Source organism: Streptomyces sp. NPDC060000 (genome assembly GCF_042737375.1).
Classification (GTDB): domain Bacteria; phylum Actinomycetota; class Actinomycetes; order Streptomycetales; family Streptomycetaceae; genus Streptomyces.
Genome location: NZ_JBHWUU010000059.1, coordinates 1 through 54,148, shown reverse-complemented (window position 1 = coordinate 54,148; position 54,148 = coordinate 1). Strand labels below are relative to the sequence as shown.

Below are 54,148 nucleotides of genomic sequence, written 5' to 3'. Positions count from 1 at the left end.
GGGTTTTTGATGGCTCGCTGCTGGTTGTTCGACGGGTTTGTCATGACAAGAATGGCAGCGCTGAGCCGCCATTGTCATCGAAGGGACGACGATGTCCTTCACCTCCGTGCGGGGCCACGCCTGGCTGACCGAGCAGGACTGCGACCTCGACACCTTCCGCCCGCTCGTCGAGCGCACCACCGACCTCGCCGACTTCCCGCACGCCGCCGCGGTGCAGGGGAACGTCCTCGTCTACGACAGTGAGCGCCTGCGCTCCGCCGGAGCGGGCCGCACGGTACGCGCCGAGCTGGTGCGGGCGCTGAGCGACGGGCCCGGCGTCGTCGTCTTCCGGGGCGCCTTCCCCGATCCGGGGGTCGTCGACCGGGTCACGGCCGTCTTCGACGCGCTCATCGCCGAGCAGCGCGCCTCGGGTGCGACCGCCGGTGACCACTTCGCGAAGCCCGGGGCCAACGACCGCGTCTGGAACGCCCTGGAGAAGGCCGCCCTGCGCGATCCCGAGGCGTTCGCCGACTACTACGCCAACGACATCCTCGCGCTGGTCCCGCGGGCCTGGCTCGGTCCGGGCTACCAGATGACGTCCCAGGTCAACGTGGTCAACCCGGGCGGTGCGGCACAGAGCCCGCACCGCGACTACCACCTCGGCCTCCTCTCCGACGAGACGGCCGCCGCCTACCCGGCGCACGTCCACCGCCTCTCCCCCGTGCTCACGCTCCAGGGCGCGGTCGCCCACTGCGACATGCCCGTGGAGTCCGGGCCCACGCTGTACCTGCCGTACTCGCAGACGTACGAGCCCGGCTATCTGGCGTGGCGACTGCCCGAGTTCCAGGAGTACTTCGACGAGCATCGCGTCCAACTGCCCCTGGCGAAGGGCGATGCCGCCTTCTTCAACCCGGCCGTTCTGCACGCCGCGGGCACCAACCGCACCACCGGCGTCCGCCGGATGGCCAATCTGCTCCAGGCGTCCTCGGCCTTCGGGCGCGCGATGGAGACCGTGGACCGGGAGGCGGTGGCGAACGCGGTCTTCCCCGTGCTCCTGCGGCGGCGGGCGGAGGGCGCGGGCGAGGAGTGGCTCGAGCATGTCGTCGCCGCGAGCGCCGAGGGCTACCCCTTCCCCACCAACCTCGACAACGACCCGCCCGTGGACGGTCTCGCCCCGCCCGCCCAGGCGGACCTCGTACGGCGGGCGCTGCACGAGGAGTGGACCCCGCAGGCACTCCGCGACGAGCTGCGGGCGTTCGCCGCGCGGCGAACAAGCTGAAGGGACCTCGTACACATGGGACTTCTCGACGACAAGGTCGTCCTCGTCAACGGCGGCAGCCAGGGTGTCGGTGCGGCTGTCGCCCGGGCCGCGGTCCGCGAGGGCGCGCAGGTCGCCGTCACCGGGCGGCGGCCAGAGCCGGGCGAGGCGCTGGTGGCGGAGCTGACCGCCGCGGGCGGCAAGGCGGTGTTCCTGCGGGCCGACCTCTCCGACGCCGGGCAGGCGAAGGCGTCGGTGGCCGGGACGGTGGCCGCGTACGGGCGGGTCGACTGCCTGGTCAACTCGGCGGGGCTGACCTCCAGGGGCACGCTGCTCGACACCACGCCCGAGCTGTTCGACCAGCACATCGCGATCAACCTCCGGGCGCCGTTCTTCGCCATGCAGGCGGCGGTCGCGGACATGCTGGCCCGCGAGGCGCCCGGCACGGTCGTCAACATCATCACCTCTTCGGCCCACGGCGGTCAGCCGTTTCTCGCGCCCTACGTCGCCGCGAAGGCCGGTCTGACCGGCCTCACCCGCAACGCTGCGCACGCACACCGCTTCGACCGGGTCCGGATCAACGGCCTCAACATCGGCTGGACGGCCACCGAGGGCGAGGACACGACGCAGAAGGCCTTCCACGGCGCCGGGGACGACTGGCGCGAGCAGGCCGCCGCACGACTGCCGATGGGCAAGCTGGGCCAGCCGGACGAGATCGCCGACTTCGTGGTGTTCCTCCTGTCCGACCGGTCGGGCGTGGTCACCGGATCAGTGATCGACTGGGACCAGAACGTCCTGGGCGGCCTGGACTGAACACACCGACCCCACCCGAACACTCTGAACCCGCCCGGGCATTTCGAGCCGGCCCGGGTACTTCGAGCCCGTCCGGCGATTGAGGACGAGCCCGCAGGGCGAACGGGGTCTGGGGCAGAGCCCCAGCAACAGACACCAACCAAAACACCAGGAAAGCAGCGGAGCGCATGCGCATCGGAATCCTCGGCCTCGGCCGCATCGGCGCCTTCCACGCCGAGACCCTCTCCGGACTCGACGCCGTCGCGTCGCTCGTCGTGGCCGACCCGTTCGCGGCGGCCGCCAAGACCGCCGCCGAGCGGTTCGGCGCCGAGGTCGCCGACTCCCCCGAGGCCGTGCTGGCCGCCGGCGTGGACGGTGTCGTGATCGCGGCGGCGACGGACGCCCACCCGGGCCTGATCCTGGCGGCCGTCGAGGCGGGCATCCCCGTCTTCTGCGAGAAGCCCGTCGCCAGGACCATGGGCGAGGGCATCGAGGTGCTCAAGGCCGTCCAGGGCAGTGCCGTGCCCATCCAGATCGGCTACAACCGCCGCTTCGACGCGGGTTTCGTCGCCGCGCGGGCGGCCGTGCAGACGGGTGAGCTGGGCAAACTGCACACGGTCCGCTCGACGACGCTCGACCCGGCCCCGCCGCCGGCCGCGTACGTCGCCGCCTCCGGGGGCATCTTCCGGGACTGTTCCGTCCACGACTTCGACATCATCCGCTGGGTCACCGGCCGCGAGGTGACGGAGGTGTACGCGGTCGGCGGCAACCGGGGCGCCGACTACATCAAGGAGGCGGGCGACGCCGACACCACCGGCGCCGTCCTCACCCTCGACGACGGCACGATCGCCGTGGTCTCCAACTCCCGTCACAACGCCCGGGGCTACGACGTCCGGATGGAGATCCACGGCTTCGCCGACTCGATCGCCGTCGGCCTGGAGGACAAACTGCCGCTGCGGTCGGTGGAGCCCGGGGTGACCTTCCCGTCCGGTACCCCGCACGACTTCTTCATGGACCGGTTCACCGCCGCCTACCGCGCCGAACTCACCGCGTTCACCGAGGTCGTGGCCGGCACCCGGCCCTCGCCCTGCACGATCGAGGACGCCCTGGAGGCGGGCTGGATCGCGGAGGCGTGCACACTGTCCCTGCACGAGCACCGGCCGGTGACGATCGCGGAGGTCCGCGCCTCCTGAGCCGACGGGCCCCGCACGAGGGCGGCCGGGGAAAGTGCTCCCCGGCCGCCCTCACCGGCTCACAGGCCGTAGCGGACCGCGAACTCGTCCGGGTCGTACGCGTCCCGCGCCGGGTCCCGCGGTGTGGCCGGCCGCTCCTCCACCATGTCCTGCGGGCGCACCCGCTCGGGCAACGCGCCGAACCGGGCCCGGCGCCGCGCCTCGACGGTGCCGACCTGCTCTTCCTCCTGCATCTCACCCTCCCCGTCCACGACTTCACTCGCCCTGTACCTGTTTGAACGTCCTCACCTCGCCGCGGGTTCCGCCGGCAGGTTGAAGATGTGCTCCGGGGAGATGATCCTGGTGATCGCGTCGCCGAACAGGGTGCTCGGTTCCTGGTTCTTGTAGTTGATGTCGGTGTTCAGCACCACCACGAGGGTGGCCCGTGCCGACGGCAGGTAGATGGTCAGGGACTCGTAGCCGGGCAGCGAGCCGTTGTGGCCGATCCAGCCCTGCACGTCGAAGATGCCGAGACCGTAGCCGGCGCCCGGGATGGGGGTCGGCGGTGTGATCAGGCGCTGCTTCTGGGTGGCGGGGCCGACCATCCGCCCGCCGTCGGGCAGCACGCCCGTGGCCACGGTGCGCGCCCACACCCGCAGGTCCTCCAACTGGGAGATCATCGCGCCGGCCGCCCAGCCCCAGGACGGGTTCCAGTCGGCGGAGTCCTCCACCTTCCCGGTCGCGGTCTGGTTCGTGTAGCCCTGGGAATGCGGGGTCGGGAACTCGTTGCCGGTCGGGAACAGGGTGTGATCCAGCCCGGCGGGATCCAGGATGTGGTCCTGGATGTAGTCGTTGAGGTGCTGGCCGCTCATCTGCTCGACGACCAGGCCGAGCAGGATCAGGTTGGTGTTGCAGTAGTAGAACTTCTCACCCGGCGGGAACAGCACGGGGTGCTTGAAGGAGTAGGCGAGCAGCTGCTGCGGGGTGAACGGCCGCTGCGGGTCGGAGGTCAGCGCCTTGAAGAAGCCCTCGTCCGCCGAGTAGTTGAACAGCCCGCTGCGCATACCGGCCAGTTGACGCAGGGTGATCTTGTCGCCGTTCGGCACGCCGTCGATGTACTTGCCGATGGTGTCGTCGAGGCCGATCTTCCCCTGGTCGACCAGCTGGAGGAGCGCGGTGACGGTGAACGTCTTGGTCTCGCTGCCGATGCGCATGTAGAGGCCGGGGTTCATCTCCCGCCCGGTGCTCTTGTCGGCGACGCCGAAGGACTTCACGTACTCGCCCTTGCCGGGCGTCCAGATGCCCACGCTCACGCCGGGGATGCTCGCCTGCTTCATGACCCGCTGTACGGCGTCGTCGACCTGCTGCCGTACGGCCGGGGTGAGTTCGACGACGCCGTCCCCGGACGAGGACGGCGAGGGTGGCTCGGTGGCGGTGGCGGCCGAGGGGGCCGAGGACGGGAGCGCCGTCACCGCCCCGCCCGCGGTCGGTACCGCCACCAGGGCCCCCACGGTGGTGGCGACGACGATCCCCCTGCGCAGTCGAAGGTACGGGTGTGTCATGGGCTCGCTCCCGGATGAGGAGGTTTCCGCCGCAGGCCACAGCCGCACCATGGGGCACGGGCCGCATGCGGCCCATCACGACCACCATACGAGCGCGGGCGCGCCGCCGCCCGTCGGCGACGGCGCGACGCGCCCGGTGGTCCGGCCCCTCGGTCCCGCCCCGCGGGAGCGCAGGAACGTCCGGGTGCGCACCGCGATGGGCAGCGGCCGCTCCGGCTCGCACGGGTACATGTCCTGCTCCACGAACGCGAACAGCTCGACACCCAGCCGCTGCGCAGCGATCAGGACCGGCTCCAGCTCCGGTACGCCGGACGGGGGTTCGCGCATCTCGGCTTCGCTCGAGCCGGGGCGCACCCCCATCATGCCCTTGGTGAGGCGGGCCCACTGTTCACCGGTCGGCTCCGGCGGCTCCCGGATCTCGGGCGTCTTGCCGTCCCGCCAGAAGGACGGGATGACGACGAGGTGCTTCGCGCCCATCTCCCGTGTGAGCGCGGCCACTTGGCTCACCTGCGCCCAGACGGACTCCCAGACGGACGGACCGCGGTGCAGGCCGGGAGCCGTTCCCGGGGCACGTGGCGGGGGTCGTCGGGGAACCACACGCCCCCGGAGTCGGGGGCCGAGCCGACCCGGATGCGGTCGAGGGCGGCCGCCACGTCACGGCGTCCTCTCGCCGGGGTTCGCCACGGGCGCGGTGAGGTCCTTCTCCTCCGGGAGCTTTTCGACGTCCACGCCCCGCACCTGGGACAACTCGTGCTTGAGGGCCGCGAGTTCGGTGCCGCCGGCCATGTGGTTGGTGAGTTCTTCGAGGCTGACCCGGTCGCGGGAGGCGGTGAGTTCCATGGTGCCCAGCCGCAGGACGCTGAAGTGGTCGCCGACCATGTAGGCGTGGTGGGGGTTGTGGGTGATGAAGATGACGCCGAGGCCGCGGTCGCGGGCGGCGGCGATGTACTTCAGCACGACGCCGGACTGCTTGACGCCGAGGGCGGCGGTGGGCTCGTCCAGGATGAGGACACGGGCGCCGAAGTAGACGGCGCGGGCGATGGCGACGCACTGACGCTGGCCGCCGGAGAGGGTGCCGATGGGCTGTTCGAGGTCGTCGAGGACGATGCCCATGTTGCGCAGTTCCTGGTCGGCGGTCTTCTTCATCTTCTCGATGTCGAGGCGGCGCACGGGCCAGGGGCCCTTGGTCATCTCGGAGCCGAGGAAGAAGTTGCGCCAGACCGGCATCAGGGGCACGGTCGCGAGGTCCTGGTAGACGGTGGCGATCCCCTTGTCGAGGGCCTCGCGCGGGGTGGAGAAGCGCACCGGGTGTCCGTCGACGAGGAACTCGCCCTCGGTGTGCTGGTGCAGCCCGGAGATGATTTTGATGAGGGTGGACTTGCCGGCGCCGTTGTCGCCCAGGACGCAGGTCACCTGGCCCGGGTGGACGGTGAGGTCCACGCCGTGCAGGGCACGGATGTTGCCGTAGGACTTGCCCGCGTTGCGCAGTTCGACGAGCGGACCGTCCCCGTCCTCGGGGACGGTGTCCGTGAGGATGGCGCCGTGCGTGCCGGTTCCGTTGGTGGTCATGGGGGTCACCTCCGGGTGGCCGTGCGCTGGACCCACAGATTGATGAGGACGGCGCCGAGAAGCATGACGCCGAGGAAGGCCTTGAACCAGTCGGGGTTCCAGCCGGCGTAGACGATGCCCTGCTGCACCATGCCGAACATGAACGCGCCGAAGACCGGGCCGATCGCCGAGCCGGCGCCGCCGGTCAGCAGACAGCCGCCGATGACGGCCGCGGAGATGTAGATCAGCTCCTGGCCGACGCCCTCGCCGGACTGCACGGTGTTGAAGGTGAACAGCTGGTGCATGCCGACGAACCAGGCCCCGAAACCGACCAGCATGAACAGCGAGATCTTGGTGAACGTCACGGGCACGCCGACGGCCCGCGCGCTGTCCTTGTTGCCGCCGACCGCGAAGATCCAGTTGCCGTATCTGGTCCGCAGCAGGATCCAGGTGGCGATGGCCGCGAAGACCAGCCAGTACACGATGGTGATCTTCACCTGGACGCCGCCGACGTCGAAGGACGAGGCGAAGATCTTCTTGGCCTGGCCGAAGCCGTCCATGTCGCTGATGTCGTCGGTGGCCACATTGGTGGTGACCAGCTTCGTCACCGCCAGGTTCACGCCCTGCAGGATCAGGAAGGTGCCCAGGGTGATCAGGAAGCTCGGCAGCCCGGTCTTGACCACCATCCAGCCGTTGAGGAAGCCGATCCCCAGCGACACCAGGAGGGCGACGATCACACCGACCCACACGTTCATGGTGAGTTGGTAGCTGAGCATGGACGCGGTGAGCGCCGAGGTGATGACGGCGACACCGGCGGAGAGGTCGAACTCGCCGCCGATCATCAGCAGCGCGACCGGCAGCGCCATGATCCCGATCGTCGACGACTGGTAGAGGATGTTGGCCATCGAGCTGCCGTCACGCACCGGCGGGGCCGCGATCAGGAAGAACACGTACACGGCGACCGCGCCGAGGAAGACGCCCACCTCGGGGCGGGCCAACAGCCGCAGGGCCAGCGGGCGTTGCTTGGTCCGGCCGTCGCTCTCCTTACGGCCGGGGGCCGGCGGTGTGCCCACCGCCGGCTCGGCATGCTGGGTCATGCTGATCACCGGGTGCCCTTCGCGGCGAACGAGGCGACCGCGTCGACGTTGGTCTTGTCCACGAAGGCCGGGCCGGTCAGCACCGGCTGCTCGCCGCCGCCCATGTAGTTGCCGTTGTTCTTGTAGAGCCACAGCGAGTCGACAGCCAGGTAGCCCTGGAGGTAGGGCTGCTGGTCGACGGCGAACTCGATCGTGCCCTTGTCGATGGCGCTCGTCAGGTCCTTGTTCAGGTCGAAGGTCGCGATCTTGGCCTTGCTGCCCGCGTCGGACTTCGACTGCACCGCCGTCAGCGCGAACGGGGCGCCGAGGGTGACGACGTAGTCGATGGCCTTGTCCTGGCTCAGCTTGGCGGTGATCGTCGACTTCACCGACGGCATGTCGGTGCCGTTGACGTACAGGGTCTCCGTCGTGCCCGAGAAGGTCTTCTTCACACCGGCACAGCGCTGGGTGAGGCCGATGTTGCCCTGTTCCTGGACGACACAGACGGCCTTCTTGGCACCCTCGGAGTTGAGCCGGTTGCCGAGTGCCTCGCCGGCCACGGTCTCGTCCTGCCCGAAGAACTCCATCAGACCGAGGTTCTTCCACTCGCTGACACCGGAGTTGAGGCCGACCACGGGTATCTTCGCGGTCTTCGCCTTGGCTATGACGTCCTTCAGGGCGTCCGGCTTGGCGAGGGTGACCGCGATGCCGTCGACCTTCTGGTCGATGGCGTTCTGGATCAGGTTGGCCTGGTTGCCGGCGTTCGGGTCGGCGGAGTAGACCAGCTTGACGTTGTCCTTGGCGGCGGCCGCCTCCGCGCCCTTGCGGACGATGTCCCAGAAGGTGTCGCCGGGCGACTGGTGGGTCACCAGCGCGACCGTCATCTGCGGGGTACTCGCCTTGCCCGCGGAAGCGCCGTCCGCGCTCTCCTCGGACTTCTTGCCGCCGGAGCCGCTGGAACAGCCCGCGAGGGTCAGGGTCACCACCGCGGCCATGGCCACGACCGGGGCGATTCTGCGCGAGCGGAAGGGAGAAGAGCTGTCCATCTTTCCTGCACCTCACTGTGCGACGGAGAACTACGACGGGAATCGGGGAAAGGGGAGGTGATCGGAGGGATCCGGGGCCCGTTTCTACTCAGATTGGGGCCATGGGGCCGGGTCCGCGACTGTTCAGGTGTCTCGGACCCGGCCGTGCGCTGCTGGGACCGGATCCAATCCCTTGCCGGGCTCACTGTCAATACTTTGTTAAGACATCATTTCACGAGCAGGTCCGAATGTAAGTACAAACTCTTGACAGTGCGGGTCCCCGGGACCTACACCTGGGGGACGCCTGACCCCCGACCACCGTGAGGAGCGTCGCACATGGCCGAGCCCGCCCTCCCACCGACCTGATCACGACGGGTCCACCGGGGTCGATCTCTACCCTTTGCGCCAGGACGTACCCCTCGCGCGCGGGCGGCGACACGCGGACGGGGACCTCCGGACTCCCTCACCCGACCACGACCCGAGGAGGTGCCCCGATGGCGAAGACCGGCGACCGATCCCGTGCCGTGCCCGGCTCCGCGCTCGACCTGCTGCATTTCTCCCTCGACCGCAACAGCCCGGTGCCGCTCTACTACCAGTTCGCCCAGCAGCTGGAAGCGGCGATCGAGCAGGGAGCACTCGTTCCGGGCAACCTCCTGGGCAACGAGATCGACCTGTCGACCCGTCTCGGCCTGTCCCGCCCGACGGTCCGCCAGGCCATCCAGTCCCTGGTCGACAAGGGCCTCCTGGTACGACGGCGCGGAGTCGGCACCCAGGTCGTGCACAGCCAGGTGAAACGGCCGCTGGAACTGAGCAGCCTCTACGACGACCTGGAGGCCGCCGGACAGGGGCCCACCACACACGTCGTACGCAACGAACGGGTGCCGGCGACCGCCGACGTGGCCGCCGCGCTCGGTGTGGCGGAGGGCAGCGAGGTCACCCTCCTCGAGCGGCTGCGCGCCACGCACGGCCAGCCGGTGGCGTTCCTGTGCAACTACCTGCCCCCGGCCCTGCTGGACCCCGACACGGAACGTCTGGAGTCGACCGGCCTGTACCGGCTGCTGCGCTCGGCGGGCATCACCCTGCACAGCGCCCGCCAGACCATCGGCGCCCGCTCCGCCACCGCAGAGGAGGCCGCCCTCCTCGCCGAGAAGGAGGGGGCGGCCCTGCTGACCATGCAGCGCACGGCGTACGACGACACCGGCCGGCCGGTCGAGTACGGGACGCACATCTACCGCGCGTCCCGGTACGCGTTCGACTTCCAGCTGCTGGTCAGGACCTAGGCGCCCGGGCTCACCTCGGGGCCATCCGCAGCGCGCCGTCCATGCGGATGGTCTCCCCGTTGAGGTAGTCGTGGTCGACGATCGCCAAGGCCAGCTTCGCGTACTCCTCGGGCCGGGCCAGGCGGCGCGGGAAGGGCACTCCCTCGGCGAGCGAGGCGCGGAACTCCTCCGACACCGTGGCCAGCATCGGCGTCTCCACGATGCCCGGCGCGATGGTGCACACCCGGATCCCGTACTGCGCGAGGTCACGGGCGGCGGGCAGGGTCAGACCGACGACCCCGCCCTTGGAGGACGCGTAGGCGGCCTGGCCGATCTGCCCGTCGTACGCGGCGATGGACGCGGTGTTGACGATGACGCCCCGCTGGCCGCTCTCGTCGGCCTCGGTCCCGGCGATGGCCTCCGAGGCGAGCGCGAGCACGTTGAAGGTGCCGATCAGGTTGATCTGGATCACCTTGGCGTACAGGCCGAGGTCATGGACGCCCTTCTTGCCGAGGATCCGCGCCGACGGGCCGATACCGGCGCAGTTGACGACCGTGCGCAGCGGGACACCCGAGCCGGCCGCGGTGGCGACGGCGGCGCCGACCTGCTCGGGGTCCGTGACGTCGGCGGGCACGTAGGTCACGCCGGGCACCTCGGGCGCCTTGTCGATGCCGTCCTTGAGGTCGAGGGCGAAGACCCGGGCGCCGCGCTCGGCGAGGCCCTTCGCGGTGGCCGCGCCGAGGCCGGACGCACCGCCGGTGACAAGGGCGGCGGTGTTCTCGAGCTGCATCATCACTCCTTGCCGAGGACGGTGAGCACACCGCCCTCGTCACGGTCCAGCGCACGCGAGATGATCATGCGCTGGATCTGGTTGGTTCCTTCGAAGATCTGCATGACCTTGGCCTCGCGCATATAGCGCTCCACGGGGAAGTCACGGGTGTACCCGTACCCCCCGAGGACCTGCACGGCGTCCGTGGTCACCTTCATGGCGTTGTCCGTGGCCACGAGTTTGGCGATCGACGCCTCCCGTGTGAAGGGCAGGCCGAGATCCTTCAACCGGGCGGCGGACAGCGCGGTGGCCCGCGCCGACTCGATCGCGGCGCCCATGTCGGCGAGGACGAAGGCCAGGCCCTGGTGCTCGATGATCGGCTTGCCGAAGGTCTCCCGCTCACGCGCGTAGCGCACCGCGTGGTCCAGGGCGCCCTGGGCGAGGCCGGTGGCGACGGCCGAGATGCCCAGGCGGCCGCAGTCCAGGGAGGCCAGCGCGATCTTCAGCCCCTGCCCCTCCTCCCCGATCCGGCGCTCGACGGGCACCCGGACGTCCTCGAGCCGCATGGTCGCGGTCGCCGAGCCGGTCAGGCCCATCTTCCGCTCCGGAGGGTCGGCGCTGAGCCCCGGGGCGTCGGCGGGAACCAGGAAGCAGGAGATGCCGTGCGCGCGGTCGTCGGAGGTGCGGGCCATGACGGTGTAGAAGTCGGCGTAACCGCCGTGCGTGGTCCAGGCCTTGGTGCCGTTCAGCACGTAGTCGCCACCCTCGCGGACCGCGCGGGTGAGCATGGCCGCCGGGTCGGACCCGGCGTGCGGCTCGGACAGGCAGTACGCGCCGAGCAGCTCACCGCCCAGCATGTCCGGCAGCCACCTGCGCCGCTGCTCCTCCGTGCCGAAGCGGGCCAGCGGGAAGCAGGACAGGGCGTGTACGGAGATGCCCACGGCGACGCTCGACCAGACCGCGGCGACCTCCTCCAGCACCTGGAGGTAGACCCCGTACGGCTGGTTCGCCCCGCCGTCCTCCTCGGCGAAGGGCAGCCCGAGCAGACCGCTGCGCCCGAGGGTGCGGAAGACGTCCCGGGGGAACGTCCCGTCCGCCTCCGCGTCGGCGACCCGGGGTGCGAGTTCCTTGGCGGCGAGGGCGCGGGTGAGCTGGATGAGCTCGACGGCTTCCTCGGTCGGCAGGGCACGAGTGGCAGGCATGGTGACCTCCACGTAGGAGTACCGGTAAGTACTGGGAGTGATACTGGAGTGCGTACGAACGTATCATTCACAGTACGGCACGGAGGGGTCGCCTGGCATCCGACCGCGGTCGGAAAGTGTTCGCTTCGGGAGGAGAGGGCGAGCCTTCAGGAGGAGACGGCGTGCACGATCAGCGACGCGAGCTGTTCGTACGCCTCCGCGTCGGTGAGCCCGGTGCGGGTCTTGAGCTCGCCCTGCTGGATCTGGCGCATCGTCGCGGCGGCGACCTCGCCGACGAAGGCGGTGTGTACCTCGCGGAAGGCACCGTCCGAGACGCCCTCGGCGATCAGCCGGCGCACCCGCTCCGCGGCCATCCGGGTGTTGGCCTCGTAGACCTCGCGGGCGGGCGGGAAGTCCGCCACGTCGTCGAGGAAACGGCGCGAGAGCGGGCGCAGTTGTTCGGCCACGGCGGTCAGGTACGCGCGCACGCGGTCGGAGGGGTCGGCGGTCTGTGCCACCCGCTTCTCGACGGCCTCGGTAGCACCCCGGAAGTAGTGCTTGACCGCCTCGACGACCAGCCCCTGCTTACTGCGGGCGAGTTGGTACAGGGTCGTCTTCGAGCAGCGCAGCCGCTCGGCGAGGTCGTCCAGGGTGAGGTCCGAGAACCCCTCCGCCGTCAGCAGCGCGACGAGGCGTTCCAGCAGGTCGGCCTGTCGGGCGGTACGGCGGGGGGACGGCATGATCCCAGCGTAGCCTCCCCGGTTACTCCCGGGTCACCCGCCGGTCGCCGGTGACCGGCGTCCGCCGCGACCGGGGGAGACCCGGGTCGGCCCGCGGACGGCCGGGCGTTCTGCCCGTTCGGCCGTGCCCTCCGGCTCGAGCGGAAGCACTTCGGCTCAGCCGGGAGTCCTCCGCTTGAAGTGCGCTTCACGCAAGGGCTTTTCCGGACGTGGGGGCCGGCGGCGCCGCCGTGAAGGAAGCCGGGCCCCGGACGCACCGAAGCCGCCTTCCCGATGACGAGAAAGCGGCTTCCGACCCGCCGTGAAGCTGGTCGGGACGACAGGATTTGAACCTGCGACCCCTTGACCCCCAGTCAAGTGCGCTACCAAGCTGCGCCACGTCCCGGTGCGCCCCGCACGGTGTTCGCCGTGTGATCGCGCGAACAGCACTTTACCTCACACCGGGCGGTGCGCCGAAGGGGGCCCGGGCGCGGGACAATCGCCGTATGGACCGTTTGGACAGCACAGGAGGTACGGACGGCGGCCGGACGACCGGTCCCCGGGACCGGGACGGCGAGGGGCGGGCGCGCAACGCCCGGCCGCGGGACGGGCTCGGCCGGCCCCTGCCGTACGGCGCGGACGGGGTGGAGCGGCAGCCCGAGGGCGTCGTCCGCACGCCGGAGGAGACCGTCGTCGAGGCACAGGCCCTGCTGGACGCCGGGAAGCCGTTCCACGCGCACGAGGTCTTCGAGGACGCCTGGAAGTCGGGCCCCGCATCGGAGCGCACCCTGTGGCGCGGGCTCGCACAGCTCGCGGTGGGTCTGACGCACGCGGCCCGGGGGAACCTCACGGGTGGGGTGAGGCTGCTGCGGCGCGGTGCCGGGGCGGTGCTCGAGTGGGCGGCCGACGCGGGAGAGGACCGGCCCTACGCGATAGATCTCGCCGCCCTGGCCCGCTGGGCGCGGGAGCTGGCGGACACCGTGGAGTCGACCGGCGCCGCCGTGGACGCGCGAGCTCTGGCGCCCCGGCTGCGCTGACCCGGCACGGTCACTGTCAGTGGCGTACGGCAGACTCGTGGCGTGCGAAAGATTCATGTCATCGGTATCGGCGCGGGCGACCCCGACCAGCTGACGCTCCAGGCGGTCCGGGCGCTGCGGAGCACGGACGTCTTCTTCGTCCTGGACAAGGGCGAGGTGAAGAGCGATCTGACGCGGTTGCGTCTCGACATGCTGGACACGCACATACCGCACGGTGCGTACCGGGTGGTCGAGGCCCGGGACCCGGAGCGGGACCGAGGGGCCGGCGGCGCGGCCTACTCCCCCGCCGTCGGCGACTGGCGCAGCGCCCGCGCCGGGATCTACGAGCGGCTGATCAGCGAGGAACTCGGCGCGGACGAGACCGGCGCGTTCCTGGTCTGGGGCGACCCGGCGCTGTACGACAGCACGCTGGGCATCCTCCAGGAGGTGCTGGCCCGGGGCACGGTGACCTTCGAGTACGACGTCGTCCCAGGGATCAGCAGCGTCTCGGCGCTCGTCGCCCGGCACCGCACGGGGCTGAACCGGGTGGCGCGTCCGGTGCAGATCACGACAGGCCGGCGGCTCGCGGAGGGCTTCCCGGAGGGGGTGGACGACGTGGTCGTGATGCTGGACGCCCACCAGGCCTTCAGGCGGTACGCCGAGGAGGACGTCGACATCTACTGGGGCGCCTATATAGGGACCCCGGACGAGATCCTCGTCTCCGGTCCGATCGCCGAGGCCGGCCCCCGCATCGAGCGGCTGCGCGCCGAGGCACGCGAGCGCAAGGGCTGGATCATGGACACCTACCTGCTGCGCCGCAACCCGGGGCGGGAGTAGCCGCCCCCGGGCGGCCCGGCCCCGGGTGCGCAGGGGGTGCCGGTGTGATCGTGGCCTCGTGACATCCACCGAGGAGATCGCTCCGGCCGCTGCCCAGCCGCCCGTCCTGGACCCGCGCAGGCGGAAGGGAACCCCTGCCTGGGCGGTACCGCTAGCGCAGCAGCTGGAGGCCGCCCACCACGGTCGCCGCGATCACCAGTCGCTCGAAGAGCCGCTGGTTGATGCGGGGGACCGCCCACTTGCCGAGCAGCGCGCCGGGGACGACGAACGCGACGAGCGCGGCGTCCAGGAGCAGCGAGTCGCCGTCGATGAGTCCGAGGCCCGCGCTGAACGGCACCTTCACGATGTTGACGATCAGGAAGAAGAACGCGGAGGTGCCGAGGAAGCCGAGTTTGCGGAAGCCGGCGGAGAGCAGGTACATCGACATCACCGGGCCGCCGGCGTTGGCGACCATGGTGGTGAAACCGCCGAGGACGCCGTAGCAGCGGGCCTTGATCCGGCCGGCCCGGGTGACCACCGCGTCGGGTTCGTCGCCCGCGTCGGCCGTCCGGCGACGCCACATCGTGACGCCTGCCATCAGCAGCAGGATCGCGCCGATCGAGGTGCGGACGATGCCGTCGTCGGCCCACACCAGGAACACCGTCCCGAAGACCACGCCGGCCGCGACCGCCGGGAACAGCCGCCACAGCGTGGGCCAGTGAGCGTGCCGCCGATAGGTGAGGACGGCCAGGACGTCGCCGGCGATCAGGATCGGCAGCAGGACGCCCGTGGAGGCGCGGGCGGGCAGGATCGCCGCGAAGATCGCGAGGCTGACCGTGTTGGCCCCGCTGACGGCCGTCTTGGAGAAGCCGACGAGCAGGGCCGCGAGGGCGAGCACCGCGAACTCCCAGCCAGTGATGTGCCACAGGTTCATCGTGTTCATGCGGAGACCGATGCTACGCACAGCCATCGGACGGCCAGAAGGGCGTCTCGCCTGGTGGCCGTTCCCGCCGGTTGGCCCGCACCGACGGCGTCAGTGGCGTTCCACCGGTACCGCGCTGCCCTGGCCGACGCCCACGCACATCGTGGCCAGTGCGCGTTCCGCTCCCGTGCGGTGCAGGAGGGTGGTGAGGGTGCGGGCGCCCGAGCAGCCGGGCGGGTGGCCGAGGGCGATGGCACCGCCGCTGGGGTTCACCAGGCCCGGGTCGATGCCGAGCGCGTCGACGCGGGCGAGCGCCTGGGCGGCGAACGCCTCGTTGATGGATTCCGGTCCTCTGAGGGGAACCGGGCCCCTGAAAGGATCCGGGCCCCTGGGAAGATTCCCGGAAGGCTTCACCGACGCAGCTGGAGGGTCGATGACCGAACACGTCCTCACCGGGACCCGGGGCACGGTCGCCGTGCGTGAGTGGTCCTGCCCGAGGCCCCGCTGCCTCGTCCTCCTGGTGCACGGCTACGGCGAGCACGCCGGTCGCTACGCGGAACTCGCCGGTGTCCTGACCGGGCACGGCGCGGCCGTCTTCGCCCCCGACCACATGGGGCACGGGAGGTCGGCGGGCGAACGCGTGGTGATCGAGGACTTCGAGGACGTGGTCACCGATGTGCACGCCGTGGCGCGGCTCGCCCGGGCCACCCACCCGGACCCCGGCCTCCCGCTGATCGTGATCGGGCACTCCATGGGCGGCCTGGTCGCGGCCCGGTACGCCCAGCGGTACGGCGGCACGCTCGCCGCGCTCGTCCTGTCCGGCCCGGTGATCGGCGACTGGGAGCTGCCGGGGCGGCTGCTGGCGCTCGAGGAGATCCCCGACGTCCCCGTCGCTCCCGCCGCCCTCTCCCGTGACCCGGCGGTGGGCGCGGCGTACGCGGCGGACGGACTGGTCTGGCACGGGCCGATGAAGCGGCCGACGCTGGAGGCGTTCGTCCGGACCCTGAAGGCCGTGGCCGACGGCGGCGACCTCGGGCCGCTGCCCCTGCTGTGGCTGCACGGTGCCGACGACCGGCTGGTCCCGTTGCCCGGCAGCCGGACCGGCGTCGAACGGCTGAGCGGGGGCACCCCGACCGAGCGGATCTACCCGGGAGCCCGCCACGAGGTCTTCAACGAGACGAACCGCGCGGAGGTGTTCGCGGAGGTGACGGGCTTCCTGGACGGTGTGCTCGCTTCCTGAGACGGAACCGGGACCGGGCTGTTTGCGGCGGTTCGGCCTGGGCACCCGCGCCCTCATGGAGTGGTTGCGCAGTGCCGCCTGCCTGGGTGAGGACCCTGAGCTGTTCTTCCCCGTGGGCACGACCGGACCCGCCCTGCGGGACATCACGGCGGCCAAACGCGTCTGCGCCCGCTGCACGGTGAGACCCGAGTGTCTGTCCTATGCGCTGGCCATCGGCCGGACCTCGGGCGTGTGGGGCGGGACCGGCGAGGACGAGCGCGCGGAACTGCTCCGTACCGCCGGAAACGACGCGATGAGCACGACGTGACGAACACCGCGCGGCATACACCCCGCGACACACACCGCGCGACGAACACGACGCGCGATGAACACGACGCGATGAGAAGGAGCACCGTATGACTGTCGTGAAGAGCCCCCTGTCCGAACCGGCCCGCCAGGTCACCTTCGAAGCGTTGCAGAGCACCCTCGTGGATCTCCTCGGCCTCTCCCTGATCGGGAAGCAGGCGCACTGGAACATCGTGGGACCCCGGTTCCGCTCGATCCACCTCCAGCTCGACGAGGTGGTGTCGACGACCCGCACCTACGCCGACACCGTCGCGGAGCGCGCGGCGGCGCTGGGCCTGCCGCCCGACGGCCGCCCGGAGACGATCGCCTCGGCGTTCACCCTGCCCTCCCCGAAGGACGGCTGGCTGCGCGACGAGGACGTCGTCCAGCTGATCGCGGAGACCCTGGGGGCGGCCATCGGACGGCTGCGGGAGCGGATCACGGCGACCGAGGAAGCCGATCCGGTCACCCAGGACCTGCTGATCGGCATCACCGCCGAGCTGGAGAAGCAGCGGTGGATGTTCGAGGCGGAGAACTGGCCGCGCGAGAGCTGACCCGCGCAGCAAGCGACCCGCAACGGGAGAAAGGGGCCCGTCATGCCCGACGCCCTCGAACTCGACGCGCTGTGGGAGGACTTCCACCGCGTGGTGAACATGACCTCGCAGGAGCTGGCCGCCTGGCTGCGGGTGCGTGACGCCGACGAGAACGCCGAGCCCCTGCCCGAGGAGGCGGGGACACCCACCGGGCAGCATGTGCTGGCGATACTCCAGAAGCGGCGCACCGACCTGACCGACGACGACGTCCGCGTGATGTACCGGGTCGTGGACACGGTCACCGCGCAGGCGGACCTGGAGAACGAACCGAAGGCCGAGAACACCCGCGGACGCCACCGTCTGATGACGATCGGCCACGATCCGCTCAAGCCGTAGGCCCCGGGATTCCGCCCCGCCTCAGCCGGTGAGCCGGGAGAGCGCCGCCGACACCAGCGTGCGCACTCCCGGCACCAGCACGGACAGGTCCGGCGCGAACAGCGCGCTGTGGTTTCCCGGCACAGCGGCGAACTTCTCCCGCAACTCCTCCCCCGGCGCCGCCTCCCACGCGGGCGCCGGGGTCGAGGTCACGTACCAGTAGTCGTACGGCACGCCCGCCGGGGCGAGCAGGGAGAAGTCCTCACTGCCCATCGCCTGGCCGAAGTCGAACACCGTGTGCTCGCCGAAGAGTTCACGGTGCACCGCGGCGATCTCCCCGTCCAGGGAGGCGTCGTTGACCGTGTTCGGGCAGCCGGGGTGGACCGTGACCTCGGGCGGGACCGGGCAGCCCGCCGCGGCGCACTCCCCCTCGACGACCCGCCGGATCGCGGCGAGGACGCGCTCGCGCACCCGGGCCTCCTGGGTGCGCACGTTCAGCGCGAGCCGGGCCTCGGCGGGGATGATGTTGGATTTCGTACCGGCGTGGAAACTGCCCACCGTCAGCACCGCCGACTCGTTGGCCGCGACCTCGCGCGCGACGACGGTCTGCAGCCTGGTCACGATGTACGCGGCCGTCACGACCGGGTCGACCGTCGACTCGGGTCGCGAACCGTGCCCGCCCACACCGTGCACGACGACGTCGACGTCGTCCGAGGCCGACAGCGTCAGGCCGGGCGTGTGCGGGTAGAACCCGGCGAGCCCGGGTGCCGCATGCTGGCCGAACAGCACGTCGGGGCGCGGGAACCGGGTGTGGATCCCGTCCGCGACCATCGCCGCGGCGCCGCCCCCGGCCTCCTCGGCGGGCTGCCCGACCACGACCAGCGTCCCCGACCAGGTCCCACGGGCGGCGGCGAGCGCCTCGGCGGCGGCCGCCAGCCAGGTGACGTGCAGATCGTGACCGCAGGCGTGCATCACCCCGTCGACGGTCGAGGCGTACGGCAGCCCGGTCGCCTCCCGCACGGGCAGCGCGTCCATGTCCCCGCGCAGCCACACCACCGGCCCGTCGCCGTTCGCGAGCACACCCACGACACCGGTGCGGGCCACCCCCTCGGTCACCGCGTACCCGGCCGCGCGCAGCCGCAGGGCCAGCTTCGCGGCGGTGCGGTGCTCCTGGAAGGACAGCTCGGGGTGGCGGTGCAGGTCCTGGTAGAAGCCCTCCAGATCGCCGGAGTCGAGTCCCGAGGTGATCTCCCGGGCCAGACGGGCGACGACGGCCGGTTCGGTCATACCGGGCAGCCTACGAGAGTGGCCCCGGCGACCGCAGCCGGCGGGCCCGATCGGCCGAACGGCCGAGGAACGGGCGCGTGAACCCTGGCCGTTCGGCCGAGGTGCGCACGGATGCCCGCGGGCGAGGGTGGAGCCACTTCCCCACCCGGCACACCACCAGGAGTTCGCGACGCGGTCCAGGAAGTTCCTGCGTCAGAGGTCCAGCAGGCGGGCGACGGTGCGCAGCACCCCGTTGTCGTTGTTGGACGGCGCGAGGTGGCGGGCCCGGCGGACGACCTCCGGGTGGGCGTTGGCCATGGCGAACGACCAGTCGGCGGCGTCCAGCATCTCCAGGTCGTTGAGGTAGTCGCCGAACACCATGGTCTGCGCGGGCGTGATGCCCAGCTCCCGCTGGAGCGCGCGCAGCGCGGCGCCCTTGTTGGCGGTGCGGTTCATGACGTCGACCCAGTGCTCGCCGGAGACGACGACCTGGTGGGTCCGCGCGAAGGGCGCGAGAGCCGGGGCGGTGGTCTCCGCGGCGGAGCCGAAGTCGAAGAGGGCGACCTTGAGGATGTCGTCGTCGACGGCGGTGACGTCCTCGACGACCCGGTGGCGGACGTAGTACCTGCCCACCTCGGCCAGGAAGGCCTCGTCGGCCCGCTCGACGTAGGCGCACCGCTTCCCGCACACGACGGCGCCCACGTCGGCGCCCCCGGAGGTGAGCCGCCGTACGGTCTCCGTCACCCGGGCGACCGTTTCCGGCTCCAGCGGATCGGAGCTCAGCTCCTCGCCGTCGCGCACCACGTACGTGCCGTTCTCCGCTATGAACACCATCCCGTCGGCGACCTCGGCGAACTCCGCGGCCAGCGTGGCGTACTGGCGTCCGCTCGCCGGGGTGAACAGCACCCCGCGCTCACGCAGCCGCGCCAGCGCCTCCCAGAGGTCCGCCGGGACCTTCTTGTCGTCGTCGAGGAGCGTGCCGTCCATGTCGGTGACGATCAGCCGGATGTCGAGGGGTCCCGTCGCGTGGTCGGACGTGGTCGGACGGGGGGCGTGCGAGTAGGGCATGTCCTGCTTCCTGCTGCGGGGTCACCGGAATTTCACCCTACCGGGGACAACGTTGATCATCCGGCGGCACAATGGCGGACCAGGGCAGGTCCTCAGGGCCCGGAGACGGGCGGATGTGAGAAGGGACGGTCACGTGAGCGGGTCGGCACGGCTGAACACCAGCGTGGCGCACAACGCGCGGGTCTGGAACTACTGGATCGGCGGCAAGGACAACTACGAGGTCGACCAGCGGGTCGGCGAGCACGTCGCCGGGATGTTCCCGCTCATCCGGGACATCGCGCGCGCGGACCGCTGGTTCCTGGGGCAGGCCGTGCGGTTCCTCACCGAGGAGCGCGGGGTGCGGCAGTTCCTCGACATCGGCACCGGACTGCCGACGGCCGACAACACCCATGAGATCGCGCAGCGGGTGGCGCCCGAGTCGCGGATCGTGTACGTCGACAACGACCCCATCGTGCTGGCGCACGCCCGCACGCTGCTGACCGGCACCGCCGAAGGCGTCACCGACTACATCGACGCCGACGTGCACGACCCGGCCCAGATCCTCGAACGCGCGGCGGGCACCCTGGACTTCACCCGCCCGGTCGCGGTGATGATGCTGGGCATCCTGAACTTCGTCCTGGACTTCGAGGCGGCCCGGAACATCGTCCGCGAGGTCATGGCCGACGTCCCCTCCGGCAGCTTCCTGGTCCTGACGCACCCCACCCACGACAGCGAGGTGGGCGGCGAGGGCCAGATCCCGGCGATGAAGTTCTGGAACGAGAACGCCACCCCGCCGATCACCGCACGCGCCGGCGCGGAGATCGCCGCGTTCTTCGAGGGCCTCGAACTGCTGGAGCCGGGCCTGGTGTCCTGCTCGCGCTGGCGCGGCGAGGCCGGCTCCCTCGCGGTGGTGCCGCAGTACGGCGCGGTGGCCGTGAAACCCTGACGGACGCACGGCACGCAACGGACGTACCGACCGTGGAGGACGTATGACCAACCTTGCCGACCCCGTCCCCGGTGGGCGTCCCGGAGACGTCGAGCGGGCCACCGCGCTCGGCGGCGAACTGTCGGCGAGAGGCGTGCACGGGATCGTCCTGGCCTACGTGGACACGGCGGGCGTCGGCCGGGTGAAGACGATCCCCACGGCCGGGCTGGCGTCGGCGGTGGCCTGGGGCGTCGGGATGTCTCCGGTGTTCGACACGTTCCTGGCGAACGACCACATCGTCGCGACCGAGGTGCTGGGCTCCCCGGACGGCGACCTGCGCCTGTACCCGGACCTCGACCGGCTCGTCGCCCTGGCGGGGCAGCCCGGCTGGGCCTGGGCGCCGGTCGACCGGGTCACCCAGGACGGCGAACGGCACCCGGGCTGCTCCCGCACCTTTCTGCGCCGTGTCGTCGCGGACGCGGCCCGCGAGCACGGGCTCACCTTCAAGGCGGGCATCGAGATCGAGTGGTCGGTCGGCCTGGACTCGGCTCCCGCCGGGGAGTTCGTCCCGGCGGCCACGGGACCGGCGTACGGCGCGACCCGGCAGGTCGAACTGAGCGACTACACCGCCGACCTGCTGGCCGCCTGCGCCGCGCAGGGCGTCGACGTCGAGCAGATCCATCCCGAGTACGCGCCCGGCCAGTTCGAGATCTCCGTGGGCGCGCTCGACCCGGTGGCGGCGGCCGACCGCAGCGTCCTCGTCCGCCAGACGATCCGCGCCCTGGCCCGGCGCCACGGCCTGCGGGTGTCCTTCTCCCCCGCCGTCGGGGCGGAAGGGGTCGGCAACGGCGGGCACGTCCATCTCTCCGCCTGGCGGGACGGCATCAACCTGCACGCGGGCGGCGAACGACGGCACGGCATGACGGCCGACGCGGAGGCCTTCGCGGCCGGTGTGCTGGCCCGCCTCCCCGCCCTGACGGCGGTGACCGCGCCGAGCCCGGCGAGCTACCTGCGCCTCAAGCCGTCCCAGTGGGCCGGGGTGTTCACCGCCTGGGGCCTGGAGACCCGCGAGTGCGCGCTGCGTCTGGTACGCGGTACGGCCGGCCGGCGCGCGGAACAGGCGAATCTGGAGGTCAAGCCGGTCGACCTGGCCGCCAACCCGTACCTCGCCCTCGGCTGCCTGATCGCCGCCGGGCTGGACGGGCTCGCCTCGGGCGCCGTGCTGCCCGAGGAGACGGACGGGGATCCGGCCCTGCTCGACGCCGGGGCGGCCACCGCCCGGGGCGTACGCAGGCTGCCGACCTCGCTCGCCGGGGCCGTCGCCGGGTTCCGGGCGGACGAGGTGCTGCGGGCCGCGCTCGGCCCGGTCCTCGCCGACGCGGTGAGCGCCGTACGGCAGGGCGAGATCGACGCCATCGACGGGCTCGACGACGAGCGGGTGGCCGCGGCCTACCGCTGGAAGTACTGAGATGACCGGCGGACCGGTCCACGAGGCCCTCGCCGAGCTGGAGTTGGTGGACCACCACTGCCACGGCGTCGTCACCGACCCGCTGGACCGGCCGGGCTTCGAGGCGCTGCTCACCGAGGGCGAGCGGTGGCCCGGCGTCTCGGCCTTCGACACGCCCGCCGGCGTGGCCGTACGCCGCCACTGCGCGCCGCTGCTCGATCTGGAGCGGCACGCCCCGCCCGACGACTACCTGGCCCGGCGCGCCGAACTGGGCCCGCGGGAGGTGAACCGGCGGTTCCTCGGCGCCGCCCGGACCGGCGTGTTCTGCGTCGACACCGGGTTCGCCCCGCACCGCATCACCACCCCCGCCGAACTGGCGGGGGCCGCCGGCGCGGCGGTCGCCCACGAGGTCGTCCGGCTGGAGTCCGTCGCGGAGGCGGTGGCCGGGCGGGGCGTCGAGGCCGACGGGTACGCCGACGCGTTCCGGGCGGCCGCCCTGGACGCGGTACGGCGGCCGGGAGTGGTGGCGGTCAAGTCGGTGGCCGCCTACCGGACCGGCTTCGCCCTAGACCCGGCCCGGCCCGCGGACACCGACGTCACCCGGGCCGCGCGGCGCTGGCAGGAGCGCGGCGGACGGCTGGAGGATCCGGTGCTGGTCCGGCATCTGCTGTGGACGGCCGTCGACCTGGGGCTCCCCCTCCAGCTGCACACCGGCTTCGGCGACAACGACATCCGGCTGCACCGGGTGGATCCCAGCCTTCTCACGGACTGGCTGCACCTGACGGCGGGCACGATCCCGGTACTGCTCCTGCACTGCTGGCCCTATCAGCGACAGGCCGCCTATCTGGCCGCGGTGTTCGAGCAGGTCTACCTGGACGTGGGGCTCACCCTGCATCATGTGGGTCCCCGGCGAGCGCGGGCGGTCCTGGAGGAGGCGCTGGAGATCACACCGTTCCGCAAACTGCTGTACAGCTCGGACGCCTATGGTGTTGCGGAGTTCTACGGGCTCGGCGCGCTGGCGTTCCGCCGGGGCCTGGGGGATCTGCTCCAGGACCGGGTGGACGCCGACGAACTGGGCCTGCCCGACGCGCTTCGGCTGGCACGCTGGGCCGGAGCGGACAACGCCCGCCGGGTCTACCGGCTTCCCGACGGACACTGAAAGTATGATCAAGCAATGTCTGACTTGACCGAAACCACGCCGGGTTGGCTGAGCTCCGACGAGCTCGAGATGGCACGCGCCCGTATGCCGATCCTGTACGTCGAGGCCGTGCCCGTGCGCGTCGACGACAGCGGCGAAGTCACCAGCGTAGGCCTGCTGCTGCGGATGGGACCGGACGGCAACGTCAACCGGACCCTGGTCTCCGGCCGGGTCCTGCACCACGAGCGGGTCCGGGACGCCCTGCTGCGCCACCTGGAGAAGGACCTCGGTCCGGTGGCGCTGCCCCGGGTACCGACCTCGCTCCAGCCGTTCACGGTGGCCGAGTACTTCCCCACGCAGGGCGTCACCCCGTACCACGACCCCCGTCAGCACGCGGTGTCGCTGGCCTACATCGTGCCGGTGACCGGCGACTGCCGTCCCCGGCAGGACGCGCTGAACCTGGTGTGGTTCAGCCCGCAGGAGGCCGCGTCGCTCGCCGTGCAGAGCGAGATGCCGGGCGGGCACGGGTTCCTGCTGCGGCAGGCTCTGGCCCACGTCGGCCTCTCGGCCTCCTGAGCGTGATACCCCCGCCGGCCGGCCGGCGCGCCCTGGTCGGCGCCGCCCGCGGTCGCCCCTGCACCCTCGTGGTGTGCAGGGGCTGCTGCTGCGGCGACGCCCGCAAGCACCCCGGCTACGACCACGACTGGCAGCTGGCGCGGCTGCGGGCGGCCGCCGCCGACTCCGCCGGGGCCTTCGAGGTCCGTACGACGGACTGTCTCGGCCCGTGCGACCAGGCGAACGTGATCGTCGTCCAGCCCTCGGCCGACGGCCGCCGGGCCGGCGGCCGGGCCACCTGGGTCGGCTTCGCCATGGACGACGACTGCACGGAGGAGATCCTGAGCTGGGCGGCGGCGGGCGGCCCGGGCGTCGCGCCGCCGCCGGTCACGCTGGAGCTCCAGTTCATCAGCCCGCCGCGGGCCGGACGGGTGCGCAGCCGCCGGTGACCTCAGGGGCCGACCAGCGCTGTCAGCAAGGCCGCACGGCGGCAGGTCGAGGTACGTGAGGTCCACAGGGCCGGGGCGCTCCGCTCGTCGGTGCCGACGGCACTGGGCGCGATCGTGTCCCGGGCGGCCGGACCGATCCGTCAGGCCCTCCAGGCCGCTCGTCCCGCCGCCCGGGGCAGCGGCCTGCCGACCGATGGCGGCCCGGGCGGCCGACACCGCGTCATCGGCCTCGCCGGGCGGCGACCGCCCTCGCGGCCGACTCCCTCACCCCCGTCCTGGTCCATCTCGGGCTGGTCCGGCTGACGAAGGTCGATGGACTGCGCGGGCTGCGGCGGCCGTAGGTTCGCCCGCCTCGGTGAGCAGGCCGGCCAGGGTGGCGCGGGCCCGGGCCACGCGTGAGCGGACGGTGCCGACCGGGCAGTCGCTCACCTCGGCGGCCTCCGCGTAGGGCAGGCCCAGCAGTTGGGTCAGCACGAACGCCTCCCGCCGGTCCTCCGGCAGGGCGGCCAGCAGATCCAGCAGGACGACACCGTCGTCGAAGCCGGGCAGCCCGCGCGGCTGGGCCAGCTCGACGGCCCGCTGCCAGTCGGCCTCGTCGGACAGACGCGGGCGGACAGCGGCGGACCGGAAGCTGTCCATCACCGCCCGGCGCGCGATGGACAGCAGCCACACCCGGGCCGAGGAACGCCCCTCGAACCGGTGCAGAGCGCTCAGTGCCCGCAGAAAGGTGTCCTGGGCCAGATCGTCCGCCGCCTGCGGATCGGCGCTCAGATGGGCCACGTACCGCACCACATCGGGGTGCAGGGCGCGCACGAACCCCTCGACGGCGGCCGCGTCCCCGCCCCGCGCGGCCAGCGCCAGCGCGGTCGTCGACTCGTCGGCCGGGGCCGCCTTGCCCGCCCGCTTCCGGTGTCCGGCGCCGCCTGGTGTCCGGTGCTTCCCGGCCTTGGCGCTCTCAGGGAGCCTGCGGTGCTTGTCGGCCCTGCCGTGCCCTGCGGTCATGGCGCCTGATCCTGGCAGCGGGGCCGCGCGCCTCACTCGGGGTTGGGCGAATCCACAGGTAGTCCGGGCGACTCACAGCGGAGACCCGTCAGCGGACGTCACTACCCGTCGCTGCGGGGGGAAACGGCGCGGGAAAACGATGAAGGCCGCTTCCACACCTTCGTGGAAACGACCTTCCGACCTGCGATGAAGCTGGTCGGGACGACAGGATTTGAACCTGCGACCCCTTGACCCCCAGTCAAGTGCGCTACCAAGCTGCGCCACGTCCCGTTGCCCGTCTGACCTGGGGTTTCCCCTGGCCGAACACGCAGGGAAACCATACCGCACTCGGGTCGGTGGTCGCGCACCCGTTTCCCGTGCCCGGGCCGGACACCTCAGTCCCCCTGGGGAGCCCCCAGTCCCGGGTAGGCGTCCAGCAGTCGGGGCGGGGCCGCCTGCCGCCACGAGTCGGCGAGGATGTCACGCAGCTCCTGCTCGTCCTCCACGGCGGCGAGCCGGGCCCGCACCCAGGCGAACTGGGCCTCGTGGTCGGCGATCCAGAACTTCCCGGGCTCGGCGAGCACCAGTTCGTCGCGCTCCTCCTTGGGACAGCGCACGGCGAGGGAGGTCTCCTCCTCGGGCAGTGTGGCGAACATCTTCCCCGCGACCCGGAAGGTGGGCATGCTCCAGGAGATCTTCTCCGTGGTGTCGGGCAGGGACAGGGCGATACGGCGTACGTCTTCGGCGTCCGGCATGCTCCGCACCGTAGCCGCTGCCACTGACAGTCACCCGACGCCGACGTGCTTGTAGTAGAGGGTGGTCGGCCGGAGCATCCCGGCCGGGTTCGCCGCGTAGTCGGGGATCGTCCCGGCCCTGGTCCACCCGGCGGTGCGGTAGAGGTGCTCGGCGGGACTGCCGGTCTCGGTGTCCAGGTGGAGCAGGGTGACGCCGACCGCGGCGGCGGCCTCCTCGGCCGCGGTCAGGAGGGTACGGCCGAGCCCCTTTCCGCGGGCGTCCCGGTGGACCAGCAGCTTGACGAGCTCGGCACGGTGGCGGCTGTTGGGCTTGTCGGGGAAGGCCAGGCCGACGGTGCCGACGACGCGGGGCCCGTCCTTGGCCGCCCATACCGCGAGCCGCCCGGCGGCCACCGCCTCCGCCCTCTCCCGCCACCAGGCGGCGGCCTCCGCCCGGTCGAGCGGGGCGAGGAAACCGAGCGAGGCGCCGCCGTGCACGGTGTCGATCAGCAGGTCGGTCAACTCCGTCACTCGGTCGCGCAGTCGGCGGGCGTCGAGGCGGGCCACGGTCGCGGTCACGGCAGCACCACCGCCAGCACATACCGCACGTCCTCATTGCCCGCGCACCGGAACCGGGTCGGCCCCCAGACCCGCAGGCGCAGACAGTCCCCGGCGTCCAGGTGATGCCCGGTGTCCTCGGCCGTCACCTCGAGGGCGCCCTCCAGTACCCAGATGTGCTGTTCCAGACCGACCACGGGCGGCCGGTCGTAGGCGATGTCGGCGCCCACCGCGAGCCGCCCCTCGACCAGTTCGCCGCGCAGCGCGGGGTGCGGCGGCGACACGGAGCGCCGGACGAATCCGGAGGCCCGGTCCTCCCAGACGGACTGCTCTTCGGCGCGCACCAGCGGCGAGGGTTCCGTCTCCACCTCGCTGAGCAGCCGGGACATGGTCCGCCCGTAGACCTGGCACAGCCGGTTGAGCAGCGAGGCGGTCGGACTGGTCTGCGCCCGCTCGGCCCGCGACAGGGTGGACCGGCTCACCCCGCTGCGCTCCGCCAACTCGTCCAGCGACCAGCCGCGTTCGGCCCGCAACTCGGCCAGCCGTCCGGCGATCCGCGCGTCGACGGGGTCCGGTGACCCGGCTGTCTCCGCCCGGTCCGTCGCGGGTCCGTCGCTTCCGTCCGCCCGGTGCCCGTCCACCTCGTGTCTCATATCAGGGAACCTATCCCGGATATGAGACGACGGGGTTACGGGCCGCTCACTCCCTGCCGGCTCACACTCCGGCGGCCTCGCCGAGCGCCTCCAGCACCGGCCGGATCAGCGGATGCCCCTCCGCTCCCCGGCGGACGGCCGCGAAGACCCTGCGGGTCGGCGCCACACCGTCGACGGGTCGTACCACCACGCCCGTGAGATCCATGCCGCGCAGCGCCGAGCGCGGGACGAGCGCCACGCCCGCCTCGGCCGAGGCCAGGGCGACAACCGCGCGGAAGTCGTCGGAGGAGTGCTCCAGGCGCGGCTGGAAGCCGGCGGACTCGCAGGCCAGGACGACCACGTCATGACACGGGTTGCCCGGGTAGGGGCCGATCCACGGGTCCTTGGCCAGCTCGGCGAGCGGCACCTCGGGGGCGTCGGCGAGGCGGTGGGTGACCGGGACGACCGCGTCGAAGGGCTCGGCGTAGAGCGGGACGTGCGCGAGCCTCGGATCGTCGGCGGCCGGGGCACCGCGGTACTCGACGGCGACGGCGACATCGACCTGCCGGTCGAGCACCATCGGCAGACTGGCGTCGCCCTCCGCGTCCTGGACGCGGATCCGGATCCCGGGGGCGGTGCGGGCGAGCCGGGCCACCGCGGGCGCCACGACCAGGGCGATGCCCGTCGCGAAGGCCGCCACCGTGACGGTGCCGGCCGCTCCGGAACTGTAGGCGGCCAGTTCCGCCTCGGCCCGCTCCAGCTGGGCGAGGACGGCGTTCGTGTGGCCGAGCAGGATCTCCCCGGCGGGGGTGAGCCGTACGCCCTTGGCGCTCCGCTCGACCAGCCGGTGGCCGGTCTCCTGCTCCAGGGCCGTCAGCTGCTGGGAGACGGCGGACGGGGTGAGGTACAGCGCGGCGGCAGCCGCGGTCACCGTGCGGTGGTCGGCCACCGCACGGAGGATGTGGAGCCGCCGCGCTTCGATCATGCATCGATTATCGCAATATGTCCGAGCCGCTCGGACCGCCCCCGGTACGGATCCGCGGGGCCGGGATCGGGCTCAGGCCGCTTCCAGCTCGGCGCGCGCCGCGACGAAGGCGTCGACCGCGCGGTCGACGTCGTCCGTGGAGTGCGCGGCGGAGAGCTGGACGCGGATGCGGGCGCGGTCCTGCGGGACCACCGGGTAGGAGAAGCCGATCACGTACACCCCGCGTTCCAGCAGCAGTTCGGCCAGCCGGCCCGCCTTCGCCGCGTCGCCGATCATCACCGGCGCGATGGCGTGGTCGCCGGGCAGGATGTCGAAGCCCTCGTCCGTCATGCGGCGGCGGAACAGGGCGGTGTTCTCGGCGAGCCGCACGCGAAGGTCGTCGGCGGACTCCAGCAGGTCGAGGACCTTCAGCGAAGCGGCGGCGATGACCGGGGCGAGGGTGTTGGAGAAGAGGTACGGGCGCGAACGCTGGCGGAGCAGGGCGACGATCTCCGCACGGGCGGCCACATAACCGCCGGACGCGCCGCCCAGCGCCTTGCCCAGGGTGCCGGTGATGATGTCGACGCGGTCCATCACTCCGTGCAGCTCGGGGGTGCCGCGGCCGCCGGGACCGACGAAGCCGACCGCGTGCGAGTCGTCCACCATGACCATGGCGTCGTAGCGCTCGGCGAGGTCGCAGATCTCGGCGAGGGGCGCCACATAGCCGTCCATGGAGAACACGCCGTCGGTGACGACCAGTCGGCGACGCGCGTCGGACGCGTCCTTCAACTGCCGTTCCAGATCGGCCAGATCACGGTTGGCGTAGCGGAACCGGCGGGCCTTGGACAGGCGGATCCCGTCGATGATCGAGGCATGGTTGAGAGCGTCGGAGATCACCGCGTCCTCGGGGCCGAGGAGCGTTTCGAAGACGCCTCCGTTGGCGTCGAAGCAGGAGGAGTACAGGATCGTGTCCTCCTGGCCGAGGAAGGCCGAGAGGCGCGCCTCCAGCTCCTTGTGCACCTCCTGCGTACCGCAGATGAAGCGCACGGACGCCATGCCGTAGCCCCAGCGGTCGAGGGCCTCGTGGGCGGCGGCGACCACCTCGGGGTGGTCGGCGAGGCCGAGGTAGTTGTTGGCGCAGAAGTTGAGGACCTCGCCGGGCCGGCCGCCCGAGGTGACGGCGACCGTCGCGGACTGCGGGCTGCCGATGACCCGCTCGGGCTTGTGCAGGCCGGCGGCGCGGATCTCGTCGAGGGTGGCGCGTACGTCGTCGCGCACGGAGTCGAACATGGGGAAGCTCCTAGGGAATGCGGGTGGCTTACGCGGTCCAGTCGAGGATGACCTTGCCGCCGCGGCCGCTCGCCGCGTCGGCGAAGGCCGCTTCGAAGTCGCGGTAGCCGTACCGGCCGGTGATCACGGGGGCGAGGTCGAGGCCGCCCTCCAGCAGCACCGACATCGCGTACCAGGTCTCGAACATCTCGCGGCCGTAGATGCCCTTGATCGTGATCATCGAGGTGACGATCCGGGACCAGTCGACGGGGAACTCCTCGGCGGGCAGTCCCAGCATCGCGATCCGGCCGCCGTGCGTCATGTTGGCGATCATGTCGCGCATCGCCTCGGGCCGGCCGGACATCTCCAGGCCGATGTCGAAGCCCTCGCGCAGCCCCAGCTCACGCTGTCCGTCGGCGATGGACGCCTGCGACACGTTCAGCGCGAGGCTCGCACCGATCTTGCGGGCCAGCTCCAGCCGTTCCTCGCTGACGTCGGTGACGACGACGTTGCGGGCGCCGGCGTGCCGGGCGACGGCGGCGGCCATCAGCCCGATCGGTCCGGCACCGGTGATCAGGACGTCCTCGCCGACGAGCGGGAAGGACAGCGCGGTGTGGACGGCGTTGCCGAACGGGTCGAAGATCGCGGCCACGTCGAGGTCGACGGGGATCCGGTGCACCCACACGTTGGACGCGGGCAGGGCGACGTACTCCGCGAAGGCGCCGTCGCGGCCGACGCCGAGCCCGACGGTGGCCCGGCACAGGTGGCGGCGCCCGGCGAGGCAGTTGCGGCACTTGCCGCAGACGAGGTGTCCCTCGCCGCTGACCCGGTCGCCCACCTGGATGTCGGCGACGTCCCGGCCGGTCCCGACGACCTCGCCGACGAACTCGTGCCCGAGCACGAGCGGGGTGCGGATCGTCTGCCGCGCCCAGCCGTCCCAGGACCGGATGTGCAGATCGGTGCCGCAGATGCCGGTGCGCAGCACCCTGATCAGTACGTCGCCGGGCCCGACGGCCGGCTCGGGGACGTCCGCGAGCCACAGCCCGGGCTCCGCCTTCTCCTTGACCAGCGCCTTCACGCTACGGCTCCTGTGGTGAGGGCCCGGGCGCGAGCAGCCCGAAAGGGCCCCGCGTCCGGGAAGACATGTGGATTCGCCCAGCAATCTGCCGCACTTCACCCGGCCGGGTCCATCGAGCTTTTCTTAAGCGCGGCCACAGCTCCGCTTCACACGGGTGGCCCCGGTCAGCCGCAACGGCTTCCCGCACACCACGGTGGGGCGTGTCACCCTGGACCGCAACCCTCGCAAGGCCGGCCGACTGACGTGGAGCCCCTGATGACCACAGCACGGGACCTGATGCTCGTCGCGATGGACGTGAAGCCCGTGCGCCCCGTCGGGCAGGGCGATCTGTCGCTCGCCCTCGCGGGCGCCGAGGTGATCGATCTCGTGGACGCCGGGGCGGTGGCCCTCGACGGCGATCTCCTTGTGCCCGGCCCGCCGCCCGCGCCGGACGATCGGCTTCTGGCCGATGCCGTGTCGTCGCTCGTCCGGGTGACGCCGTACGAGTCGGTCGAGGACTGGCTGTGGCGCCGCGGGCAGGGCCTGGCCGCGGCCTACGCCGCCCGGCTGGAGGCGGACGGGCTGGTCGGCCGCCCACGCCACCGCAGGCTGCCCTTCCGGTCCGCGGGGACCGAGCCGCTCGACTCACCGGCCCGTCGCCGGGCCACCGAGCGCTGGGAGGCGGAGGAGCCGGTGCTCGCCGTGCTGGCCGCCGCCGTCGGTCTCCGCGAGGAGCCGGCCGACGGCTTCCCCGATCTCCCCGGCGACGCGGTCGGGACGGTCCTGGCGGTGGTCGGTGACGCCGTGACGGAACTGGAGGCCGTACGACAGCGGCGGTCCATCGAGGACGCGGCCTTCGACAACATCTGGCGGGCCCCCTGACGGGCGTACGCCGGCCTCACGGCACGGGGAAATGCCCGGCCTCGCGCCGTTGCAGCTGTCCGGCGAGTTCGGCGGCCGTCGACTTGATGGTCTCCAGACCGGCCCTGCCCCAGGGCCGGGGCGTGAGGTCGGCGACGCACACCGTGCCGAGCACCATGCCGCCGGTGTCGATGAGGGGGGCACCCAGGTAGGAGCGGATGCCGTACTCGTCGACGACCGGGTTGCCCGCGAAGCGCGGGTAGTCGCCCACGTCCTCCAGGACCAGCGCCTTGCGCCGTACGACGACGTGCGGGCAGTAGCCGTAGTCGCGGGGCAGCCGGCGGCCCACCTCGGGCTTGCCGCCGCGGGCGGCCCGGCCACCCTGAGGGGTGTGCAGCCCGGCGAAGAACTGCCGTTCCTCGTCAAGGAAGTTGACCATGGCGTAAGGCGCTCCGGCCACTTCGGCGAGACGGTCCGCGAAGGCGTCCAGGGCGGGCTCCGGCTGTTCGCCGAGACCGAGCCGGCGCAGCCGCCGGGCACGGGCGGGAGCTTCCCTGTCCTCCGGGGTGAGCAGCAGACGTCCGGCCGGGCGCGGCGGGTCGTAACTCATGGCCTGGCTCCGTCGCTGTGGACGTACGTCATATGCGGCTCCGGGGGGTTGGGTGCGGGGATCACATGTGGGCGCCGCGGCTCGGCTGGGGTGCGGCCGGGGCGTGGGCGATGAGGTGTTTGACGAGGGTGAGGAGGGTCTGGACCCCGGAGGCGGAGATACGGGCGTCGCAGCGCACGACGGGGACGTCCGGGGCGAGGTCGATGGCGGCGCGCACCTCCTCGGGGTTGTAGCGGTGGGATCCGTCGAACTCGTTGATGGCGATGATGAAGGCGAGTCCTCGTTCCTCGAAGAAGTCGACGGCCGCGAAGCACTCCTCGAGGCGGCGGGTGTCGGCGAGGATGACCGCGCCGAGGGCGCCCTCGGAGAGTTCGTCCCACATGAACCAGAACCGCTCCTGGCCGGGGGTGCCGAACAGGTAGAGGACGTGGCTCGGGTCGAGGGTGATGCGGCCGAAGTCCATGGCGACGGTCGTCTCGACCTTGTTCTCGATGCCGTCGAGGTTGTCGGTGGCGGCGCTGACCGTGGTGAGCAGTTCCTCCGTGCTGAGCGGCGCGATCTCGCTGACGGCGCCGACGAAGGTCGTCTTGCCGACCCCGAAACCGCCCGCGACCAGGATCTTCAGAGCTGTGGGAAAGGGGTCTGAGCCGCCGCCGTCATAGGCGCCGTGCTCGCCGTGCTCGTCGTACTCAGAGCTGTCGTCGTAGTCCATCGAGCACTGCCTCCAGAAGGGCCCGGTCGGTGGGGATGTGGTGGTACTCGGGGGGCTTGGTGGTCAGCGCCCCGCAGTCGAGGAGGTCCGACAGCAGCACCTTGGTGACCGCCGCCGGGAGCTTCAGATGGGCCGCGATCTCCGCCACCGACACGGGAGCGCGGGTCAGGTGCAGCGCCGTCGCGTGTTCCGGTCCCAGGTAGCCGAGGGGGGTCGCCCCGGTGGCCATCACCTGTGACATCAGATCGAGGGCGACGCTGGGTCTGGTCCGGCCGTTGCTGACCGTGAAAGGGCGCACCAGCCGTCCGGCCGCGTCGTCGAGCCAGGGCCCGTCGCCGGCCGCCGCCACCCTCAAGGCCCCATCACCGACGGTTCGACGGCGTGCTGCCGGGGCGCGGTCATGAGGTACGGCCGGACGCTCTTGACGAGCATCGACATCTCGTACCCGAGCACGGCCGCGTCGGCCTCACGCCCGGCGAGCACCGCGAGACACGCGCCCGATCCGGCGGTGGTGACGAAGAGGAGCGTCGAGTCGAGTTCGACGACGACCTGCCGCACGTCCCCGCCGTCGCCGAACCGCACGCCGGCGCTGCGGCCCAGGGAGTACAGGCCGGAGGCCAGGGCCGCCATGTGGTCGGCGCTGTCGGGGTCGAGGCCGTGGACCGACTTCACGAGGCCGTCGCAGGAGAGCAGCACCGCGCTCATCGTGTGCGGTACGCGCTGCACGAGGCCGCTCATCAGCCAGTCGAGATCGGATACATGGCCGGTCGGCGCATCGCTCGCCATGGTGGATCGACTCCTTGGGGTACGAAGGTCTGCGGGAGCGCCGGGGGTGGGGGTGACAGTGCTCATCCGGCTGGTGCGCTCCCGTCGTGCCGGGCGGTGGATCGGTCGGGACCGGGCAGGTCCAGCCCGTCACGCGCGCCGTACGCCTCGGGCGGCGCGGCGGCGTGCGCGGGGCGCGCCTGCGGTATCGGGGACGGATGCGGCGGTCGTACATCGGCGTCGGCGTCGGTGTCAGCGGGGAGCGGCCCCGGTGGCAGGGGCCGGTTCCCTTCCGACCCCTCGCCCGTGCCGTTGCCCGGGCCCTCGCCCGTGCCGTTGCCGTAGCCGCCGACGGCGCCATGGCCGCCCGGCACCTGGCTCCGGCCCTGGTCGTGGTCCCGACCACGGTCCCGGTCGTCCGACGTCGAGTGGGTGGCAGCCGGGCCGAGCAGGACGTCGAGGGGGGCGGGCGACCGGAACGCGACCGGGTCCACGACGTCCGCCTCCAGGCTCTGCTGGGCCTCGGCCAGGCCGATACCCCGCTGGAAGGCCGCCATCAGTCCGGGGTCGTGGCCGACGGGCTGCTCGGTGTCCGGACGCGGGGCCGGGCCGCCGCGCAGCTGGGGCACGATGTGCTCCTGGGCGCGTCGGCGGGGCAGTTGGGGCTTGCCCATGGTGCCGCGCACCGTGCCGACCCGCGGGGTGGGGGCGATGCCCGCGTTCCCGTCGACGACGGGCCGGTCGCCGCGCCGGATGCCGGGCACGGCCTCGGCCGGATTGGGCCGTGCCGCGCGGGCCCCTCGGACGGGCAGGGGCGCGGGCGCACCCGGCCGCGGCGCGGTCGGCTCGACGGGCCCCGCCGGCCCTGTCGGCCTCGCGGCGAGGTCCGGCCCCAGGGGCGGGGTCGCACTCGCATGGGAAGTGTCCGGGCTTCCCGGGCCGCCCTGGGGGTGTGAGACCGCCAGACGCGTCCCCGAACCGGGCGTGCCCTGTGCCGGGGACGGTGCCGGTGCCGGGGACGGAGCCGGTGCCGGACCCGCGCCGGGGATGTCCCGCCGTTCCGGCAGGCCGGTGGCCGGACTGGGAGGCGTGGCGCCCTCCACCCGAACCGGACTGAACGACCGGCCCGCATCGTCGGCGTTCCGACCGGGGCTGAACGACCGGCCCGCACCGTCCGTGTCCCGACCGGGGGGCGGGGTCGGAGGTCCACCTGTCGTGTGTGCCGGTGGGCGGCCCGCGTTGACGGTGTTCTGCGGGTTGTGCGGCTGTGCGGGGCCGGGCGCCCGGGCGGCGTGGGGCTGCGGGGCGGGTGGCAGGGGCGGGCGTCCCGGGTGGGCGGGGGCGGAGGGCGCGGCGGGCACGAGGGGCAGGCCGGCGCCGTCGGTGTCCGGTCCGCGGGGTTCCGCCCCGAGGACGCCCGGCGCGGAACCCAGCAGTGCCTGCGGCACGACGAGGACGGCCTGGACGCCACCGTAGATGTTGCCCTGGAGTCGGACCCGGATGCCGTGCCGCCGGGCTAGCTGGGACACGACGAACAGCCCGATGCGGCCGTCGGCGAGGAGCCGGCCGACGTTGACCTGGTCGGGATCGGCGAGCAGGGCGTTCATCCTGCTCTGCTCCTCGACGGGCATCCCGAGGCCACGGTCCTCGACCTCGACGGCGAGCCCGGACGTGACGAGGTTGGCGCGCAGCAGCACCTGGGTGTGCGGGGCGGAGAACACCGTGGCGTTCTCGACGAGTTCGGCGAGCAGGTGGATGACGTCGGCGACGGCGTGACCGCGCAGTTCGCCGTCGATGGGCGGGACGAGCTTGACTCGCGAGTACTGCTCCACCTCGGCGATGGCGGAGCGCAGCACCTCGGTCATGGAGACCGGGTTGCTCCACTGCCGCCGGGAGACGGCCCCACCGAGGACGGCGAGGTTCTCGGCGTGGCGGCGGATGCGGGTGGCGAGGTGGTCGACGTGGAAGAGGCCCTTGAGCAGGTCGGGGTCCTCGATCGCGTTCTCGAGCTCGTCGAGGATCGAGATCTCGCGGTGCACCAGGGACTGAAGGCGTCGCGCGAGATTGACGAAGACCTCCAGTTTCTGTTCGCTGCCGGCCTGGCTCGACAGCTGCGCGGCCTGCACGACGGCGCTGACGGCCCCGTCGTGGGCCCGCGCCAGGTCGGCGGCGAGCAACTCGAAGTCGTCCGCGTCTCCGGGCGGCCCGCCGCGCGACGTGCGCTGGGGCGCAGCCTCGCCCCGGCGCAGCGCCTCGATGACGGCACGCAGGTCGGCCTCGCCGCGCGCGCTGCCGCGGCGCAGGGCGGCGAGGCGGTCGCTGACGGAGCGGGCGGCGCGGTCGGCGGCCACGGCGGCGACCACGATGCCGACGCCGGTCACCGCGACGCCGCCGGCGAGGACCGCCCACAGGGTCGCACCGGGCCGGACGCCGGTGGAGCGCACGGTGAACAGGACGACCGCGCAGGCGCTGAGGGCGACCGCGATCGGTGGGAGCACCGCGAGCCTCAGCAACTGGGGCCGTATGTGTGTCTCGGCCGACGCCGGTGCGGGGCGGGCGACCGGCCGCCCGTGCCGCCCGCCCTCGCGGCGGTCTGCGCGTGCGGCTGGTGCGCGGAGGTGAGACATCGGTGTCCTCGTACTGGTCCGTCGAGCCTGGCTGTCGGTCGGGCGAGCCCAAGATTTCGGCCCGGTGTCGCCCGACGGCCACTCACAGTAGTCGGCAACGCATCATGTGCGGTGGGCAGTTGACAAAGTCCCCCGGGGAGCGTCCCGCTCTGGTATGACGCTTCGAACGGCAGACCGATATACCCGCACCGCCCTGGAGACAACACGGAAAGAAGTCGATCAGACCTGGTCAGAAGCAATACGGAAACGACCGTGCGGGTCGGGGAGCTCCGCACTCCCCGACCCGCACGGTCGAACACTCCTGCTCCCGGTCAGCCCGCCGGGATCGCCTCCGGCGCTTCGCCGCCCTCGACGACACCCTTGGCGATGTCACTCTCGGTATCGGCTTTGGCCTTGGCTGCCACCTCGACCAGAGGCCGCCAGCCGGCCGTCGGGGCGAGTGCCGCATCGCGCCACCACGGCTCGGCCGGGAAGATCTCGGCGGTGGGCTCGAAGGGCTCGCCCGGGCGGGGCAGCGCGGCACGCGCCCCGGCCGCCCGCGCGGCGGCCAGCGTGCCCTCACCCGGGTCGGTCCACGCGTGCGTGGCGAGGTTGAAGGTGGCCCAGTGGATGGGCAGCATCACTCCGCCGGGACCGCCCTGGAGATCCAGGTGGGCGCGCATGCCCTCCTCGGGGGTCATGTGGATATCGGGCCAGAAGTCCGAATACGCCCCGATCTGGATCATGGTCGCGTCGAACGGGCCGTGCTCCGCGCCGATCTCCTGGAAGCCGTCGAAGTAGCCGGTGTCGCCGCTGTGGTAGATCCGGTGCTCCTCCCCCGCGACCACCCAGGAAGCCCACAGGGTGTGCTGGGTGTTGCGCAGACCGCGGCCGCAGAAGTGGCGGGCCGGGGTGGCGGTCAGGGTGAGCCCGCCGACCTTCGTCGCCTCGTGCCAGTCCAGCTCGCGCAGCCGGTCGGCGGACACGCCCCAGTGCTCGAGGTGGGCGCCGACACCGAGCGGCACGGCGAACAGCGTGTCCGTGCCTGCCAGTGCCTTGATCGTGGGCAGGTCCAGGTGGTCGTAGTGGTCGTGGGAGATGACGACCACGTCGACCGGGCCCAGCGCGGCCAGCGGCAGCGGCACCGGGTGCAGCCGCTTGGGCCCCGCGAAGGAGAACGGGGAGCAGCGTTCGCCCCAGACGGGGTCGAACAGGACGCGCTGCCCGTCGATCTCCGCGAGCACGCTCGAGTGCCCCATCCAGGTCAGCCGCAGGCCCGACGCCGGCGGCCCGGCGAGGTCGGCGAGGGTGGTGGGGTGCACCGGCACGGTGCCCGAGGGGGCACGGCGGGGGCGCTGGTCCTTGTCGAAGAAGACCTTGGCGAACTCGAGCATCGAGCCCGAGGGGCGGGTACTCGCCAGGCCGCCGGGGTTCTGGAAGACCCCGTCCTTGAAGTGGGGCGATCTGCGGATGCGCGCCAGGCGCTCACCGCTCGGATCCGCGCCGAAGGCCGCGGGCTGTAGAGCGCGGAGCCCGGAGCTCAGGGAACGGAAACCGGACACGGTACCTCCAGGTGGAGTCGCTGAAACATCCATTATGGTCGCCCCCGCCGACAACGCCGGGGTCACTCCGGTCACATCCGGCCGCGAGCCCGCTTTGACACGGCACCGACGCCCTTCCGATACTGACCCACTGTTCAGTATCAGCAGCCGTCCCCCGGCTCCGGTCGTCCCCTGGCTCCAGTCGTCCCCTGGCTCCAGTCGTTGCTCCGCCCGATGCTCCGCCCGTTGCCCCCGCATCATGTCGCCGGTCGAGGAGTCCCGTATGACCGCCCCCTTCCTCTCGCTCACCTGGACCGACCACGTCACCGGACGCCAGGGCCACCTGGTCGTCGACGGCCTCGTGCGCGGCGTGTGCAGCGGCGGTCTGCGGATGCGGGCGGGCTGCACCCTGGAGGAGGTGACCGGCCTCGCCCGCGGCATGAGCCTCAAGGAGGCGCTGCACTACGACCCCGAGGCCCGCTACGTCCCCCTGGGCGGGGCCAAGGGCGGCATCGACTGTGATCCCCGGGACCCGGAGGCGTACGGACTGCTGGTGCGGTATTTGCGGGCGGTGCGGCCGTACGTGGAGAGCTGCTGGACCACGGGCGAGGACCTGGGGCTGACCCAGGACCTGGTGGACCGGGCGGCCGCCGAGGCGGGGCTGGTGTCGACCGTCCAGGCGGTCTATCCGCTGCTGGAGGACGAGCCGGCCGCCCGCGCGCGGCTCGCGGCCGCCTTCACCGTCGAGGTGGACGGCATCGGTCTGGACGAACTGGTCGGCGGTTGCGGGGTCGCCGAGTCCGTACTGACCGCCCTGGACCGGTCCGAGGTCCCGTATGCCGGGACACGGGTCGCCGTCCAGGGGTTCGGCACCATGGGCGGGGCCACGGCACGGTTCCTCACGCGCGCGGGGCTGACGGTCGTGGCCGTCGCCGACGTCAAGGGCACGATCGCCTGCCCGGCAGGTCTCGACGTGGAGGCGCTGCTGGCCGCGCGGGACGCCCACGGCACCGTCGACCGCGGTGCACTGCGTCCCCAGGACCTCGAGCTGCCGGGCGACGCCTGGCTGTCGGTGGAGGCGGAGGTACTGGTCCCGGCCGCCGTGTCGTACGCCATCGGGGTCGAGGAGCAGGAGCGGATCGGCGCCAGGTGGATCGCCGAGGCGGCCAACATGCCCGTCCTGCCGGAGGCGGAGGAGCTGCTGCACGCGCGCGGGGTGAGCGTGCTGCCGGACGTCGTCGTCAACTCCGGGACGAACGCCTGGTGGTGGTGGACGCTCTTCGGCGACATCGGAGCCGACGCGGCGGAGGCCTTCGCGTACACACGCCGTTCGATGCGTGCACTGGTGGAACTGGTGCTGACCCGCGCCGAGGCGGACGGGACGACACCGCGGGCCGCCGCCCACACGATCGCCGCCGGGCGGCTGCCGGTGATCGCGGAACGCTTCGGCCGCCTCCGGCCCGTTGCGTGAGCGTCGCGCCCGGGCCGTGTCCGCAACGCGGCGCCGTCCGCCCGGAGCACCGGGCTCGCGGCGCCATGGGGGTGCCTCCGCGCGAGCGCAGGGAGCGTGCAAGCACAGGGAGCGTGCGAGCGCAGGGCGGAGGGGCGCCCTCTGACCGGATGCGCGCGGGCGGATCCCGACAGCGCGGCTGGGAGTGCCTCCGGGAGCGCGGGCCGGGCGTCGCGAGCCGGGCGGAGTGTGCGGATGGGCCCGAGGGCCCATCCCGCGGCGCTCGCGGTGACGGATTAGGGTGACGCCGTGGCGAGGGTCCGGTTGAGTGTGGCCGAGCGGCGCGAGGAGCTGCTGCGGGCGGCCATCGAGCAGATCGAGGCGCGGGGCGTGGCGGCGGTCAGGATCGCCGACGTGGCCGCGGCCCTCGGTGTGAGCAACGCACTGGTCCTCTACCACTTCTCGACGAAGGAGAAGCTCGTCGCCGACGCGTTCGCCTACGCGGCCGAGGGCGACCTGGCACGGCTGCGCAAGCTCACCGGCCGCCGCGCCACGGCACTGCGCCGGCTGCGGTCGGCGGTGCGCTGGTACGCGCCCACGGGGCAGGCCAAGGGCTGGCGGCTGTGGATCGAGGGCTGGGCGGTCTCGCTGCGTGAGCCCGCGCTGCGGGAGGTCGCGCGGGATCTCGACCGGGAGTGGAAGGCGGCGCTCACCGAGGTGATCGCGGAGGGCGTGGCCGCGGGCGAGTTCTCCTGCCCGGACCCGGCCGGGACGGCCCTGCGCCTGACGGCCCTGCTCGACGGACTCGCCGTACAGCTGACGTCCTACGCGGGCACGGTGTCCCGGACCCGGGCCCAGGAGTGGGTCGACGAGGCGCTGGCCAGGGAACTCGGGCTGGAGTCCGGGACGTTGAGCGCCCCGGAGCACTGAGCGCGGCTGCCGCCGCGCTGCGAGGTCACGGTTGCCCGCCGCGCGACTGCGGAGCACGCCACGTCCGTCACACGGCCGGCCTCCGAGCGGCCGTACGGCGCCCGATCCCGCCCTGCGGCCCACCCGGCAGCGGCCCGGCCCGCCCCCGACGACCGCTCCCGCCGTGACGCGACCCGGGCCGTCGCCGACCTGACTTGTGATCAGGTCCATTGCGCGGTCCAGTCCCGTGGTCCGGTCCGGACCCCGTCCCGGCCCGGACCGTGGCTCCGTCCGGGCTGTGGCCCCGTCCAGACCGTCGCCCCCTCCGGACCGTCGCCCCGTCCGGACCGCGAATCGGCCCGGTCCGAGGTTCGGTCCGGCCCGTGGTCAGGCGGGGCTGGGGCGGGGCTGGCGGGGCTGGGGACGGTCCGGCAGCCCGTGGTCCGGCAGGGCGAGGGCTGGGCTGGGCCGGGGCCCGCCCGGCTCAGTCCAGTTCGTACACCGCCGTCACCGTCGCCGTCGCCCGGATCTCGCCGGGCGCGACCGGTACGCCGCCGAGGCCCGCGCCCGGGGTGTCCGCGCCCGACGCCACCGGGCCCGGGGAGGTGGACGCGTCCTCGCTGAGCGAGACGAGCCGGCCGAGGCGGCGGCCGCTGAGGCGGGCGTACTGCTCGGCCTTGGCGTGGGCGTCGGCGTGCGCGGCCTCGCGTGCGCCGGCCCGCAGCGGGGCGGGGTCGGAGACGTCGAAGGCCACCGAGTTGATCCGCGCGGCGGCACCTGCGGCGTCGGTGACCGCCTGCACGACCGCGCCGACCTTCGCCACCTCGCGCACCTTCACGGAGAAGGACTGCGCGGCCTGGTAGCCCGTCAGACGGGAGGCGCCGTCGGCGTGGTCGTAGACGGCGTTGAGGGAAATGCTCTCGGTGCGGATGTCCCGGTCGGCGACGCCCTGGGCGCGGACGGCGGCCAGCAGCGCGGCGGCCGCCTTGTTCTGCGTGTCCAGCGCGGACTGCGAGGTCGCGGCGGAGGCCTCGACACCGGCGCCGACGACCGCCAGGTCGGGCGGCGCGCTCGCACTGCCCTCGCCGGTCACCGTGACGGTGGCGGGGCTGTCCGGTGCGAGCGGACGGGCCGTCAGGGCGGGACGCGCGGGCAGCGCGGCCGCCGTGGGCGCGGTGAGTGCCGGGGCGCCCAGGGCGAGCAGGGAAACGACAGCCGCGGCGACGGGCGTACGGGGAAAGGGCATACGGGACCGGTCCTTGGAGGTGCGGGCGGGGGCCAGGTGCGGGCGGGGTCAGGTCTGGGTGCGGTCATCCCAGCACCCGTGTCCGGCCCCGCCCGGGCACCACTCCCGTGCGATCACCTCACTGGTGGAGCGGCCGGCCGTACGCCTTCCACGGCCGGCCGCTCCCGCACGTGGTCGGCGGCTCAGGCCACGGCCGCGATCCGCGTCCTGATGTCGTCCGGCGACAACGTGCCCTTGGCGGTCACGTGGTCGCCGGAGGACTCCCCGCGCAGCCGGCGTCCGATCCAGGGCACCAGGTACTCGCGTGCCCAGTGGACGTCGTCGCGCCGCACCTCCAGCGTGCCGCGCGGCGGGAGCAGCGGCCAGGGCTGCTCCGGGTCGGCCGGTATCTCGAGGCCGAGGACCTGTCCGGCGCGCAGCGCCACGCGCGTGTGCCCCTCCGGGGAGAGGTGCAGCCGGTCGCCGTCCCAGGCCCTGCGGTCCTGCACGGACTTCAGGGACCACAGGTCGAGCACCGGGCAGCCGTACCGGTCGGCGACGGCGCGGACATGTCCGTTGTAAGTGGCGATCTTGCCGCGCAGATGCTTGAGCACGGGGATGCCACGGGTGTCGAAGCCGGTCGTCACCATGACGGTGCCGGCTACGGCGGTCAGGGCCGAGATCGCGCGCTCGAAACGCTCGGCGACCTCGTCCGGGTCGGTTCCGGGACGAAGGATGTCGTTGCCGCCCGCACAGAAGGAGACCAGGTCCGGGGCGAGTTCCACCGCCCTGACGAGCTGGTCCTCCATGATCTGGTCGAGCAGCTTTCCGCGGACCGCGAGGTTGGTGTAGTTGAAGTCGCCCTCGGGCCGCCGGTCCGCGAGGAGTATCGCGAACCGGTCCGCCCAGCCGACCAACGCCCCGTCGGGGCCTGGGTCGCCGACGCCCTCGGTGAAGCTGTCCCCCACCGCCACGTACGACCCGATCACTGATCTGATGTCACTCTTCGAATCGTCTGCCACAGCAGTTCATCATTCACCCTCGAATGTGACCTACGCGATCGTAGGAAGGGGTTGACGAACGGTGAGATATGACACCCTTAAAGAATTTGCCAATCAGGGAATAAGGGACCACGCCCGGAAGTCGTTGATCCGGAAATGGCTCCAGGTGGTGCGGAAGGCGAAGTGTCCGCCCGTGTAGGGCGCCGGGTCGGTGTAGTCGAAGACGAGCCGGCCGTTGTTCCACCAGCGGACGGCCGAGCCGTCGGAGACGATCCTGACGTGGTTCGGCTCGTTCGCGACGAGCAGCGGCTCGGTGTAGTCGTAGATCAGCGGGCGCACCCCCGCCTCGCCGACGTAGCGGCGCAGCCGGGTGGTGGTGTTGGTGTTGGCGCCGTAGCCGACGTAGTACGTCTTGAGGAGGTCGTACTCGGCGAGGGCGCCGCCGCGCGGGGTGGCGAAGAGATTGTCCGGGGAGCGGACGTCGACCGCGTTCCAGAAGTTGTTGAGGTCGGAGACGCGGTCGTTGACCCCGCCCGCGGAGACGGGCGTGGCGACGTACTCGAGGACGTACGGTCCTCGGAGCGGCCGCTTGAACCAGATCGTCGCCCCGGCGGGCACGTCGACCTCCAGGGTGCCGCGGGAGGCGGTGACCGTTCCGCCCTTCTCCAGTTCGACGGCCCACTGGCCCAGGCCGTGGCGGAAGTCGTCGTGGGCGAGCGGGCGGTGGTGGCGGGGCCGGGCGCTCGCGGTGGTCGCGGGGGCGAGGGCGGCCAGGGCGGCGCCTGCGGCGAGGGCTCCGAATGCCCTGCGGGTGGTCGTCATGTCGGTCGGCTCCTTCAGTGCGCGGAGGTGGTCAGGGACGGCCTGGGGATACGGCGGGTCTCGGTGCCGAGGTAGTAGTCGGTGTACGTGGACTGGAGGTAGCCACGTACGGTCCAGCCGAGGCGGTAGGCGGGGTTCTGGGCGAGGGTGTAGATGCGGGTGCCGGTCGGCGCGGTGGTGGTGTAGAGGCGCAGGGCGGTGTGGTCGGCGGTCTCGGCGAGGATCTCCTCGCGCCAGTCGCCGATGAGGTCGCCGTAGAACGGGGTGGCGTTGCGGGCCCCGGAGACGACGCCGGCCGGGTCGAAGACCGTCGTACTGGTCTCGGTCGCCGGGTCCCACTTCTCGACGCGGGTGAGGTCGAGCAGTTCCGACGCCTTGTCACCGTCCCACCAGATACGGAAGTTGACGCTGGGGGTGGTGGTGGAGACCTTGCCGTCCTGGACGTTGAAGACGCCCGCGCCGGGCCGGGTCACGTCGGCGGTGGAGGTCCAGTACTCGTAGCCGCGGTGGTTCGGGTCGATGTCCGCGGCGTTCCCGCGGCCGGTGTCGAGGTCCGCGTCGCTGACAGGGCTCGCCGGGTGCGAGCCGGTCACCAGCCGCTCGCCGGTGTCGGCGTCGTAGTAGTACCAGGGGAACGCGGAGACGATGCCCAGCTCGGACTGCTGGATGGCGAAGCCCTCCAGGCCGGGCCGGTCGGGATCCAGGTCGGCGATGTCGAAGCGGTCGCCGTGGATGGCCCGGTCGACGACGTAGCGCAGCGTGCCGTCGCTGTTCACGACGTAGTTGCCGTCGGCGATCTCGTCCCTGCCGTCCCCGTCGACGTCGACGGTGCGGATCTGGTGGAAGCTGGTAGCGCCGGTCGCCGGGTCCACGACGTACTTCCAACGGCGGTTGAGTTCCGTGCCGTTGAAGTCCCAGGTCTGGAACAGGACCCGGAACGAACCGCGCTTGGCCCCGACGCGGGTGACCAGCTTGGTCACCAGGCTCGGGTGTCGACCGTCCAGGTAGGCGATGCCGAAGTGGCCGCCGGAGGGGCCGTCGGCCACGAAGTCGTCGGGGACGGGCTGCCGGGTCCGCTCGGTCCCCGTGGGTCCGTCGATCACCGACACGAACTGGTTCGCCGGCGAGGCGGCGGTGACCTGCGAGCCGTCGGCGAAGGTGGTCCCGGCGGCGGTGTGCGCCAGCACCTCGGCCTTCCCGTCGCCGTCGAGGTCGTAGACGGTGACGTTGTCGTCGTTGCGGTACCCGCCGATCGCCGTGGAACCGCTGATCGCGGCGGGCGCCGGGTCGTTGGCGCCGTTGCCGCCGACCTGGGTGTAGGAGCCGGGGCCGAGGTCGACCCGCCACAGCCGCTCACCGGTGAGCGTGTACGCCTCCAGCAGGTCGGGCTTGTCGCGGGTCCCGGACAGCCTGCTGACGACGAGTTCGTAGCGCCCGTCGCCGTCGAGGTCACCCGGCCAGGCATGCTGGACGGTGTAACCGTCGGCGGAGGACAGGGGGATCTCCGCGTAGCCGCCGGCGAGGTCCAGCGCGGGTGAACTCGCCCGCGACTCGTGCCCGCCCACGACCGGGCGCACGGTGTACGTCCCCGTGCCCCGGGAGTTGTCCTGATAGGTCGTCGACTTCCGGACCGGCTCTCGGTTCAGCCGGCGGCCGTTCTTGTACACGTTGAAGGCGATGGCGTCGCCGTACCGGGCGTATTCCGTGCCCAGCAGCCGCCAGCTGAGGAAGGTGCCCTGACCCGACGGCACGGCGACCAGTCCGCGGTCGAGGTTCTCGACGATCCGGCGCGGGGTCTCGGTGGCGTGCCCGTCGGGCGCGGAGACGAGTCCGGCCAGCAGGGCCGTGACGGTGACGGCGGCCGCGGCAGCGGCACCCTTGATGACGATGCGTCGGTCGACGCCGGACACAGGACCTCCGAAGGAGCGATGGAAAGCGCTTGCTCACTGACGGAGATCACTGTGTCCCCACTCTGTCCCACCTGTCGATGGAACAAGAAGTGCTGCCACAAGAACGCAATGGAACGATCATGAACGCGCAAACTCCCACACCGGCCCTGCCCGGACACGCCGAAGGCCGGACCCGGGGATCTTCCGATCGGGGTCCGGCCTTCGGCCGCGTGTCAGGCGGGAGGTCGTCGGAGGGGATCAGCCGACGGAGACACCGTGCGCACGGAGGTACGCCAGCGGGTCCACGTCGGAGCCGTAGTCCGGCGTGGTGCGGATCTCGAAGTGCAGGTGCGGGCCGGTCACGTTGCCGGTCGCACCGGAGAGGCCGACCAGCTGGCCCGCGGCCACGGTCTGCCCGGCCGAGACGGAGAGCTGGGACAGGTGGGCGTACTGGGCGTAGTAGCCGTCGGCGAGCTTGATGACGACCTGGTTGCCGTACGCGCCGCCCCAGCCCGCGGAGACGACGGTGCCCGCGCCGACGGCCTTGAGGGACGTGCCGGTCGGGACCACGAAGTCGGTACCGGTGTGGTAGCCGCTCGACCACATGCTGCCTGCCGTGTGGTAGGCCGTGCCGACGGTGGCACCCGCCACCGGCAGGACGTAGCCGCTCGACGTGCCGGTGCTGCTCTCGGCGACCTGGGTCGCCGCCTTCGAGGAGGACGAACCGGACGACGAGGCGGAAGAGGACGAGGACGATGCCCTGCTGCCGGACGCCTTCGACGAGGAGAACGACGACTTCGACGACGACCCGGACGACGAACCGGTGCTGCCGGTCGCGGCCTTCTTGCCGATCGAGAGCTTCAGGCCGGGGTGGATCAGCGACGGGTCGCTGCCGACGGCCTGACGGTTGTCCTGGTACAGCCGCTGCCAGCCACCGCTGACGTTCTGCTCGTCGGCGATCCTCGAGAGATAGTCGCCGGACCGCACGGTGTAGGTCCTGGCGCTCGTCGCGGTGGCGGCCTTCTGCGCCACCGGAACGGACTGCGCGGCCTGTTCCGGGACGGACTGGGAAGCCGACTGGGCGACGGACTGCGTGGGGGCCGCGTGAGCGCCGGTGGCCCCCATGAGCGGAAGGGCGAGCGCGGCGCCGCCGGTTCCGGCGACGGCGATGGAGCGGGTGAAGCGCTGGGGCTTCGGACGGCGGTGCTTACCCTTCGCGGGCATGGCGAATTCCTCTCCGGCGCCTGCGAGGTGAGCTGTCGGGTGCGGACTGGAGATGCCCGGCCGCGCCGAGGCGCGGCTTTACCCCAAAGCCTGTTCCGGAGGCCGGAACAGGCGGTTCTGCCTGTGGGTCCCCCGCTCCTGCCATGCACGGATGAGTGTGCGGGCTCCGGGCGGTGGCAGGATTCGGCGTCCGTCCGGATTGGTGTGGAACGTAAGCGACCAGGACGCACAGGGACAAGCAGAGGTTGTACTGTCGACTCCTTTCTCTTGATCCGCTGTGAGAATCCCCGGTCACACTCCGTGAATCAACGGGCCCGCTTATCCACAAGCACCCTGAAAAGCAGGCGAATTACGTGAACATGACCAGCGACGGACGGTCACGACTATGACGCTGATCACGTGACGGCTCTCCAGGTCGCCTTATTCCAGAGCGAGTTGGAACGAAGGCGCCAATTCGGACAGAAGCCTCAGATGCGACGCAGCCGGATAACCGTCGCATCGAGGTCGCCCCGCAGTCCGGTACGCAGCCCGTGGTGCAGCAGCACGGCACCCCGGTGAACTTCGCCTGTTTCGCGGCATTCGTACGATGCTGCCGGGTCGAGTCCGCGCAGCCGCAACGCCGGAACGGGCTCGCCGAACCGCTGCGCCTGGAGCCAGGCGAGGACGACGGTCTCGTCACCGCGCACGTACTGGACGGCACTCGGACCGCCCGTCGGGGGCCGCAGCCGGTAGAGGTCGCCCTGCTGCACGAGAGGCCGGATCTCCTTGTAGAGGTCCACCCACCGGCGCGCCTCCGCAAGCTCGTCCTCGCTCCACTCGGAGAGGTCCCCGCCGACGCCGAGGACGCCGGCCATGGCGCTGACGAAGCGGAAGCGCAGCGAGCTGACCCGGCCGTTGAGCTGGGTGTTCGGGCTGTCGGTGACCCAGGCCGCCATCACCCGGGCGGGATGGATCTGGCTGAAGCCGTGCTGGATGTCGAGCCGGTCGAGCGGGTCGGTGTTGTCGGAGGTCCACACCTGGTCGGTACGGCTCATGATCCCGAGGTCGATGCGCCCGCCGCCGCCCGAGCAGGACTCGAAGGCGACCCCGGGGTGGGCCGCCCGCAGCCGGTCCAGGAGGGCGTACAGGGCGCGCACATGGTCGACCCAGAGGCGCTGCGGGTAGGGGTCGTCCGGCCAGCCGGCGTCGGTGAAGCAGCGGTTGAAGTCCCACTTCACATAGTCGACGGGCGCGCTGGACAGCAGCCCGTGGAGCTGTTCCCAGAGGTACTCCTGGACGTCCTCGCGCGCGAGGTTGAGCATGAGCTGATTGCGGAACTCCGTCCGCTTTCGTCCGGATTGGAACTGCACCCAGTCGGGGTGGGCCCGGTACAGCTCGCTGTCCGGGTTGACCATCTCGGGCTCAACCCAGATGCCGAACTGCATGCCGAGCGCGTGGACGTGGTCGGCCAGGGGCTTCAGCCCGCCCGGGAACCGGTCCGGGTTCGGCCGCCAGTCGCCGAGCCCGGCGTGGTCGCCGGTGCGCGCCCCGAACCAGCCGTCGTCGACGACGAAGAGCTCCACGCCGATCGCGGCGGCCCGTCGGGCGAGCGTGCGCTGCTGCTCCTCGGAGATGTCGAAGTAGGTGGCCTCCCAGGAGTTGAACAGCACCGGCCGGTCCTGTCCGGCGTCCGGCACGACGTACGCGCGCTGGTAGGCGTGCCAGGTGCGGCTCGCGCCGCCGAAACCGGCGTCGCTCCACAGGCCGGCGAAGACGGGCGTGGTGAAGGACTCCCCCGCGGCCAGCCGCAGCAGACCCGAGTCGTCGTACCCGGCGCCCCCGCTGATCTGCACGCGCGCGTCCGGGAGTTGCGCGACGGCGATCCGCCAGGAACCCGACCAGCCGAGGGCGCAGCCGTAGACCTCGCCGCGCTCCTCGGTCGCGTCGGTGTCCAGGGCGACCCAGGGCAGGTGCTGGTGCCCGGTGTGGCCGCGGCGGCTGCCGATGACCTTCTCGCCGTAGGTGAGGGGGGAGCGCGTGAGCCGGGACTCCGCGGCCCAGCGGCCGTGCAACTGGGACAGTCGCCAGTCGTCGCGCTCGGGCAGGGTCCAGGTGGCGGAGTCGGCGCGCAGCAGCTCCAGCGGCCGCTCCCCGTCGTTGCGCAGGGTCGTCCAACGCTCTACGACATCGCCCCGCATCCGGTAGTGCAGGGTGACGGTCAGCCCGGCGTCCCGGAACCGCAGCCGCAGCTCGTCACCGTCGGCCTCGAAGTCCTCGTAGGACCACTCGGTGCCGCGCCGCTCGTCGGTGCGCACGGACAGGGCGGGACGGACGAAGCGGGGGCCGCCCTCGACCGGGTACTCCTCGCGGCCGTCGAGCGGGGACTCGAAGGACGCTCCCCGCTCGGACGGCGGGAGGGCGGCGAGCGCCTCGGCGTCCGCGAGCTCGATGCCCGGGCCCCAGTGCAGGTGGACCAGCTCGTCGGCCTCGGTGAGGTGGAGGGCGTAGCCGCTCGTCGGCCCGGAAAGGAGCCAGGTACGGCCGTTGTCGGCGATCTCGGGCATCAAACCCCCACTAATTCGAACAGGTGCCATCAAGCCCCAACATCATCGAATGCCGTCGGCCCGCCGGGCAACTTCCGTCGGACAACTCTTCACCTGGGCAGACGTCCGGAGCACCGGCCTGTGGACAACTCGTTGCCCAGGGAATCCATGTCGTATCGTCGGGGAGGTGTCCCGTCGGCCACCACGAGCCGCGCCGACGGAGACCCGACAGGGAGGGAGCTTCCGTGACGCAGCAGGTCCCGTCGACCGAGCCAGAGCTGGCCGGCGTACGCAACTTCCGGGACGTGGGCGGTCTGCCGACCGTCGACGGCAGACGGGTGCGTCAGGGCGTGCTGTTCCGCAGCGGTCATCTCGCGCACGCGACCGACGAGGACGCCGCGTTCCTCTCCGGCCTGGGGCTGCACACGATCTTCGACTTCCGCAACGCGGCGGACCAGAGGCTCGAGGGCCCGGACGTCGAACTGCCGGGCGTGCGCAATGTGAACCTGCCCCTGTCGGATCCGGCGGACGGCGCCGAGTTCTGGAAGATGGTGCGGGACGGCGAGATCGACCAGCTGCGCGGGATCCTCGGCGACGGCAGGGCGGCCGGCCGGATGATCGCCTCCTACCGCTCGATCATCAAGGGGCGTACGGCCGAGCACGCGCGGGTGCTGCACTCGCTCGCCGAGGACAGCGTCCCGGCGCTGATGCACTGCGCGGCGGGCAAGGACCGCGCGGGCCTGTCCATCGCGGTGACACTGCTGGCCGTGGGCGTGGAGCGCGAGGCGATCCTCGCCGACTACCTGGAGTCCAACGCCAAGCACCGCCGCTACCGGGTGCGTCGCAGCGCGACCTCCACCGCCGCCTACTCCCCCGAGGTCATGGAACTGCTCGGCCCCCTCTTCGACGCGCGCGCGGAGTACTTCGCCGCTGCCGTCGAGACCATCGAGGAGACCTGGGGCGGCGTCGACGCCTACCTGGAGCAGGGCCTCGGGCTCACCCCCGAGACCCGCGAGCGGCTGCGCGACCAGCTGCTCGACTGAACCCGGGGCCGTGGCCGCTCCCGGGCGCTACTGGTTGGCGCCCACCGAGAACAGCAGCCAGAGGAACCCGGCGAAGAGGTGCCCCACGGCGATGTAGATGATCAGCCGGATCCACAGGGTCCGGGGGAACTTCTCCTCGATGTCGCTCACGGCGTCTCTCCGGTGTCCGAAGGGGTCGGGCCCAGGCACAGCGTGGCCGTGGGACTCTGCAGCAGGGTGTGGACGAAGAGGAGCTCGACCCCGTCGTCGTCCCGGGCGGCGATGCGGTGCGGGGTCAGCGAGTCGAAGTGCGCGCTGTCACCGGGTTCGAGCACGTCCGTGGTGTCGCCGAGCCGCAGCCGCAGCCGCCCCCGCAGGACGTGCAGCCACTCCTCCCCGGGGTGCACGCGCACGACGTCTCCCTGTGAGCCGTACGGCACATGGACACGCAGGGCCTGCATCCCGCGCCCGGGGGCGCCCGCCGGCCAGTACGTCCAGCCGCCCGCGTGGGTCGGCTCCATGTCGGCGGCGCGGACGACGGCGTCCCGGTCGGGGGCCGTCTCGCCGAGCAGTTCCGAGACGGTCGTACCGTAGATACGGGCGAGTGCGAGCAGCATCGGCAGCGAGGGCTGGCGCTGCCCGGTCTCGAGGCGGGAGAGATGGGCGGGCGACAGCCCGGCGGCACGGGCCGCGACCTCCAGGGTGAGGGCGGCCCGGCGGCGCAGGGCGCGCAGCTGGGGGGCGACGGCGGGAAGGGCCTCGGCTTGTTCCGTCGAGGCCGCTGACTCGGGCGGGCTCATGCATCCATTTCACGCCCGAATTGCCTCTGCGGCAAATTTGTTGCCTCAGAGGCAAAGTCCGGTGGAAGCGCGGGCCCGCACCCGCGGTCCCGAGCCGCTCAGCGGTTGGCCACCGCCTGCTTCACCAGCGTCTTGCCGAAGTCCCACATCAGCCCACCGCCGCTGTGCGCGTCGTCCATGACCGCGGTGAAGGCGTCCACGAACCGGTCCACCTCCGGCTCCCCGATGATCAGCGGCGGGATCAGCTTGATCACCTCCAGACGGTCACCGGAGACCTGGGTCAGGATCCGGTGCCGCTGCAACAACGGCACGACCACCATCTGCGCGAACAGCCCCTTGCGTGCCGTCTGGAGCATGGTCCAGCGGCTGCGCAGCTTCAGCGACCTCGGCTTCCCGAACTCGATGCCGATCATCAGACCCCGGCCGCGGACGTCGGCCAGCAGCTCGTACTTGTCGACCAGCGCCGCCAGCCGGGACCTGAGCAGGTCGCCGGTGGCCCGCGCGTTGGCCACCACCTGCTCGTTCTCCAGCACGGAGAGCACCGCGAGCCCGGCCGCCATGGCCTGCGCGTTGGACCCGAAGCTCGCCGAGTGCACGAGCACCCGGTCCATCGACGAGTAGACCTTCTTGAAGATCCAGTCCCTGCCGAGCGTGGCGCCGACCGGGACATATCCCCCGGACAGCGCCTTGGCCACGCACACCAGGTCCGGCTCGACGCCCTCCTCGTGCTGGTAGGCGTAGAAGTCACCGGTCCGGCCGAGCCCCGTCTGCACCTCGTCCGCGATCAGCAGCGCCTTGTGCCGGTGCAGCAGCTCCTGGGCGGCGCGCAGATAGCCGGGCGGCGACTCGTGCACCCCCTTGCCCTGGATCGGCTCGACGATCAGGGCGGCGACGTCGCCCTTCCTCAGCTCACCGGCCAGCGCGTCGAGATCGCCGAGCGGGACGGCCGTGTCGGGCAGCAGGGGCGCGAACCCGTCCCGGAACCCCGACTCGCCGTTCACGGACAGCGAGCCCGTGGTGAGGCCGTGGAAGGCGTGGTCGCAGTACAGGACCCTCGGCCTGCCGGTGGCGTAGCGGGCGAACTTCAGCGCCGTCTCCACCGCTTCGGTGCCGCTGTTGCCGAAGAACACCCGGTCCAGGTGCGGGCTGTGGGCGAGCAGCCTCTCGGCCAGCAGTCCGGGCAGCGGCTGGCAGTCGAAGCGCGTCAGGTCGGCGAGCCGGGCGTCGAGGACGTCGTGCAGCGCCTTGCGGACGACGGGATGGTGCCGGCCCAGCCCCATCACCCCGAACCCGGCGAGCATGTCCAGGTAGTCGTTCCCGTCCGCGTCCCAGAAGTACGCGCCCTCGCCGCGCTCGTAGACCCTGTCGAAGCCGATCGTGTGCAGCATGCGCGGCAGCTGGTGGTTGAGGTATCTGCCGTGCAGCTCGTAGCGTTCCGCTCCGCGCTCGGCCAGGAGGGCGCCGAGGTCGAACTCCGTGGTCATTCAGCTTTCTCCTTGACTGGGCCGGCCGCCGGAGCGTCGACGGACCTGACGTCCCTGACGGCCAGGCTCGCGCTGATCCGGCCGGCCACCTCGACGGGCGTGAGGCCGATGTCGGCGAGCAGCTCGCCGCGCTTGGCGTGGGCGAGGAACTGCTCCGGGATCCCGAACCGCCTTACGGGGACGTCGACTTCGGCGTCGCCCAGGGCCAGCGCCACCGCCGATCCGACGCCTGCGGCACGGCTGTTGTCCTCGACGACGGCCACCAGCCGGTGCTCCGCGGCGAGGCCGGGCAGGGCCGGGTCGACGGGTTTGACCCAGCGGGGGTCGACGACCGTGCAGGCGACGCCTCTCGCCTCCAGCAGCTCGGCGGCCTGGAGACAGACCGGCGCCATGACACCGACGGCCACCAGGAGCACCTGCGCATGCTCGCTGCGGTGCAGCACGTCCATGCCGCCCACCCGGCCCACGGCCGGAAGCTCCGGTCCGACCGACTCCTTCGGGAAGCGGACCAGCGTCGGCGCGTCGTCCACCGCGACCGCCTCCCGCAGCTGCGCGCGCAGCTGTTCCGCGTCGCGCGGGGCCGCGATGCGCAGACCGGGGACGACCTGGAGCACGGACATGTCCCACATCCCGTTGTGGGACGCCCCGTCGACGCCGGTGACCCCGGCACGGTCCAGCACGAAGGTGACGCCGCAACGGTGCAGGGCCACATCCATCAGCAGCTGGTCGAAGGCCCGGTTGAGGAACGTGGCGTAGACGGCGACGACGGGGTGCAGGCCACCCGTCGCCAGGCCGGCCGCGCTCACGGCCGCGTGCTGCTCGGCTATGCCGACGTCCCACACCCGGTCCGGGAAGCGGGCCGCGAACTTGCCCAGACCCACCGGGTGCAGCATCGCCGCGGTGATCGCCACGACGTCGTCGCGCTCCTCGCCGATCGCGACGATCTCGTCCCCGAACACGGACGTCCAGGACGGCCCGCCGGCGGGCGTGAGCGGCACGCAGGTGAGCGGGTCCATCGCGCCGACGGTGTGGAAGTGGTCCTCCTCGTGCGCCAGCGCGGGCTCGTAGCCCCGGCCCTTCTCGGTCAGGCAGTGCACCAGCACCGGCCCGTGGAAGCGCTTGGCCCGCCGCAGCGCGGACTCGACGGCCTTGAGGTCGTGACCGTCGATGGGGCCGACGTACTTCAGGCCGAGGTCCTCGAACATGCCCTGCGGCGCGAACGCGTCCTTGAAGCCCTTCTTCGCGCCGTGCAGCGACTCGTAGACCGTGTGCCCGACGACCGGGGTGCGCAGCAGTACGTCCTTCCCCCAGGCCAGTACCTTCTCGTAGCCGTCGGTCGTGCGCAGCGTCGCCAGGTGGTTGGCGAGTCCGCCGATGGTCGGCGCGTACGAACGCTCGTTGTCGTTGACGACGATGATCAGCGGACGGTCCTTGGCCGCCGCGATGTTGTTCAGCGCCTCCCAGGCCATGCCGCCGGTGAGCGCGCCGTCGCCGATGACCGCGACCACGTGGCCCTTCTCGCCCTGCACCTGGCGGGCCTTGGCGAGGCCGTCGGCCCAGCCGAGCGCGGTGGAGGCGTGGCTGTTCTCGATGACGTCGTGCTCGGACTCCTCGCGGGAGGGATAGCCGGACAGGCCGCCCTTGCCGCGCAGCTTGGAGAAGTCCTGACGACCGGTCAGAAGCTTGTGCACATAGCTCTGGTGACCGGTGTCCCACAGGATGCGGTCGACCGGCGACTCGAAGACCCGGTGGAGCGCGACGGTCAGTTCGACCACACCGAGGTTGGGCCCCAGGTGTCCGCCGGTCCTGGCGACCGCGTGCACCAGGAACTCCCTGATCTCTTCGGACAGTTCACCCAGTTCCGCCTCGGACAGCGCCTTCAGGTCGCGTGGTTGCCGGATGTTCTCCAGGATCGTCACGTCGGGCCCCCTCTCGGTCCGTGCCTTGCCTCAACTCACCGTCACTGCCGGTTTCCCCGTGCTGTCGGGGGCGCCCGGGGCGGCCCCGTCCTGCTCCATCTGCTCGGCCAGCTTCATGGCCTCCTCGATGAGGGTCTCCACGATCTTCGACTCGGGGACGGTCTTGATGACCTCGCCCTTCACGAAGATCTGGCCCTT

53 protein-coding genes, 2 tRNA genes, 3 pseudogenes and 1 riboswitch are annotated in these 54,148 nt (G+C 72.0%); of the genes and pseudogenes, 19 read left to right on the top strand and 39 right to left on the bottom strand.

Annotated features, from left to right (window positions below; translation table 11 throughout):
• Window positions 1–91: 91 nt before the first annotated feature.
• From ACFWBB_RS28215 to ACFWBB_RS28205, 3 genes are all read left to right on the top strand, one after another.
• The gene (locus ACFWBB_RS28215; protein ID WP_385277898.1) at window positions 92–1,258 is read left to right on the top strand and encodes a phytanoyl-CoA dioxygenase family protein; all 1,167 of its coding nucleotides are present in this window, start codon (window positions 92–94) and stop codon (window positions 1,256–1,258) included.
• A 15-nt stretch (window positions 1,259–1,273) separates the two neighbouring features.
• The gene (locus ACFWBB_RS28210; protein ID WP_385277896.1) at window positions 1,274–2,050 is read left to right on the top strand and encodes an SDR family oxidoreductase; all 777 of its coding nucleotides are present in this window, start codon (window positions 1,274–1,276) and stop codon (window positions 2,048–2,050) included.
• Between the two features lie 167 nt (window positions 2,051–2,217).
• Complete coding sequence (locus tag ACFWBB_RS28205; protein WP_385277894.1) at window positions 2,218–3,222, top strand: Gfo/Idh/MocA family oxidoreductase; 1,005 nt, start codon at window positions 2,218–2,220, stop codon at window positions 3,220–3,222.
• A 59-nt stretch (window positions 3,223–3,281) separates the two neighbouring features.
• On the opposite strand, the gene ACFWBB_RS28200 is transcribed toward ACFWBB_RS28205, so the two are convergent.
• The 6 genes and pseudogenes from ACFWBB_RS28200 to ACFWBB_RS28175 form a co-directional block, all read right to left on the bottom strand.
• Window positions 3,282–3,455: a hypothetical protein gene (locus ACFWBB_RS28200; protein WP_385277892.1), complete on the bottom strand. Its 174-nt coding sequence runs from the start codon at window positions 3,453–3,455 to the stop codon at window positions 3,282–3,284.
• Between the two features lie 51 nt (window positions 3,456–3,506).
• The gene (locus tag ACFWBB_RS28195) at window positions 3,507–4,763 is read right to left on the bottom strand and encodes a serine hydrolase domain-containing protein (protein ID WP_385277890.1); all 1,257 of its coding nucleotides are present in this window, start codon (window positions 4,761–4,763) and stop codon (window positions 3,507–3,509) included.
• 156 nt (window positions 4,764–4,919) lie between these two features.
• Window positions 4,920–5,416 (bottom strand): annotated as a pseudogene (locus ACFWBB_RS28190) (hypothetical protein); the annotation flags it as partial.
• Between the two features lies 1 nt (window position 5,417).
• On the bottom strand, window positions 5,418–6,332 hold the full coding sequence (locus tag ACFWBB_RS28185; protein ID WP_385277888.1) for an ATP-binding cassette domain-containing protein: 915 nt from the start codon (window positions 6,330–6,332) through the stop codon (window positions 5,418–5,420).
• Between the two features lie 5 nt (window positions 6,333–6,337).
• Window positions 6,338–7,414, bottom strand: coding sequence for an ABC transporter permease (locus ACFWBB_RS28180; protein ID WP_385277922.1), 1,077 nt, complete (start codon window positions 7,412–7,414; stop codon window positions 6,338–6,340).
• Window positions 7,414–8,433, bottom strand: a complete 1,020-nt coding sequence (locus ACFWBB_RS28175) for a sugar ABC transporter substrate-binding protein (protein WP_385277886.1) — start codon at window positions 8,431–8,433, stop codon at window positions 7,414–7,416. Before ACFWBB_RS28175 ends, ACFWBB_RS28180 begins: the two co-directional genes overlap by 1 nt.
• A gap of 473 nt (window positions 8,434–8,906) precedes the next feature.
• On the opposite strand from ACFWBB_RS28175, the gene ACFWBB_RS28170 reads away from it, so the two are divergent.
• Window positions 8,907–9,692: a GntR family transcriptional regulator gene (locus ACFWBB_RS28170; RefSeq protein WP_385277884.1), complete on the top strand. Its 786-nt coding sequence runs from the start codon at window positions 8,907–8,909 to the stop codon at window positions 9,690–9,692.
• A 10-nt stretch (window positions 9,693–9,702) separates the two neighbouring features.
• Here ACFWBB_RS28170 and ACFWBB_RS28165 read toward each other — a convergent pair whose 3' ends face one another.
• The 4 genes from ACFWBB_RS28165 to ACFWBB_RS28150 form a co-directional block, all read right to left on the bottom strand.
• On the bottom strand, window positions 9,703–10,461 hold the full coding sequence (locus ACFWBB_RS28165; protein ID WP_385277920.1) for an SDR family NAD(P)-dependent oxidoreductase: 759 nt from the start codon (window positions 10,459–10,461) through the stop codon (window positions 9,703–9,705).
• 2 nt (window positions 10,462–10,463) lie between these two features.
• Window positions 10,464–11,642, bottom strand: a complete 1,179-nt coding sequence (locus ACFWBB_RS28160) for an acyl-CoA dehydrogenase family protein (protein ID WP_385277882.1) — start codon at window positions 11,640–11,642, stop codon at window positions 10,464–10,466.
• A 146-nt stretch (window positions 11,643–11,788) separates the two neighbouring features.
• A complete protein-coding gene (locus tag ACFWBB_RS28155) occupies window positions 11,789–12,361 on the bottom strand; it encodes a TetR/AcrR family transcriptional regulator (RefSeq protein ID WP_385277880.1) in 573 nt (190 codons plus the stop codon).
• A gap of 308 nt (window positions 12,362–12,669) precedes the next feature.
• Window positions 12,670–12,746: transfer RNA gene (locus ACFWBB_RS28150), tRNA-Pro, on the bottom strand.
• A gap of 100 nt (window positions 12,747–12,846) precedes the next feature.
• Here ACFWBB_RS28150 and ACFWBB_RS28145 point away from each other — a divergent pair.
• Window positions 12,847–13,377, top strand: a complete 531-nt coding sequence (locus ACFWBB_RS28145) for a DUF309 domain-containing protein (RefSeq protein ID WP_385277878.1) — start codon at window positions 12,847–12,849, stop codon at window positions 13,375–13,377.
• Window positions 13,378–13,419: 42 nt separating this feature from the next.
• Complete coding sequence (cobF, locus tag ACFWBB_RS28140) at window positions 13,420–14,193, top strand: precorrin-6A synthase (deacetylating) (protein ID WP_385277876.1); 774 nt, start codon at window positions 13,420–13,422, stop codon at window positions 14,191–14,193.
• 151 nt (window positions 14,194–14,344) lie between these two features.
• On the opposite strand, the gene ACFWBB_RS28135 is transcribed toward cobF, so the two are convergent.
• Entirely contained in the window at window positions 14,345–15,115 is a 771-nt protein-coding gene (locus tag ACFWBB_RS28135; protein ID WP_385277874.1) for a sulfite exporter TauE/SafE family protein, read from the bottom strand.
• Between the two features lie 90 nt (window positions 15,116–15,205).
• Window positions 15,206–15,430, bottom strand: a pseudogene (locus ACFWBB_RS28130) (3-oxoadipyl-CoA thiolase); the annotation flags it as partial.
• Between the two features lie 97 nt (window positions 15,431–15,527).
• Here ACFWBB_RS28130 and ACFWBB_RS28125 point away from each other — a divergent pair.
• From ACFWBB_RS28125 to ACFWBB_RS28110, 4 genes are all read left to right on the top strand, one after another.
• Window positions 15,528–16,334: an alpha/beta hydrolase gene (locus ACFWBB_RS28125; protein WP_385277872.1), complete on the top strand. Its 807-nt coding sequence runs from the start codon at window positions 15,528–15,530 to the stop codon at window positions 16,332–16,334.
• Window positions 16,335–16,389: 55 nt separating this feature from the next.
• A complete protein-coding gene (locus ACFWBB_RS28120; protein ID WP_385277870.1) occupies window positions 16,390–16,641 on the top strand; it encodes a WhiB family transcriptional regulator in 252 nt (83 codons plus the stop codon).
• Window positions 16,642–16,729: 88 nt separating this feature from the next.
• Window positions 16,730–17,212: a Dps family protein gene (locus tag ACFWBB_RS28115; protein ID WP_385277868.1), complete on the top strand. Its 483-nt coding sequence runs from the start codon at window positions 16,730–16,732 to the stop codon at window positions 17,210–17,212.
• A gap of 42 nt (window positions 17,213–17,254) precedes the next feature.
• Window positions 17,255–17,587 carry a DUF3140 domain-containing protein gene (locus tag ACFWBB_RS28110; protein WP_385277866.1) on the top strand — a complete coding sequence of 111 codons (333 nt, stop codon included), beginning with the start codon at window positions 17,255–17,257 and terminating at the stop codon, window positions 17,585–17,587.
• A gap of 21 nt (window positions 17,588–17,608) precedes the next feature.
• On the opposite strand, the gene ACFWBB_RS28105 is transcribed toward ACFWBB_RS28110, so the two are convergent.
• Both ACFWBB_RS28105 and ACFWBB_RS28100 read right to left on the bottom strand, forming a co-directional pair.
• Complete coding sequence (locus ACFWBB_RS28105; protein ID WP_385277864.1) at window positions 17,609–18,853, bottom strand: amidohydrolase; 1,245 nt, start codon at window positions 18,851–18,853, stop codon at window positions 17,609–17,611.
• Between the two features lie 192 nt (window positions 18,854–19,045).
• Window positions 19,046–19,900, bottom strand: a complete 855-nt coding sequence (locus tag ACFWBB_RS28100; protein ID WP_385277862.1) for a Cof-type HAD-IIB family hydrolase — start codon at window positions 19,898–19,900, stop codon at window positions 19,046–19,048.
• A 133-nt stretch (window positions 19,901–20,033) separates the two neighbouring features.
• Between ACFWBB_RS28100 and ACFWBB_RS28095 the strand changes: the two genes are divergently transcribed.
• From ACFWBB_RS28095 to ACFWBB_RS28075, 5 genes are read left to right on the top strand one after another with little or no spacing between them, the layout of a single operon-like run.
• Window positions 20,034–20,825, top strand: coding sequence for an SAM-dependent methyltransferase (locus ACFWBB_RS28095; protein WP_385277860.1), 792 nt, complete (start codon window positions 20,034–20,036; stop codon window positions 20,823–20,825).
• A 43-nt stretch (window positions 20,826–20,868) separates the two neighbouring features.
• Window positions 20,869–22,272, top strand: coding sequence for a glutamine synthetase (locus ACFWBB_RS28090; protein WP_385277858.1), 1,404 nt, complete (start codon window positions 20,869–20,871; stop codon window positions 22,270–22,272).
• 1 nt (window position 22,273) lies between these two features.
• Window positions 22,274–23,410, top strand: coding sequence for an amidohydrolase family protein (locus tag ACFWBB_RS28085; RefSeq protein WP_385277857.1), 1,137 nt, complete (start codon window positions 22,274–22,276; stop codon window positions 23,408–23,410).
• A gap of 15 nt (window positions 23,411–23,425) precedes the next feature.
• The gene (locus ACFWBB_RS28080) at window positions 23,426–23,965 is read left to right on the top strand and encodes an NUDIX hydrolase family protein (RefSeq protein ID WP_385277855.1); all 540 of its coding nucleotides are present in this window, start codon (window positions 23,426–23,428) and stop codon (window positions 23,963–23,965) included.
• Window positions 23,966–23,967: 2 nt separating this feature from the next.
• Window positions 23,968–24,393: a (2Fe-2S) ferredoxin domain-containing protein gene (locus ACFWBB_RS28075; RefSeq protein WP_385277853.1), complete on the top strand. Its 426-nt coding sequence runs from the start codon at window positions 23,968–23,970 to the stop codon at window positions 24,391–24,393.
• 264 nt (window positions 24,394–24,657) lie between these two features.
• Here ACFWBB_RS28075 and ACFWBB_RS28070 read toward each other — a convergent pair whose 3' ends face one another.
• The 8 genes from ACFWBB_RS28070 to tdh form a co-directional block, all read right to left on the bottom strand.
• Window positions 24,658–25,395 carry a sigma-70 family RNA polymerase sigma factor gene (locus ACFWBB_RS28070; RefSeq protein WP_385277851.1) on the bottom strand — a complete coding sequence of 246 codons (738 nt, stop codon included), beginning with the start codon at window positions 25,393–25,395 and terminating at the stop codon, window positions 24,658–24,660.
• 193 nt (window positions 25,396–25,588) lie between these two features.
• Window positions 25,589–25,665 (bottom strand) — tRNA-Pro (locus ACFWBB_RS28065).
• Window positions 25,666–25,769: 104 nt separating this feature from the next.
• Entirely contained in the window at window positions 25,770–26,129 is a 360-nt protein-coding gene (locus ACFWBB_RS28060) for an MmcQ/YjbR family DNA-binding protein (RefSeq protein ID WP_385277849.1), read from the bottom strand.
• Between the two features lie 30 nt (window positions 26,130–26,159).
• A complete protein-coding gene (locus ACFWBB_RS28055; RefSeq protein ID WP_385277847.1) occupies window positions 26,160–26,687 on the bottom strand; it encodes a GNAT family N-acetyltransferase in 528 nt (175 codons plus the stop codon).
• The gene (locus ACFWBB_RS28050; protein ID WP_385277845.1) at window positions 26,684–27,319 is read right to left on the bottom strand and encodes a helix-turn-helix domain-containing protein; all 636 of its coding nucleotides are present in this window, start codon (window positions 27,317–27,319) and stop codon (window positions 26,684–26,686) included. Before ACFWBB_RS28050 ends, ACFWBB_RS28055 begins: the two co-directional genes overlap by 4 nt.
• Before the next feature lie 61 nt (window positions 27,320–27,380).
• A complete protein-coding gene (locus ACFWBB_RS28045) occupies window positions 27,381–28,283 on the bottom strand; it encodes a LysR family transcriptional regulator (RefSeq protein WP_385277843.1) in 903 nt (300 codons plus the stop codon).
• Window positions 28,284–28,355: 72 nt separating this feature from the next.
• A complete protein-coding gene (locus ACFWBB_RS28040; protein WP_385277841.1) occupies window positions 28,356–29,552 on the bottom strand; it encodes a glycine C-acetyltransferase in 1,197 nt (398 codons plus the stop codon).
• A gap of 28 nt (window positions 29,553–29,580) precedes the next feature.
• Window positions 29,581–30,609, bottom strand: a complete 1,029-nt coding sequence (tdh, locus tag ACFWBB_RS28035) for an L-threonine 3-dehydrogenase (RefSeq protein ID WP_385277839.1) — start codon at window positions 30,607–30,609, stop codon at window positions 29,581–29,583.
• 255 nt (window positions 30,610–30,864) lie between these two features.
• Here tdh and ACFWBB_RS28030 point away from each other — a divergent pair, with 255 nt between their 5' ends.
• A complete protein-coding gene (locus ACFWBB_RS28030) occupies window positions 30,865–31,470 on the top strand; it encodes a GPP34 family phosphoprotein (protein ID WP_385277837.1) in 606 nt (201 codons plus the stop codon).
• 16 nt (window positions 31,471–31,486) lie between these two features.
• Here the strand turns inward: ACFWBB_RS28030 and ACFWBB_RS28025 are convergent, their stop codons facing one another.
• From ACFWBB_RS28025 to ACFWBB_RS28000, 6 genes are all read right to left on the bottom strand, one after another.
• Window positions 31,487–32,059 carry a GAF domain-containing protein gene (locus ACFWBB_RS28025; RefSeq protein ID WP_385277835.1) on the bottom strand — a complete coding sequence of 191 codons (573 nt, stop codon included), beginning with the start codon at window positions 32,057–32,059 and terminating at the stop codon, window positions 31,487–31,489.
• Window positions 32,060–32,120: 61 nt separating this feature from the next.
• Complete coding sequence (locus ACFWBB_RS28020; RefSeq protein WP_385277833.1) at window positions 32,121–32,771, bottom strand: ATP/GTP-binding protein; 651 nt, start codon at window positions 32,769–32,771, stop codon at window positions 32,121–32,123.
• Entirely contained in the window at window positions 32,749–33,120 is a 372-nt protein-coding gene (locus ACFWBB_RS28015; RefSeq protein ID WP_385277831.1) for a DUF742 domain-containing protein, read from the bottom strand. The genes ACFWBB_RS28020 and ACFWBB_RS28015 overlap by 23 nt, the downstream gene beginning before the upstream one ends.
• Before the next feature lie 2 nt (window positions 33,121–33,122).
• Window positions 33,123–33,557 carry a roadblock/LC7 domain-containing protein gene (locus ACFWBB_RS28010; RefSeq protein WP_385277829.1) on the bottom strand — a complete coding sequence of 145 codons (435 nt, stop codon included), beginning with the start codon at window positions 33,555–33,557 and terminating at the stop codon, window positions 33,123–33,125.
• Between the two features lie 62 nt (window positions 33,558–33,619).
• Window positions 33,620–36,163: an ATP-binding protein gene (locus tag ACFWBB_RS28005; protein WP_385277827.1), complete on the bottom strand. Its 2,544-nt coding sequence runs from the start codon at window positions 36,161–36,163 to the stop codon at window positions 33,620–33,622.
• 311 nt (window positions 36,164–36,474) lie between these two features.
• A complete protein-coding gene (locus ACFWBB_RS28000) occupies window positions 36,475–37,704 on the bottom strand; it encodes an MBL fold metallo-hydrolase (protein ID WP_385277825.1) in 1,230 nt (409 codons plus the stop codon).
• A gap of 262 nt (window positions 37,705–37,966) precedes the next feature.
• Here ACFWBB_RS28000 and ACFWBB_RS27995 point away from each other — a divergent pair, with 262 nt between their 5' ends.
• Together ACFWBB_RS27995 and ACFWBB_RS27990 are read left to right on the top strand one after the other, a co-directional pair.
• Window positions 37,967–39,154, top strand: coding sequence for a Glu/Leu/Phe/Val dehydrogenase dimerization domain-containing protein (locus ACFWBB_RS27995; RefSeq protein WP_385277823.1), 1,188 nt, complete (start codon window positions 37,967–37,969; stop codon window positions 39,152–39,154).
• Between the two features lie 288 nt (window positions 39,155–39,442).
• The gene (locus ACFWBB_RS27990; RefSeq protein ID WP_385277821.1) at window positions 39,443–40,063 is read left to right on the top strand and encodes a TetR/AcrR family transcriptional regulator; all 621 of its coding nucleotides are present in this window, start codon (window positions 39,443–39,445) and stop codon (window positions 40,061–40,063) included.
• Window positions 40,064–40,526: 463 nt separating this feature from the next.
• Here the strand turns inward: ACFWBB_RS27990 and ACFWBB_RS27985 are convergent, their stop codons facing one another.
• The 6 genes from ACFWBB_RS27985 to ACFWBB_RS27960 all read right to left on the bottom strand — a co-directional run bounded on the left by ACFWBB_RS27985 (window position 40,527) and on the right by ACFWBB_RS27960 (window position 48,746).
• Window positions 40,527–41,288 carry an SIMPL domain-containing protein gene (locus tag ACFWBB_RS27985; RefSeq protein ID WP_385277819.1) on the bottom strand — a complete coding sequence of 254 codons (762 nt, stop codon included), beginning with the start codon at window positions 41,286–41,288 and terminating at the stop codon, window positions 40,527–40,529.
• A 182-nt stretch (window positions 41,289–41,470) separates the two neighbouring features.
• Complete coding sequence (locus ACFWBB_RS27980; RefSeq protein ID WP_385277918.1) at window positions 41,471–42,256, bottom strand: SGNH/GDSL hydrolase family protein; 786 nt, start codon at window positions 42,254–42,256, stop codon at window positions 41,471–41,473.
• A 126-nt stretch (window positions 42,257–42,382) separates the two neighbouring features.
• Window positions 42,383–43,090, bottom strand: a complete 708-nt coding sequence (locus ACFWBB_RS27975; RefSeq protein ID WP_385277817.1) for a DUF6250 domain-containing protein — start codon at window positions 43,088–43,090, stop codon at window positions 42,383–42,385.
• 14 nt (window positions 43,091–43,104) lie between these two features.
• Entirely contained in the window at window positions 43,105–45,000 is a 1,896-nt protein-coding gene (locus ACFWBB_RS27970; protein WP_385277815.1) for a hypothetical protein, read from the bottom strand.
• Window positions 45,001–45,237: 237 nt separating this feature from the next.
• Window positions 45,238–46,203 (bottom strand): peptidoglycan DD-metalloendopeptidase family protein, encoded by a 966-nt coding sequence (locus tag ACFWBB_RS27965; protein WP_385277813.1) that lies wholly within the window; start codon window positions 46,201–46,203, stop codon window positions 45,238–45,240.
• Window positions 46,204–46,207: 4 nt separating this feature from the next.
• Window positions 46,208–46,402: riboswitch (cyclic di-AMP (ydaO/yuaA leader) on the bottom strand.
• A 268-nt stretch (window positions 46,403–46,670) separates the two neighbouring features.
• Window positions 46,671–48,746: an alpha-galactosidase gene (locus tag ACFWBB_RS27960; protein WP_385277811.1), complete on the bottom strand. Its 2,076-nt coding sequence runs from the start codon at window positions 48,744–48,746 to the stop codon at window positions 46,671–46,673.
• A 224-nt stretch (window positions 48,747–48,970) separates the two neighbouring features.
• Between ACFWBB_RS27960 and ACFWBB_RS27955 the strand changes: the two genes are divergently transcribed.
• Window positions 48,971–49,768, top strand: coding sequence for a tyrosine-protein phosphatase (locus ACFWBB_RS27955; protein ID WP_385277809.1), 798 nt, complete (start codon window positions 48,971–48,973; stop codon window positions 49,766–49,768).
• A gap of 27 nt (window positions 49,769–49,795) precedes the next feature.
• On the opposite strand, the gene ACFWBB_RS27950 is transcribed toward ACFWBB_RS27955, so the two are convergent.
• From ACFWBB_RS27950 to ACFWBB_RS27930, 5 genes and pseudogenes are all read right to left on the bottom strand, one after another.
• Window positions 49,796–49,918, bottom strand: a complete 123-nt coding sequence (locus ACFWBB_RS27950; RefSeq protein WP_385277807.1) for a DUF6126 family protein — start codon at window positions 49,916–49,918, stop codon at window positions 49,796–49,798.
• The gene (locus tag ACFWBB_RS27945; RefSeq protein ID WP_385277805.1) at window positions 49,915–50,547 is read right to left on the bottom strand and encodes a helix-turn-helix domain-containing protein; all 633 of its coding nucleotides are present in this window, start codon (window positions 50,545–50,547) and stop codon (window positions 49,915–49,917) included. Before ACFWBB_RS27945 ends, ACFWBB_RS27950 begins: the two co-directional genes overlap by 4 nt.
• A 98-nt stretch (window positions 50,548–50,645) precedes the next feature.
• On the bottom strand, window positions 50,646–52,031 hold the full coding sequence (locus ACFWBB_RS27940) for an aspartate aminotransferase family protein (RefSeq protein WP_385277803.1): 1,386 nt from the start codon (window positions 52,029–52,031) through the stop codon (window positions 50,646–50,648).
• A complete protein-coding gene (dxs, locus tag ACFWBB_RS27935; protein WP_385277801.1) occupies window positions 52,028–53,950 on the bottom strand; it encodes a 1-deoxy-D-xylulose-5-phosphate synthase in 1,923 nt (640 codons plus the stop codon). Before dxs ends, ACFWBB_RS27940 begins: the two co-directional genes overlap by 4 nt.
• Window positions 53,951–53,980: 30 nt before the next feature.
• Window positions 53,981–54,148: pseudogene (locus tag ACFWBB_RS27930) on the bottom strand (4-hydroxy-3-methylbut-2-en-1-yl diphosphate synthase); the annotation flags it as partial.

Excerpts from the sequence above, each read along its gene's own strand:
- ACFWBB_RS28025 (WP_385277835.1), bottom strand. The coding sequence starts at position 32,059 with ATGAGTTACGACCCGCCGCGCCCGGCCGGACGTCTGCTGCTCACCCCG.
- ACFWBB_RS27985 (WP_385277819.1), bottom strand. The coding sequence starts at position 41,288 with ATGCCCTTTCCCCGTACGCCCGTCGCCGCGGCTGTCGTTTCCCTGCTC.
- ACFWBB_RS28085 (WP_385277857.1), top strand. The coding sequence starts at position 22,274 with ATGACCGGCGGACCGGTCCACGAGGCCCTCGCCGAGCTGGAGTTGGTG.
- ACFWBB_RS28175 (WP_385277886.1), bottom strand. The coding sequence starts at position 8,433 with ATGGACAGCTCTTCTCCCTTCCGCTCGCGCAGAATCGCCCCGGTCGTG.
- ACFWBB_RS27945 (WP_385277805.1), bottom strand. The coding sequence starts at position 50,547 with ATGAGCCCGCCCGAGTCAGCGGCCTCGACGGAACAAGCCGAGGCCCTT.
- ACFWBB_RS28040 (WP_385277841.1), bottom strand. The coding sequence starts at position 29,552 with ATGTTCGACTCCGTGCGCGACGACGTACGCGCCACCCTCGACGAGATC.
- ACFWBB_RS27940 (WP_385277803.1), bottom strand. The coding sequence starts at position 52,031 with ATGACCACGGAGTTCGACCTCGGCGCCCTCCTGGCCGAGCGCGGAGCG.
- ACFWBB_RS28105 (WP_385277864.1), bottom strand. The coding sequence starts at position 18,853 with ATGACCGAACCGGCCGTCGTCGCCCGTCTGGCCCGGGAGATCACCTCG.
- ACFWBB_RS28195 (WP_385277890.1), bottom strand. The coding sequence starts at position 4,763 with ATGACACACCCGTACCTTCGACTGCGCAGGGGGATCGTCGTCGCCACC.
- ACFWBB_RS28210 (WP_385277896.1), top strand. The coding sequence starts at position 1,274 with ATGGGACTTCTCGACGACAAGGTCGTCCTCGTCAACGGCGGCAGCCAG.
- ACFWBB_RS27960 (WP_385277811.1), bottom strand. The coding sequence starts at position 48,746 with ATGCCCGAGATCGCCGACAACGGCCGTACCTGGCTCCTTTCCGGGCCG.
- ACFWBB_RS28045 (WP_385277843.1), bottom strand. The coding sequence starts at position 28,283 with ATGATCGAAGCGCGGCGGCTCCACATCCTCCGTGCGGTGGCCGACCAC.
- ACFWBB_RS28170 (WP_385277884.1), top strand. The coding sequence starts at position 8,907 with ATGGCGAAGACCGGCGACCGATCCCGTGCCGTGCCCGGCTCCGCGCTC.
- ACFWBB_RS28215 (WP_385277898.1), top strand. The coding sequence starts at position 92 with ATGTCCTTCACCTCCGTGCGGGGCCACGCCTGGCTGACCGAGCAGGAC.
- ACFWBB_RS28160 (WP_385277882.1), bottom strand. The coding sequence starts at position 11,642 with ATGCCTGCCACTCGTGCCCTGCCGACCGAGGAAGCCGTCGAGCTCATC.
- ACFWBB_RS27995 (WP_385277823.1), top strand. The coding sequence starts at position 37,967 with ATGACCGCCCCCTTCCTCTCGCTCACCTGGACCGACCACGTCACCGGA.
- ACFWBB_RS28100 (WP_385277862.1), bottom strand. The coding sequence starts at position 19,900 with ATGCCCTACTCGCACGCCCCCCGTCCGACCACGTCCGACCACGCGACG.
- ACFWBB_RS28030 (WP_385277837.1), top strand. The coding sequence starts at position 30,865 with ATGACCACAGCACGGGACCTGATGCTCGTCGCGATGGACGTGAAGCCC.
- ACFWBB_RS27965 (WP_385277813.1), bottom strand. The coding sequence starts at position 46,203 with ATGCCCGCGAAGGGTAAGCACCGCCGTCCGAAGCCCCAGCGCTTCACC.
- ACFWBB_RS28205 (WP_385277894.1), top strand. The coding sequence starts at position 2,218 with ATGCGCATCGGAATCCTCGGCCTCGGCCGCATCGGCGCCTTCCACGCC.
- ACFWBB_RS28110 (WP_385277866.1), top strand. The coding sequence starts at position 17,255 with ATGCCCGACGCCCTCGAACTCGACGCGCTGTGGGAGGACTTCCACCGC.
- ACFWBB_RS28185 (WP_385277888.1), bottom strand. The coding sequence starts at position 6,332 with ATGACCACCAACGGAACCGGCACGCACGGCGCCATCCTCACGGACACC.
- ACFWBB_RS28060 (WP_385277849.1), bottom strand. The coding sequence starts at position 26,129 with ATGCCGGACGCCGAAGACGTACGCCGTATCGCCCTGTCCCTGCCCGAC.
- ACFWBB_RS28125 (WP_385277872.1), top strand. The coding sequence starts at position 15,528 with ATGACCGAACACGTCCTCACCGGGACCCGGGGCACGGTCGCCGTGCGT.
- ACFWBB_RS28165 (WP_385277920.1), bottom strand. The coding sequence starts at position 10,461 with ATGCAGCTCGAGAACACCGCCGCCCTTGTCACCGGCGGTGCGTCCGGC.
- ACFWBB_RS28115 (WP_385277868.1), top strand. The coding sequence starts at position 16,730 with ATGACTGTCGTGAAGAGCCCCCTGTCCGAACCGGCCCGCCAGGTCACC.
- ACFWBB_RS28080 (WP_385277855.1), top strand. The coding sequence starts at position 23,426 with ATGTCTGACTTGACCGAAACCACGCCGGGTTGGCTGAGCTCCGACGAG.
- ACFWBB_RS27975 (WP_385277817.1), bottom strand. The coding sequence starts at position 43,090 with ATGACGACCACCCGCAGGGCATTCGGAGCCCTCGCCGCAGGCGCCGCC.
- ACFWBB_RS28155 (WP_385277880.1), bottom strand. The coding sequence starts at position 12,361 with ATGCCGTCCCCCCGCCGTACCGCCCGACAGGCCGACCTGCTGGAACGC.
- ACFWBB_RS28020 (WP_385277833.1), bottom strand. The coding sequence starts at position 32,771 with ATGGACTACGACGACAGCTCTGAGTACGACGAGCACGGCGAGCACGGC.
- ACFWBB_RS28135 (WP_385277874.1), bottom strand. The coding sequence starts at position 15,115 with ATGAACACGATGAACCTGTGGCACATCACTGGCTGGGAGTTCGCGGTG.
- ACFWBB_RS28050 (WP_385277845.1), bottom strand. The coding sequence starts at position 27,319 with ATGAGACACGAGGTGGACGGGCACCGGGCGGACGGAAGCGACGGACCC.
- ACFWBB_RS28120 (WP_385277870.1), top strand. The coding sequence starts at position 16,390 with ATGGAGTGGTTGCGCAGTGCCGCCTGCCTGGGTGAGGACCCTGAGCTG.
- ACFWBB_RS28145 (WP_385277878.1), top strand. The coding sequence starts at position 12,847 with ATGGACCGTTTGGACAGCACAGGAGGTACGGACGGCGGCCGGACGACC.
- ACFWBB_RS28010 (WP_385277829.1), bottom strand. The coding sequence starts at position 33,557 with ATGGCGAGCGATGCGCCGACCGGCCATGTATCCGATCTCGACTGGCTG.
- ACFWBB_RS28090 (WP_385277858.1), top strand. The coding sequence starts at position 20,869 with ATGACCAACCTTGCCGACCCCGTCCCCGGTGGGCGTCCCGGAGACGTC.
- ACFWBB_RS28005 (WP_385277827.1), bottom strand. The coding sequence starts at position 36,163 with ATGTCTCACCTCCGCGCACCAGCCGCACGCGCAGACCGCCGCGAGGGC.
- ACFWBB_RS28070 (WP_385277851.1), bottom strand. The coding sequence starts at position 25,395 with ATGACCGCAGGGCACGGCAGGGCCGACAAGCACCGCAGGCTCCCTGAG.
- ACFWBB_RS28200 (WP_385277892.1), bottom strand. The coding sequence starts at position 3,455 with ATGCAGGAGGAAGAGCAGGTCGGCACCGTCGAGGCGCGGCGCCGGGCC.